The organism is Massilia norwichensis, from assembly GCF_024753245.1.
GTDB classification, from domain to species: Bacteria; Pseudomonadota; Gammaproteobacteria; order Burkholderiales; family Burkholderiaceae_D; genus Telluria; species Telluria norwichensis.
In genome coordinates, this window is sequence record NZ_JANUGX010000031.1 from 1 (window position 1) to 57,671 (window position 57,671).

Sequence of the window (57,671 nt, forward strand, 5' to 3'; positions counted from 1 at the left end):
GCGGTGGGACTTTCACCCACAAGAGTGCGCTCATGCTGAGCGCACATGAAAACGACGGCTTGCGCCGTCGTTTTCTCCCTTGCGGGGCCCAACCTGAGGAATGAAGTTCACTCGAAACCGCACGTATGCGGGTCTGTAGTTGTAAGCTACAAAACAACTATAGACGACGCTGCAAAAGATTCAAGGCAAATATTGCCTGATCAGCGCAGGCTCGGGACCGCCCCACGGTAGATCGAATGCACGGCCCCCGAGCCCACCGAGGCGCCGAATTTCTTCAGCACACGCTCCGGCAAGCCTTCGTGCGCGGTGTAGTCGATGATGTCTTCGGCCTTGACGACCTCGCGGGCGACGGTGTCGACCGTACCGAAGCCGTCGGCCAGGCCCATTTCGACCGCCTTGGCGCCGGTCCAGTACAGGCCGGAGAAGATTTCCGGGTTTTCCTTCAGGCGCTTGCCGCGGCCGGCGCGCACCACGGCAATGAATTGCTCGTGGATTTCGTTCAGCATCGCCAGCGCATGCTGCTTCTGTTTGTCCGACTGCGGGCTGAACGGATCCAGGAAGCCCTTGTTTTCGCCGGCCGTCAGCAGGCGGCGCTCGACACCCAGCTTGTCCATCAGGCCGGTAAAGCCGAAGCCGTCCATCAGCACGCCGACCGAGCCGACGATGCTGGCCTTGTTGACGTAGATCTTGTCTGCCGCCGCAGCAATGTAATAGCCGCCGGAAGCGCAGATTTCGTCCACGACCACGTACAGCGGCTTGTTCGGATAGCCTTTTTTGAGGCGCTGGATCTCGTCGACGATGATGCCGGCCTGCACCGGGCTGCCGCCTGGGCTGTTGATACGCAGCACGACTGCGGCCGAGCCGGCGTCGGCGAAGGCCTTGTTCAGCGACGGGATCACGGTGTCGGAGGCGCCGCTGCCTTCGTCGTCGATGGTGCCGTCGATCTCGATCAATGCGGTGTGACGCCCCAGCGATTCGATGTCGGAGCCGGTGTAGAAGTCGGAATAGGCCCAGATCGCGAGCAATGCCAGCAACAAGAAGGAGAGTTTGAAGAAGATACCCCAGCGCCGCGCGGCCCGCTGTTCGCGCACGGTGGCGAACACCAGCCGTTCGAGGGTCTCGCGTTCCCAGTTGCGCACCAGGCCCGCGTCGTTCGCTTTCTGATTCTCGTTGCTGTTGTTATCGCTCATAAGTGCCTGCTTGATTTACTTCGGCGGCTGGAAATGCTGGTCCGGCTGCCAATAGACGCCTTCCACCGTTTCGCGCACCGCGATCGGGCGCAGCCTGCCGCCCCGGCACGGCCCGCCGGTGCAGACGCCGGTTTCGGGCGCGTAGATTGCGCCGTGCGTCGAACACATCAGGTACAGCTTGCTCGACTCGAAGAACTCGCCCTTGAACCAGTCGAGTTCGACCGGCACGTGGGCACATCGGTTCAGATAGGCATACACCTTGCCGCCGTGGCGCACCACGAAGCCGGTGGCTTCGGCGCCGAACGCGACGACCGGAAAGCGCACGCCGGTGCCGCCGTCGACCAGGGCATCCGGGCCGCAAATGTAGACTTCGTTCGCCTCGCTCATGCGTTCTCGATCAGCCACTGGTGCAGTTCCGGGACGTTCTTGGCCGTGAAGACCGGGCGGCATGCCTGCAATTGCTGCACAGGATGGGCACCGTACTCGACCGCGATGCCGGCAGCGCCCGCATTGTTGGCCATGAGCAAGTCATGCGTGGTGTCGCCGATCATAACGGTACGGCGCATGTCCTGCCCCAGTTCCCTTGTCAATTCTTGCAACATTGCCGGGTGGGGCTTGGAAAATGTCTCGTCCGCGCAACGGGTCGCATCGAAGGTCGACAGCAGGCCGCAAGCGTTCAGCGCGCGGTTCAGGCCGACCCGGCTCTTGCCCGTGGCGACTGCCAGGAAATAGCCGAGCTGCGACAACTCTTCCAGCATGGCCGGCACGCCCTTGAACAGCACCAGTTCATGGTCCTTGGTCAGGAAGTGGTAGCGATAGCGCTCCACCATGCGCGGATACAGGGCCGGATCGATGTCCGGCATCACTGCCTGCATGGCCTCCGACAATCCGAGCCCGATCACGTGCGCGGCGGCCGCGTCGCTGGGAACGCTCAGCCCGAGATCCTTGGCGGCGGACTGTATACATTTGACGATGGTGGCGGTGCTGTCCATCAGCGTGCCGTCCCAGTCGAAGACGATCAGGTCGAATTGCTTTCTAGCCATTATGAGTTTTGCCTGTTGGTTGCCCCAAGCTTACCAAGAAACGCTCGCACTCCGCCGGGAGCGGGGCCGTCAGGGTCATCGGCTTGCCGGTTTCGGGATGCTGGAAGGTGATCCGGTACGCGTGCAGGAACATGCGCTTGAGGGCGCCGCGCGTGTCGTTTGCCTTCTGAAGCTGCTTGTTCAATGCAAAATCGCCGTATTTCTCGTCGCCCGCGATCGGGAAGCCGCTCGAGGCCAGGTGCACGCGGATCTGGTGCGTGCGTCCGGTCTTGAGCTCGGCTTCGAGCAGGGCGAAGTCCTGCCATTTGCGCAGCAGGTTGAACACGGTGTGCGCTTCCTGGCCGCCGGCCTGCACCACCACGCGGCGCTCGCCGTCCGCGGTCGTGAACTTGTGCAGCGGCAGCTTCACGTGCTGGCGCGGATTGGTCCAGTTGCCGCTGACCAGGGTCAGGTAGCGCTTGTCGGTCGTGCCCTCGCGCATCTGGTCGTGCAGGTTGGTCAATGCCGAGCGCTTCTTGGCCAGCAGCAGCAGGCCCGAGGTTTCGCGGTCCAGGCGATGCACCAGTTCCAGGAACTTGGCTTGCGGACGCGCCGCGCGCAGCTGCTCGATGACGCCATACGACACGCCCGAGCCGCCGTGCACGGCAACCCCGGCCGGCTTGTCGATGACGAGCAGGTGGCTGTCCTCGTGGACGATGGCGAACTCGGCGCCCGGCACCGGCGCGCTGCCGGCGGCCTTTTCGGCGATGCGGATCGGCGGGATGCGCACGACATCGCCGGATTGCAGACGGTACAGTTGATCGATACGGCCCTTGTTCACACGCACTTCGCCGGAACGGAGAATGCGATAGATATGGCTTTTTGGAACACCTTTACAGACGCGCAGCAGGTAATTGTCGATGCGCTGTCCAGCTTCTTCTTCGGCAATCGTTACAAGCTGGACAGAATTTCTCTCTAAGTCCTTCATTTTGAATATATAATCGACAGGCGGCGGTCAAACCTCTGCAGGTGTAAGAATTAAAACGATATTTTACACAGGGGGCGTCTTCGTCGGTCCCGCTAAATGCGAATTCGATGAAGAAAAACGTGTACGCACATTCCTGTTCGCACCAGGGTTGCACCGCAGTTGTAATCGGGTGGCGCACAGGACTGCAGGATTGGATTGTTTGGAATCGTAAGGATAAGTACCGGCAAGCCGGCCTCAGGTCGGCTCGCCGGGTGATGGCGTCGATAACGCTTGTCGTTTGCGCCGGACCCGCAGCAAGGCGCTCCCCCGGGAAGCTGCAGGCCAAGGCTGGTAATCGCCTGGTCCAGTTTTTCGGCATGGCCGCCCTGCGGTCCGGCTGTGGTCGCAGTTAGCACCCGCCCCAAGGCCCTTGCGCCGCCCTGACCGGGCCGCGCCGGCCAAGCAAGGTCGCGGCGTGCGCGCGACAATGACGTTCGATGCCATTTGCGCCCTGTGGCCGGCCAAGCCGAGCCACACCCCGGGCATACCACCGCCAACACTCCCCTCCCCGCGTACGTTTCCAGCAATTAAACGGTCCACGGACCGCGGAGTTAATAAAAATGAAACGTATGTTGTTTAACGCTACGCAGCAAGAGGAGCTGCGCGTAGCGATTGTCGACGGCCAAAAACTGATCGACATCGATATCGAGACCGCTGGTCGCGAACAGCGCAAATCGAATATCTACAAAGGTGTCATCACCCGCATCGAACCCTCCCTCGAAGCCTGCTTCGTCAGCTACGGCGAAGACCGCCACGGTTTCCTCCCCTTCAAAGAAGTTGCCCGCTCTTATTTCCGTGAGGGTGTCGATGTCCGCAATTGCACCATCAAGGAAGCATTGCGCGAAGGCCAGGAAATCATGGTCCAGGTCGAGAAAGAGGAACGCGGCAACAAGGGCGCCGCACTGACCTCCTTCATTTCGCTGGCCGGCCGTTACCTGGTCCTGATGCCGAACAATCCGCGTGGCGGCGGCGTCTCGCGCCGCGTCGAAGGCGAAGAACGCCAGGAACTGCGCGAGACCATGGACAAGCTGGACCTGCCGCAGGGCATGTCGGTGATTGCCCGCACCGCCGGCATCGGCCGCACGGTCGAAGAACTGCAGTGGGACCTGAATTACCTGATGCAACTCTGGCGCGCGATCGAAGGCGCCGGCAAGTCGGCCCCGGGCCCCTTCCTGATCTACCAGGAATCCTCGCTGGTCATCCGCGCCATCCGCGATTACTTCCAGCCCGACATCGGCGAAGTCCTGATCGATACCGACGAGATCTTCGACCAGGCCCAGCAGTTCATGAGCCACGTGATGCCCGACATGGCGCACCGCGTGAAGCGCTACACCGACGACGTCCCGCTGTTCTCCCGTTTCCAGATCGAACACCAGATCGAGACCGCGTACTCGCGTACCGTCCCGCTGCCGTCGGGCGGCGCGATCGTGATCGACCACACCGAAGCCCTGGTCTCCATCGACGTCAACTCGGCCCGCGCCACCCGCGGTTCGGACATCGAGACCACCGCCTTCAACACCAACTGCGAAGCGGCCGACGAAGTGGCCCGCCAGCTGCGCCTGCGCGACCTGGGCGGCCTGATCGTGATCGACTTCATCGACATGGAAGTCGCCAAGAACCAGCGCGAAGTCGAACAGCGCCTGAAGGATGCCCTGCACCACGACCGTGCACGCGTCCAGATGGGCAAGATCTCCCGTTTCGGCCTGATGGAACTGTCGCGCCAGCGCCTGCGTCCGTCGCTGTCGGAAGGCTCGCACGTGACCTGCCCGCGCTGCTCGGGCACCGGCCACATCCGCGATACCGAATCCTCCGCCCTGCAGGTGCTGCGCATCATCCAGGAAGAGGCGATGAAGGAAAACTCGGCCGCGATCCACGTGCAAGTGCCGGTCGACGTCGCAGCGTTCCTGCTGAACGAGAAGCGCGGCGAAGTGCTGAAGATCGAGAACCGTCACCGCATCACGGTCATCCTGATCCCGAACAAGCACCTCGAGACCCCGCACTACAAGCTCGAGCGCATCAAGCACGACGATCCGCGCCTGGAAGACGCTGCCTCCAGCTACACGATGGCGGAGTCGGCCGATACCGACATGGCCTACGCCAAGCGCCAGAAGGAAGAAGCCAAGCCGCGCCAGGAAGCCGTGGTCAAGACCATCACCCCGGCCCAGCCGGCACCGACGGTCGAACGCCCGGTCAAGGTGGAAGCGCCTGCCGCCGCGCCGGCCGCCCCGGCTGCTGCCGCTCCGGTGGCACAGCCGCCGGCCCCGCAGGGTTTCTTTGCCAAGCTGCGTAATTTCTTCTTCGGCACCCCAGTCGCGATGACCCCGCCGCCGGCCCCGGCCGCAGCACCGGTCAAGCCGGCTGAACCGGCCCCGGCCGCCGCCGATCGCGGCGAGCGCAACGGCCGTGGCCAGCGCAATGGCCGTGGCGGACGCAACGGTACCGGCAAGGGCCGCGAGCGCGACGAGCGCGAGCAGGTCGCGAAAGGCGCCGCTGTCGGCGCCGACGAGACCGCCAAGCCGGTCGATGCCGAAGCTAAACCGGCACGCCAGCCGCGCAAGCCGCGTGAACAGCGCGAGCCGCGTGAAGGCCGTGAAGGTCGCGAGACCCGCGAGCAGGCACAGGCCGAGCTGCAAGCCCAGCTGGCGCCGCGCCCCGAGCGTGGCGAACGCGGCGAGCGTCCGGAACGCGCCGAGCGTGCCGAGCGCCCTGAACGCCAGCCGCGCCAGCCGCGTGAGCGTGCCGAGCGTACCCCGGCTGCCGAAGTCAAAACCGACGAACTGAACGTGGTCCAGGCCACCGCCGCGACCACCGTCACCGTCGCGTCGACCGGCCCGAACGGCGAGCAGGAAATTGTCCAGCAGCAAGTCGTGAAGACCGTCACCTCGATCGGTCCGAACGGCGAGGAAACCGACGCCGAAGGTGGCGACGAGCCGCGTCGCCGCCGTCGTCGTGGCGGCCGCAACCGTAACCGCCGCGACCGCGATGGCAACGAAATCGTCGAGAACGAGAACGGTGAAGAAGGCGCGGTACCGGCCTTCACCCCGGTCGCCGACGAGGAAGCCGCCAAGTTCCAGGCCGAAACCAAGGCTGCGAAGTCGCGCGGCGCCAAGCCGGCCAAGGCTGCGACCCCGGGTCCGTGGCCCTTCCCGACCGCCGCTTCGGTGAAAGCCGCTGCCGAGAAAGCGGCTGCCGAGCACGCAGCAGCCGAGCAAGCTGCCGCCAAGGCACATGCCGAGCAATCTGCCGCTGCCGCACTGCAGGCTGCGGCTGCCCAGGCTGCCGCCGACGCCGCAAAAGCGGCACGGCAGGCGCCGTGGCCTTTCCCGACCACGAAATCGGTTGCCGAAGCCGCTGCTCGTGCGGCTGCTGCTGAAGCGCCGGCTGAAGCGCCGGCACCTGCTGCGCCGGTCGTCGAAGTTGCCCCGGCTGCCCCAGCGGCGCCGGCACCTGTCGAAGCCGCGGCCCCGGCCGCAGTACCGGCACCGCAGCCGGTCGTGATGCCGGCCCCGGTGGCACCGGTTGCGCAAGCACCGGTCCAGGCAGCGGCCCCGGCCGCCGATCTGGGTGAAGTGCTGGCCCAGGCCGGCCTGCAGCTGGCATCGACCGATCCGGAAAAGCTGCGCGCCGCCCAGGAAGCGGCCGCCCAGTCCCAGCAGCCGGTCCGTCTGGGCCGCACCCGCAAGGTGGCGCCGCCGCCGGTGCAGGAGCCGCTGGTGCAGGTGGATACGCGCCAGTAAGCAGTAGATAGCTGGTAGTTAAAAAGGGAAGCCTGCGGGCTTCCCTTTTCATTTATGCAGAAGGTGTACGCCGAGGCAAGCGTCGCCTGACTCAGGTAAGATGGGCAGTCTTTATTATTGCCCATCTGCATGCAAGCGCCTCCCCAGCCCGTCGCCTTTCGTAGCGCCCTGCGTTACTGGCTGAAGCTCGGCTTCATCAGCTTTGGCGGTCCGGCCGGGCAGATTGCGATGATGCATGCCGAGCTGGTCGAGCGGCGCCGCTGGATTTCGGAACAGCGCTTCCTCCACGCCCTCAATTACTGCATGCTGCTCCCCGGTCCGGAAGCGACCCAGCTCGCGGTCTACATCGGCTGGCTGCTGCACCGCAGCCTGGGCGGCATCGTCGCCGGCCTGCTGTTCGTGCTGCCTTCGCTGCTGATCCTGGTCGGGCTGTCCTGGGTCTACATGGCGTATGGCCACCTACCCGCCATCGCCGGCGTCATGAACGGCATCAAGCCGGCAGTGGTCGCCATCGTACTGGGCGCGGCCTGGCGCATCGGCAGCCGCACCATCCGCAACTGGCTGCTGGCGGCCGTTGCCGCCTGTGCCTTCGTCGCCATCGCCGTGCTCAAGCTGCCGTTTCCGCTGATCGTGCTGGGCGCGGCGCTGGCCGGCTGGATCGGTGGACGGCTGCGCCCTGCCCTGTTCCAGCTCGGCGGCGCGCATGCGGCGGCACGCGCATCGTATGGCCCGGCGCTGATCGACGACGATACGCCGACGCCCGCGCACGCCCGCTTTTCCTGGGCCGGCCTGGTGCGCGTGGCGCTGATCGGTTGCGGCATCGGCCTGGCCGGCTGGCTGTTGCTGGCGGCGCTCTATGGGCCTGCGAGCGCGCTGGCGCAGATGGGCTGGTTCTTCACCAAGGCGGCGATGATGAGCTTCGGCGGCGCCTATGCGGTGCTGCCGTATGTGGTGCAGGGTGCGGTCGACCATTACGGCTGGCTCAGCGCCGGCCAGATGATCGACGGCCTGGCGCTGGGCGAAACCACGCCCGGGCCGCTGATCATGATTGTGGCCTTCGTCGGCTTCGTGGGCGGCTGGACCCATGCGCTGTTCGGGCCGGACGCACTGTTTATGGCCGGCGCGGCCGGGGCGGTGGTGGCGAGCCTGTTCACCTTCCTGCCCTCTTTCATCTTCATCCTGGCCGGCGGCCCGCTGGTCGAGTCCACGCGCGGCAACGTGCGCATGACGGCGCCGCTGACCGCAATTTCGGCGGCGGTGGTGGGCGTGATCGTCAGCCTGGCCGTGTTCTTCGGCGGCCAGGTATTCCTGGCCGGCGGACAGCCGCAGTGGCAGGCGATCGCCATCGGCGCGGTCGCCACTGTGGCCCTGCTGCGTTATAAGCTTGGCACCATCCCGCTGATCGTCGCCTGCGCGCTGGCTGGCCTCATGCTATCGTACTGGCATGTCTGAAAAAATCATCCTGCTGGGCGATGCGAAATCGCCGGCAATGCCGATCCCGAACACGTTGCAAGCGCCCACCGGGCTGCTGGCCGACGCGCTCGGCCGGCCCTTGCACGACCTGCGCATCTCCGTCACCGACCGTTGTAACTTCCGCTGCGTCTACTGCATGCCGAAGGAAGTCTTCGACAAGAACTACGCCTACCTGCCCCATTCCTCGCTGCTCAGCTTCGAAGAGATCACGCGGGTGGCGCGCCTGTTCATCGCCCACGGCGTCGAAAAAATCCGCCTGACCGGCGGCGAACCGCTGCTGCGCAAGAACCTGGAAGCGCTGGTGGCCCAGCTACGCGCGCTCGACCCCCCGTCCGGCCGGCCGCTCGACCTGACCCTCACCACCAACGGCTCGCTGCTGGCGCGCAAGGCACGCAGCCTGAAGGACGCGGGCCTGGACCGCGTGACGGTCTCGCTCGACGCCATCGACGATGCCGTGTTCAAGCGCATGAACGACGTCGACTTCGCGGTCTCCGACGTCCTGGACGGCATCGATGCCGCGCATGCCGCCGGCCTCGGCCCGGTGAAGGTCAACATGGTGGTCAAGGGCGGCATGAACGACGCCCAGATCCTGCCGATGGCGCGCCACTTCAAGGGCTCGCCGACCATCCTGCGCTTCATCGAATACATGGACGTGGGCGCCTCCAACGGCTGGAACATGGACGAGGTGATCCCGTCCAGCGAGGTGGTACGGCGCATCTCGGCCGAGATGCCGCTCGAACCGATCGGCGCCAACTACGCCGGCGAAACCGCGGCGCGCTGGCGCTACGTCGACGGCGGCGGCGAAGTCGGCATGATCTCGAGCGTGACCCAGGCCTTCTGCAGCGACTGCTCGCGCATCCGCCTGTCCACCGAGGGCAAGCTCTACACCTGCCTGTTCGCGACCCGCGGCCACGACCTGCGCGCCCTGCTGCGCGAAGGCCGCAGCGACCTCGAGATCGCATCCAGCATCGCCCAGCTGTGGCGCCGGCGCGATGACCGCTATTCCGAAACCCGCACCATCAACACCGACGGGCTGGGGCGCGGCACCGGCAAGAAAATCGAAATGTCCTACATCGGTGGTTAACACAAAAATGCAAATCGAATCGATCAGCGGCCTGCTCCTGGCCGGCGGACGCGGCACGCGCATGGGCAGCGTCGACAAGGGCCTGCAGCCTTTTGGCGGCTCGACCATGGCGGCCCACGTGCTCGAGCGCCTGCGCCCGCAGGTAGCCAATGTGGCCATCAACGCCAACCAGAACCTGGACGCCTACGGCGCCTTTGGCGTGCCGGTGTGGCCGGACGATACGCCGGGCTTTGCCGGTCCGCTGGCGGGCCTGGAAACCGGTTTGCGGCGCTGTACCACCCCGTATTTATTGACGGTCCCGTGCGACTCGCCCTTCCTGCCGGCCGACCTGGCGGCGCGCCTGCTGGCCGGCCTGCAAGCGGCGGACGCCGACCTCGCGCTGGCAGTGACCGAAGAGAACGGCCTGCGCCAGCCGCATCCGGTGTTCTGCCTGGTGAAGGCCGACAAGGCCGAAATCCTGTCCAGCTACCTGGCCGCCGGCGGACGCCGCATGGACGGCTGGTACCCGCAGATCAAGGTGGCCGAAGTTCTATTCGAGGATGCCGCCGCCTTCCGCAACATCAACACCCGCGACGAGCTGCAGGCGCTCGACCCGGCGCGCCCGCCGCGATTGGCCGACGTCGTCAGCTGCCTGTCGGCCTACGATCCGGACGCCCTGCCCGTGCGCGACGCCCAGAAGATCATCCGCGACTTCGTGGCGCCCGTGCGCGCGACCGAACAGGTGGCGCTGCGCGCTGCGCTCGGACGCGTGCTCGCCGCCGACATCGTTTCGCCGATCAACGTGCCGGCCCACGACAACTCGGCGATGGACGGCTATGCGCTGCGCGGTGAGGACCTGCTGCCCGATGCCGAGCTGCGCCTGCGCGTGATCGACACCGTGTACGCGGGCCGGGCATCGTCCGCGGTGGCGGGCAAAGGCGAGTGCCTGCGCATCATGACCGGCGGCGTGATGCCGGCCGGCTGCGACAGCGTGGTGCCGCAGGAATTCGTGAAAGTGCTAGCCGATGATGTCATCGTCATGGCCCCCGGCACGATCCGCCCCGGCGACAACCGCCGCCTTGCCGGCGAAGACCTCAAGGCCGGCAGCGCCGCGCTCATGAAAGGCAAGATCATCCGCCCGGCGGACCTCGGCCTGCTGGCATCGCTGGGCGTGGCCGAGGTGCCGGTGCAGCGGCGCCTGCGCGTCGCCTTCTTCTCGACCGGCGACGAGCTGCGCTCGATCGGCCAGCCGCTCGACGAAGGCTGCGTCTACGACAGCAACCGCTACACCATCTACGGCATGCTGCAGCGCCTGGGTTGCGACATCATCGACATGGGCGTGGTGCGCGACGACCCCGCCGCGCTGGAAGCGGCGCTGGTTGACGCCTGCGAAAACGCCGACGCCATCATCACCTCGGGCGGCGTCTCGGTCGGCGCCGCCGACTACACCAGGCAGATCATGGCGCGCCTGGGCGACGTCACCTTCTGGAAGATCGGCATGCGCCCGGGACGCCCGCTGGCCTTCGGCCGCATCGCCTCCGGTGGAAAGAGTGCATTCCTGTTCGGGCTGCCGGGCAATCCGGTGGCGGTGATGGTCTCGTTCTACTTCTTCGCGCGCGAAGCACTGCTGCGCATGATGGGGGCGGAGGCGCCTTTGCCACTATTGAAGGCGCGCTCGGTGGCTGCGATCCGCAAGAAGCCAGGGCGAACCGAGTATCAGCGTGGGGTTTTATCGCATGGCGCTGATGGCATGCCCGAGGTGCGGATTACCGGCTCGCAGGGCTCGGGTATTTTGCGCTCGATGTCGGAGGCGAACTGCATGGTGGTGCTGCATGATGAGCAGGGCAGCGTGCAGGCGGGGGAGATGGTCGACGTGCTGATGTTCGAAGGCTTGGTTTAATCCGCGTCGAGGTCGAGTTCGCGCAGGAAGCCCTGCTCCAGGTAAGCCGGAATCTTCGTGAATTCCGCCAGCACGCGCCGGCGGAACTCTTCATGCTCGTGCCAGCGCTCGCGCGCCACGCCGAAGTAATTGACGGCGCAGGCGAAGCGCCGCGGCTGCGGCCAGTGGCGCTCCAGGGTCATCAGGTAACGCCGCATCGAGCATACTTTGCCGATCACCAGCAGGCTCTCGATGCTGTCCTTTCCCAAGGCATGTTCGGCCAGGCGGCGCGCGAAGATCACGTTTTCGCCGGTGTTGGTGGCGGCCCTTTCCAGGAGCAGCGCTTCGGCCGGCATCCCCTTCTCCACCAGCCGCGCGGCGATGACCTCGGCTTCCGGTTCCGCTTGCCCGGCGGTGGCACCGCCCGAGATCAGCAGCTTCGGGAACATCCCGCGCTGCCACAGCACGTAGTCGGCGATGGCGGGCAGGTCATGCATATTGTTCCTTTCAACGGGCCCAAGCATCCAGCGAGGTATCGAACCAACCTTCGGCAGCCTCGCATCCAGCACCACGGCCATCGCGTCGCGGCCGAGGTCGACCTTCCGGCAGCAGCCGAACACGGCGCGATAGAAGCGCTGGAATACGCCTTCGGCGCCGCTCAGCCGCAGGTCCGACAGATAAAGCTCGCGCGCCAGCGCCTAGGATATCGTGGCCGCGCCCTGCCCGTCCGCCAGGCTGAGACCGTGGTGGCTGTAGAAGGTCGGGTCTTCGACCTTCAGCAGGATCGCGGTTTGTGGCGCCGACAGCGGACTGTGCTCGACCACTGGCATGTGCGCCACGGCGTCGTCGAACGAGACTGCGGCCCACACGGCGGCGATGCCGAGGTAGACCGTCAGGAACAGGAGAGCCATGCAGGCGACCCGGATCGCGCGCTTGATCTTCATCGAAGGCGATTGTGCGGTCTCGAAGAGCGCTACCGGACAACAAAGGGACGAAACGCCGGTGCGGCGGGACAGCGCGCTGCGCGGATGGCTTGCCGGCGCTGCGGATGACCGGTTCGCAGGGCTCGGGCATTTGTGACCCGGCGTCAAAAATCCGTTATTGGTATCAGGCAAAACTTTTACTGATATCAATGTGGTGACGATTCAGGTTCCTAGCATTGGACTTTATGCTCAAAGTGATCTGGGGAATCTGAATGCATTTCAAGGACCTGGTTGAAAGCTTCTGCGAACTGACAGAGGCGCATCGCCCGATTCGTGTTCGGCTCTCACAAGGACAGCAAGTGCTTAGCGACGTCCTGCTGGTCAAGTGCGTCACTGGAACGGAAGCACTGTGCGGCGCACTGGAATACCGGCTTCTGTGCGTATCGCTCCGCGCCGATCTCGCTTTGAAAGAATTCATCGCACTGCCGGCCGAACTGCAGTTCGTCACCGACCGAGGCGCTATGCGCACCGTGTGCGGCATCGTCGCGCAAGCGGCTGCGGGACAAAGCGACGGCGGCCTGGCGACTTACGAACTGGTGCTGCGCGACGCTTTGTCGCTGATGGAATACCGCACCAATACCCGCGTTTTCCGCAACCTGAATGAATTGGAAATCACCCAGGTCATCCTCGACGAATGGCGTCGGAATAATCCCGTGCTGGCAAAGGCCTTCGACGTGGACTGGTCGCATGCGACGGGTTCTTATCCCGCCCGCGAATTCACGATGCAGCACAACGAATCGGATGCCGATTTCCTGCGCCGCCTGTGGAAACGCCGCGGCTTCGCCTGGTTCATGCGGCCAACGCAAGCCAGCCGGTCGCAAGGCCAGGCCATGCCGACGCATACGCTAGTGCTGTTCGACGATGCTTTCACCTTGCCGCAGAATGCCGCTGGGGTAGTCCGCTATCACCGGGATGACGGCACCGAACAAAGCGACACCATTTTCGCATGGAGCCCGGTCCGCAAACTCAGGCTCGGGAATGTCAGCCGCCTGAGCCAGGACTACATGCAAGGCCGGCCGATGACCGGCCATATACCGTCGCGAATCGACCAGGGGACGATGGGCAACCGTTTTGCGGCCAGCCTCGACGATTACCTGATCGACGTCCCGCATGCGGGCGAAAACGGCGACGATTATCGCAAGCTTGTCGAACTGCGCATGCAGCGCCACGAGTACGAATCGAAATGCTTTTACGGCGAAGGCAGTGTGCGTGCGCTTTGTGTTGGCGAGTGGATCGCCTTGAGCGGTCATCCCGAAATCGACAGGCATCCGACGGGAGAGCGGGAATTCCTGATCACGAGCCTGGAGGTCGATGCCGAGAACAACCTTCCCAAGTCCCTCGACGATCGGATACAGCGCCTGTTTGCCCTCAACCGGTGGAACGAGGGCTATTCCGAAAGCACCCTGCGGCAAGCCAGTGCGGAACGCGGCATGCGCTATACGAATCGATTTGCCTGCGTTCGCCGCAACATTCCGATCGTGCCGGCTTTCGATCCGCGTACCGATCTGCCGCATCCGCAACTGCAAAGTGCGATCGTGGTCGGCCCGCCCGGCGAAGAGGTGCACTGCGACGAATACGGACGGGTCAAGGTGCGCTTTCCCGGCACCCGCATGGAAGACCACGATCATGCGCAAGGCGCCGGAGCCAGCGACAGCGACCGGGACTCCGCCTGGATACGGGTCGCCAGCACCTGGGCCAGCAATCAGTGGGGCACGATGACGCTGCCGCGCGTGGGCGACGAAGTCCTGGTCGGTTTCCTGGGTGGTGATCCCGACAAGCCCATCATCGTAGGGCAAGTTTACGGCCGCCTGGCCCCGCCGCCCACGTTCAGCCATGTCGGTGCGCTGCCTGCGAACAGGTACGTGGCAGGCATCAAGAGCAAGGAAGTCGACGGCAGCCGCTACAACCAGCTGCGGCTGGACGACACGACAGGCCAGATCAATGCGCAGTTGTCGTCCCAGCACGGTCACAGCGAACTGAACCTGGGTTGGCTGACCCACCCGCGCAGGGATGGCAAGGGTGAGGCGCGTGGCGAAGGCGCGGAACTGCGCAGCGACCATGCCGTTGCGGTCCGGGGCGCGCAAGGCGTTTTGATCAGCGCCGCTTCACGCCAGAAGGCCAGCGGCAAACAACTGGACCGGAGCGAACTCCTCGGTTTGGCCGAGGCTTTGCAGGGGGTGCAGAAGCAACTGGCCGAACTGGCCTCGACGCATCATGCGGACGGCACCGACGACAAGGAACTCGAGCAATTGATCGGCTACCTGAAGCAGTGGGAAGCCGGCAGCAATACCGAAATAGACGGCAGCGGTTCTGGCGGCCAACCGGTGGTGGCGCTGTCCGCGCCGGCGGGCGTTGCCATGACCAGCCAGGACAACATCGCGATCGGCGCGCAAACCCATGTCGACGTGCTCAGCATCGGCAATACCCAGCTGTCGGTCGGCCGGAAACTGCTGGCACGGGCGTCGGAAAGCATCAGCCTGTTCGCCCACCGGCTCGGCATCAAGCTCATTGCCGCCAGCGGCAAGCTCGAATTGCAGACGCATAGCGACGATATCGAACTCACCTCTTCCAAACGCATTGTCCTGACCGCCACCGACGAGATCGTGCTGCAGGCACCCAAGGTTCGCATTGTCGCCCAGGGTGCGCAGGTGGATATCGGCGGCGGCGCCATTACCCAGCAGAGCAGCGGCGAGCACACCATCAAGTCGTCGAAGTTTGCGCATGTCGAGCCGGGCGATGGCAAACCGGCTGCCGTCACGCTGCCGAAGAGTGAGGCAGCCCACGATCAGCAGACCGTATTGCGCTGGATCGGGACCGATGAGCCGATGAAGAATCAGCGCTATCGCATCACGACGGAAGATGGGCGCACGTTCGAGGGGCGAACAGATGATGGTGGGCTGACCGAGCGTTTTACCAGTGCGATTCCTTTTGGGCGCTACAGCATCGAGGCGCTGGACGACTGATTTCACAGGGAGCATGTGATGACGACTGCCGAACATCCTTTGCCCGCGCAGCCGAATGCGGGCGCTGCGCGAAAAGCCGAGGGGTTTGCGACACCGAAGCAGGACAAGAAGCCGCAGTGCGCACGGATGCTGCCCAGGCGGGTGCTGCCGATTATTTTCCTACCCGGGATTATGGGATCGAATTTGCGGATGAGCGCGGAGCGGCAGAAGGAGTTGAAACAAAAGGACAATATTGCGTGGCGGCCGGATGGCCTTGGGGCGTCGAATATCAAGAAGAATGCGAAGAGCCCTCCAGATGAACGCCAGTTGCGGCTCGATCCCTTGCAGACTACGGTCGACATTTACGACCCCACTGGCCCGTCCGACGTCAGCGGCGATAAACGGCACAGCAATGTCGAACTTGGCGAGAACTTCAATTCACCAATGCTGGCGAGCGACCCGCTGACTATGCCGAATCCGCGTAGCCGAGTTCAAAAAGCGCGGGAACGCGGCTGGGGTGAAGTCTTCTTCAAGAGTTATGGCGTTTTACTGCAGCACCTCGAATCCCGCCTGAACAATACTTTTTTCCAAGGCAAAATGCGGCCCGAGTGGCGCGATGTCATCGGCGTCAACCCGCAGGCATGGAATGCGGATACGAAACTACCTCAGCAGGCCATGACCGAGGATGAGTTCAAGAAGGTGGCTACCGGCTGCTGGTTTCCTGTGTACGCCTTTGGCTATAACTGGCTGCAGTCGAATGGCGAAAGCGCAAAGCTCATCGCCAAGCGCATCAACAAGGTCATCGACGAGCTGAACGGGGCGGGTTACGAATGTCATCAGGTGATCGTCGTGACCCATTCCATGGGTGGGCTGGTCGGGCGGGCGCTGGTTCACCCCAAGATCGGCAACCTGCAGGATAAGGTGCTGGGCATCGTCCATGGCGTCATGCCCGCCATCGGCGCACCAGCAGCCTACAAGCGTATGCGGGCGGGCTTCGAGGACCCCGGGCTAATGCACGTCACCCCGAGCGTCCTCGAAGCCAGCGTCGTCGCGAAAGTACTTGGCAATTTTGGTGACGAGGTGACGGCGGTGCTGGCCAATGCGCCGGGAGGCTTGGAGTTATTGCCATCGGAAGCGTATGGCAATGGTTGGTTGCGCGTGCGGCACAATGGGCATGATCTGGAAGCGTGGCCGAAACAGCAAGATCCCTACAAGGAGATCTATAAAGTACGAGGAAAATGGTATGCGCTGTTCCGAGAAGACTGGATCAACCCTTCCAGCTATTCCGAGAAGAAGGGAGGGGGTACGTTCAAGCGGACGTGTGAATATCTCGATATGGCCCAAAATTTTCATCGACAGATAGCCGGCATATATCACCCCAACAGTTACGCGCACTACGGTGCCGATCCTCGGCAGCAGAGCTTTGGCGAAGTGGTGTGGGACATCCGAAACTGTGCCAACCCGACTGGCTGGCAGAACTGGCCCATCGTCAACGACACCCGGCAAGGCCAACTCGACTTCACTTTATGGGACCCGGACGGGGTGAACAATATCGGTACGCTGCCCTTCGACGAGTTGGCGCCAAGCCCGGTATATGCAACGCTACTTCCACCTTCGGCGCCAGGCGACCAGACCGTTCCGGCCAGATCCGCCGACGACCAACTGCACAGCAGAGTGTTCAGGGGTGTATTCCGCCAGACGGGCTACGAACACCAGTCCAGCTACAAGGATTCCCGTGCGATCGCCTCGACCTTGTACAGCATCTTGCGCATTGCCCAGAAGGCAACCTGGAAATGCTGAAAGGATCATCCATGCAGAAACCGGCCATTAAATACCTGACGCGTATTGCTCTCGCAACGACGATGGTATTGATTACAGCCTGTGACCACAATCCTAGACAATGGAAGAGTCCAAACATGACGACGCTTACGCCCCGCCTGCAACCGATGTTCGAGAAAACCAAGACCATCTGCTTCGGACGCTTCATGGTCGATGTGCCGGCAACAGCCGCCGTTGCATGGGGTGGTAGCGATGTTCCGCTGGGTGTCAGCATCTACCCTGACGGCGTGAATGAGGTGAAGGCCTTGGCACAGAAGTTTATCGATGAACTCAACAACGAGAAGGCCATCAACCATGACGATGTTCCCTTGCTGCTATCCGTGGAAGATATGGCCGAGCCAGAGGGCAAGATCGTGACCGGTTATGAGAGCTTTCAGTCCATCAACGGGCTTAAAATTAACGGTTATTTCAAGCTGAACAGCGACGGCGTTATTATCGATGCACGGCCGTTAAGGGACGATAGGGACAGCACAATAGCAGACATAAAAAGCATCGCACGCCGCCTGCGCCAACGTGCCGAAAACGAAACCCCCACCGAACCCGGCAACTGCATCGAGAATTTCTTCCTGCCAGACTCGCCGGATGACGAAAAGAATCATCCTGGGGAACTGATCAGCCTTGGTTTCCGCCTGAAAGAGTTCCCGGACGCGCATTTTTCGATTCGAACCCATCCGTCAAATCCTCACGATCCAGAAAGCACTTCACTCAAGCGACAGTGGCAACGCGTCATAGACGATCCCGCAACTCCCGAAGAGAAAAAAGCGCTGGCCAAAATCAAATACTTCCGACAAAGCCCTCGTGAAATACATGACTGGAAAACCGGTTACGAACTTCTTTTGCGTAATCCCGATGAAGAAGGCGTGCACTCTTACCATGACTTCGAGCTCAGATTCACCGGCGTCCCGCACGATCCCTACAGGCCCTATGCCGACATCCAACTCCAGACTGGCGTCGCCGACAACGCCGCCGGCGCCACCAAAGCCAGCCTGACCGATGAAGAAGCCATCGCAGTCTGGGACAAGATCACCAGCACCATCCGCGTGCGCCCGACCAGCGCCACACCGGTCAAGTCCGCCGACGCAGGCCCGCGCCTGCCACTAGGTGAACTCGCCGCTACCGGACGCACCTGCCCACAGACCGGTTGGTGGGAAAACGATGCGCCGGGGCTACCGGAGAACAGCCGGCGCCAGCACATCAAGAAGGGGGAACGCATGCCGCACGCGGTAGCGCAGGGCGCGCCATCGCTATGGCAGAAGCTGAGGGGCGAACAGCCCGTGTACCGTACGGCCACCGTGTGGAAGCTGGTCGCTCATGGGGACGCACCTCCCCCGGCCTCTTCCAACATCGCTGCGGCAAACGGCAGCGCCAACGATAAAGACGCCCCCGAGAAGAAAGGCTGAGCCATGCGCAACGTAATCCGTCTCGGCGACCCCACCTCACACGGCGGCAAGGTCGAAACCGTCAGTGCAACCCACTTCACGGTCGGCGGCATAGCCGTCGCCCGCGTCGGCGACAAATGCAGCTGCCCAATCAAGGGCCATGACAACTGTACGATCGCCGAAGGCGACCCGCATCACGTCATCGATGGCATTGCGGTTGCCCACGACGGGCACAAGACAACATGCGGCGCCACCTTGATTCCAACAATAGGAAATTACGGCGGCGAATAAGGCTCACTCGTCGCCGTCGAGCTTGTCGGCCCCCAGCATCAACTGCGCCGCCTCGCTCGGCAAAGCCTCCACTGACTTCAACTTGCGCGCCATCTGCCGGCTGCGCACCTCGGCGTTCTCGATGTTCTTGGCGGCCCGCTCCAGCGTGGTCTTGGTGGCGGCCAGCACGTCGCCGAACTTGCCGAACTCGGTCTTCACCGCGCCCAGCACCTGCCACACTTCGGACGAGCGCTTTTCCAGTGCCAGTGTGCGGAAGCCCATCTGCAGGCTGTTCAGCAGTGCGGTCAGGGTCGACGGACCGGCGATGGTCACGCGCAGCGTGCGCTGCAGATCGTCGGCCAGGCCGGGGCGGCGCATCACTTCGGCGTACAGGCCCTCGGTCGGCAGGAACAGGATCGCAAAATCGGTGGTCTGCGGTGGCGAGACGTATTTTTCGCAGATGGTCTTGGCCTCGTTGCGCACCGCGCGTTCCAGTTCGGCACCGAAGCGCACCACGCCCTCGGCATCGGCGGTATCGGCCGCTTCGACCAGGCGCTCGTACTGCTCTTTCGGGAACTTGGCGTCGATCGGCAGCCACAGCGGCGGGCCGCCGTCGACGGTGCCCGGCAGCTTGATCGCGAACTCGACCCGCGCGTTCGAGCCGCGCACGGTCTCGACGTTCTTCGCATACTGGTCGACGGTCAGCACCTGCTCGAGCAGCATCTCCAGCTGCACTTCGCCCCAGGTGCCGCGCGTCTTCACGTTGGTCAGCACGCGTTTCAGGTCGCCCACACCGACGGCCAGCTGCTGCATCTCGCCCAGGCCCTGGTGCACACGCTCGAGGCGGTCGGACACCTGGCGGAAGGATTCCGTCAATCGCGTTTCCAGCGTCGCGTGCAGCTTTTCGTCGACGGTCTGGCGCATCTCTTCCAGGCGCCGCGCGTTGTCGTTCTGCAGGTCGCGGATCTTGGTTTCCAGCGTCCCGCGCACTTCCACCATGCGCTGGGCGTTCGACTCGGTCAGCGTGGCGATCGCAGTGTTCATGCTGTCGGCGAAGCGTTTCAGGACGCGCGCCTGCTCCTCGCGGCCGCCGGCGGCGTGGAGCTGGATCTGCTGGCGCATCGCTTCCAGCTGCTGGGCGGTGGCGGCCTGGTTCTGCGCCAGGTGGGCCGCCATTTCCTGGCGCGTGGCCTGGGCGCTGGTCTGCAGTTCGTGGCGCAGCTCGCGCTCCAGGCGTTCGAAGGCCTGGGCAGAGCCGTCGCTGTTGTTGCTGCTGCGGGCACGCGCGAACAGGGCGAACTGCAGGCCGAGCACGGCCAGCAGGCCAATCGCGAGGACGATGAACTCGATGGTCGACATGGAAATCAGTGAGGTCGGTTACGCATCCAGTCGGCGGTCTGGTAGAACGCGCCCATCAGGCGCAGCCGCAGGTCGTAGTCGTAGCCAAGGTCTTCCAGCGCCATCGCCATGCAGCGCAGCCACTGGTCGCGCTCCGTGGTGCCGATCGCGAACGGCAGGTGGCGCGCGCGCAGCATCGGGTGGCCGTGCTTCTCGATGAAGAGGTTCGGCCCGCCGAGCCAGCCGGACAGGAACATGAACAGCTTTTCGCGCGAGCTGTCGTTGGGTACCGGGTGCATGGCGTGGATGCCGGCGAAATCCGGCTCCAGCTGCATGATGTCGTAGAAGCGGTCGACCAGTTCGCGCAGGCGGCTTTCGCCGCCGATCAGCTCATACGCGGTAGGCTGGTCTTGCTGGGGGTTCTGAGATTCTTGCATCCGTCCATTTTAGCTCAGGCCTCGCGCAGCGTCTGCAGCGGCGGCTGGCGCAACACATTGCGCAGTCCCAGCCAGCCGCCCACCAGTGCGCAGACCGCGCCGACCAGCAGTCCGGCCGCCCACACCTGCGGTTCGAAATGCCAGGGGAACTTGAACTGGTACTCGGCCAGCGCCCAGCCCAGCGCCGCCGCGCCGCTCGCTGCCAGCAGGCCGGACAGGCCGCCGACCAGCACGAACTCGATGCGCTGCGCCGTCGCCAGCTGGCCGCGGGTGGCGCCCAGCGCGCGCAGCAGGCCGGCTTCGCGGGTGCGCTCGGCCGTCGATCCCATCAGGGCTGCGTACAGCACCAGCACGCCGGAGGCCAGCGTGAACAGGAACAGGAACTCGACCGCCGTCACCACCTGGTCGAGCACGTCCTGCAACTGGCGGATGATGCCGCTGACGTCGATCATGGTCAGGTTCGGATACTGGCGCGTGAGCGTGCTCGCCAGCCCGACGCCACCCGCCGGCGCATGGAAGGCGGTCATGTAGGTCGTCGGCGCGTTCGCCATCGCCGCCGGGTTGATGATGACGAAGAAGTTGGCGCGCATCGAGCCCCATTCGAGCTTGCGCAGGCTCGTGATCTTGGCCTCGACCAGCAGGCCGCCCATGTCGAAGCGCATGGTATCGCCGAGTTTCAGGCGCAGGGTCTGGGCGATGCCCTGCTCGACCGAGGCTTCGGCCACACCCGGCGCGTCACGGTACCACTGGCCGGCCACGATGTCGTTCGCTTCCGGCAGGTCCTTGACGCTGGAGAGGTTGAATTCGCGGTCCGACAGCGCTTTTGCGCGCTCGTCCTGGTAGGTGGCGGCGGTGACCGGATTGCCGTTCACCGCGACCAGGCGGCCGCGGATCATCGGGTACAGCACCAGGTTGCCGACGCCGCTCGCGCGGATCGTCTTTTCGACGCCCTCTTTCTGGTCGGGCTGGATGTTGATGATGAAGCGGTTCGGCGCATCCGGTGGCGTGGCCAGGCGCCAGGCAGCCATCAGGTCGCCGCGCACCACGGTCAGCACCAGCAGCGCCATCAGGCCCAGCGACAGCGAGACGATCTGTACCACCGTGGCGCCGGGGCGGCGTCCGAGCGAGGTGATGGCGAAGCGCCAGCCCTGGTTCTTCGAGACATTGCGCAGGCTGCGCAGGCCGAGCAGCGCCAGCCAGCCGACCAGCGCGAACAGCGCCAGGCCGCCGAGGAAGCCGCCGGCGGTCAGCATGGCCAGTTTGAGGTCCCCGGCTTGCCACAGCAGCAGACCGATGAACACCGCAGTGCCGAGGCCATAGGTCGCCAGCGCCATCGGCCGCGGCGGCGCCTGCTCGCGGCGGATCACGCGGTTGTGCGGCACGTTGCGCAGCTGGAGCACGGGCGGCAACGCGAAGCCGACCAGCAGCAGCATGCCGGTGATGATGCCCTGCAGCGCCGGCAGCGGCGAGACCGGCGGCAGGTCGGTGCGGATCAGCGGCTCGATCAGCGCCAGCAGCACATAGTGCGCGCCGAAGCCGACCAGCACGCCCAGCACGCTGCCGGCCAGGCCGACCAGCGCGAATTCGATCAGGAACAGCAGGCCGACTTCGTTCTGGGTCATGCCCAGGCAGCGCAGCATGGCCACCGAATCGAGATGGCGCTGCATGAAGCGGCGCGCCGCCATCGCCACGGCCACCGCCGCCAGCATCGCCGACAGCAGGCCGACCAGGGCCAGGAAGCGTTCGGCGCGGTCGAGGGTCGAGCGCATCTCGGGACGGCCGTTTTCCAGGGTCTCGATGCGCACGCCCTTGACGTTGTCCGCCGCGATGCGGGCGCGCACCCAGCGCTCGTAATCGGCGATGGCCGCGCGGTCGTTCGGCGATTGCGCCGCGACCTGCATGCGCCAGGTGATGCGCGCGTAGTTGTCGACCAGTCCCGTGGCCTTCAGGTCGGACAGCGCCAGCATCACGCGCGGCGCGAAGTTCGCGAACGAGGCGCCGCGGTCCGGTTCGGCGGCGATCAGGCGGGTGATCCTGAAACTCTTGTCGCCCAGCTGGATGCTGCTGCCCAGCTTTGCCTTCAAAGGCGGCAGCAGGTTGACGTCGACCCAGACCGTGCCGGGCGCCGGGATCTCGCGGGTGGCATCGCCCAGCGCCTCGCTGGCATCTTCCTGGCTGGTGGTGATCTTCAGCTGGCCGCGCAGCGGGTAGCCGGGCGACACCGCCTTCAGCGAGGCCAGCACGGCCTGCGAGGCATCGCCCTGGCCCGCCTGCGCCATGCTGGGGAAGGTCACGGTATCGGCCAGCACCAGGCCGCGCCGGGTGGCCTCATCGCGCCAGTCCTGACGCAGCGGCTGGTCGGCATTGATCAGCAGGTCGGCGCCGAGCAGCTGGTGGGCATCGCGGTTCAGGCCCGCGCGCATGCGGTCGACAAAAAAGCCGACCGCGGTCAGGGCCGACACCGCAACCACAAGGGCGACCAGCAAGAAACGCAGCTCGCCGGCACGCCAGTCGCGCGCGGTCATGCGCAGGGATTGCCGCAGGGAGGACATGAGCATTTACGGAACCTGACGAAAGAAGTTATCGACCTCGGCGAGGTAAGCGCGCTTCTGCTCCGGCTCGAGGAAGGCGGCGGCGAAGCTGTTGCGCGCAAGCTGGTGCGCATGCGAGACGTCCAGCGGCAGCGCTTCGAACGCGGCCTCGTAGTTGTCGTTGACGTAGCCGCCGAAGTAGGCCGGGTCGTCGGAATTGACGGTGGCGGCCAGGCCGGCATCGAGCAGGCGGCGCAGGCTGTGGTCACCCATCACGTCGAACACGCGCAGCTTGACGTTCGACAGCGGGCACACCGTCAGCGCCATCTGTTCGCGCGCCAGGCGCTGCACGAGTTCGGGATCGTCGAGGCAGCGCACGCCGTGGTCGATGCGCTCGACGTTCAGCACGTCCAGCGCGCTCTCGATATAGGCCGGGGGGCCCTCCTCGCCCGCATGCGCCACCAGATGCAAACCGAGATTGCGGGCGCGTTCGAACACGCGCGCGAACTTCTCCGGCGGATGCCCGACCTCGGAGGAATCGAGGCCGACGCCGATGAATTTGTCGCGGTAAGGAATCGCTTCTTCGAGGGTGGCGATCGCCTCTTCTTCGGACAGGTGGCGTAGGAAGCACAGGATCAGGCTCGCGTTGACCGGGCTGTCCTGGCAGGCGCGCCAGATGCCGTCGATGACGGTGCCGATCGGGACGCCGCGCGCGGTGTGGGTCTGCGGATCGAAAAAGATTTCGGCGTGGCGCACGTTGTCGGCTTGCGCGCGCCGCAGGTAGGCCGCGGTCATGTCGTAGAAATCCTGCTCGGTCAGCAGCACACTGGCGCCCGCGTAATAGATGTCGAGGAAGGATTGTAGATCGCTGAAGTCGTACGCGCGCCGCAACGCTTCCACGCTGGGGTATGCCAGCGAAACGCCGTTTCTTTGCGCTAGCTCAAAAATCAGCTCGGGCTCCAGAGAGCCCTCGATATGGATGTGCAATTCTGCCTTCGGCATCGTCCGCAGGATGCGGCGCAACTCATCATTGAGCATCAGGATCTCCAGGTTGGACCGGCAATGAACGCCTTTGCGGGAGAGTGTAGCGCATGCGCGGCCGGGACTCATTTCACTCTGGAATTTTATGGAAAGCCGGCACGATACGCGTGCGCCACTGCTTAGCAAGTTGGTGCACTATGACCTTACCTTTTGATAATCATAGTGCCGCCCGCATGACCCCGCCAAGACCCGGGAAAGCGGCGTCAGGAATGCATTGGCGAGCTCGTCAAAATGGCCGTTTCTTTTTATTTTTCAGTGACTTATCTGTAGCACGATGCAAGGTACGACACTGTTTTGACTTCGAGAACTAATAGGCACATAATAAATTTCATAAGCGTAAGAAGACGCTCTCAGCGGGCGCTAACCGACCGGCCATATGGCCGGCTGAGAACAATAAAATCGCCCTCCGTTTCACGTCAGCCTTCGTGACTGACCTCTCTAACGCAGATGGCGACCCCACGACAGTTTCGATAACAGAACCGGGGCCTGGGCAGCCAACTTTCATCGGCTGCCGCGACAGTGATCAGTGTTAGCACATTAGAGGACATTCACATGACCATTTTTGACAACTACGCAGCCCGCTACGAGCGTACCAGGGAAGAGGAATACTCCCTGTCCGAGTATCTTCAACTCTGCAAAAAGGATCCCCTGACCTACGCCAGCGCTCCCGAGCGCATGCTGGCCGCCATTGGCGACCCCACCCTGGTCGATACCCGGCTCGACCCGCGCCTGTCGCGCATCTTCGCCAACAAGGTCATCAAGATTTACCCCGCTTTCCGCGAGTTCTACGGCATGGAGGAAGTGATCGAGCAGGTCGTCTCCTACTTCCGTCACGCGGCGCAGGGCCTGGAAGAACGCAAGCAGATCCTCTACCTGCTGGGTCCGGTGGGCGGCGGCAAATCGTCGATCGCCGAGAAACTCAAGCACCTGATGGAACAGATTCCCTTCTACGCAATCAAGGGCTCGCCGGTGAACGAATCGCCGCTCGGCCTGTTCAGCGAAGACGAAGACGGCGCCATCCTGGAAGAAGACTACGGCATCCCGCGCCGCTACCTGCGCAACGTGCCGAGCCCGTGGGCGGTCAAGCGCCTGCACGAATTCGGCGGCGACATCAACAAGTTCCGCGTGGTCAAGCGCTATCCGTCCATCCTCAAGCAGATCGCGATCGCCAAGACCGAGCCGGGCGACGAGAACAACCAGGACATCTCCTCGCTGGTCGGCAAGGTCGATATCCGCAAGCTCGAAGACTATTCGCAGGACGACCCGGACGCCTACAGCTACTCCGGCGGCCTGTGCCTGGCCAACCAGGGCCTGATGGAATTCGTCGAGATGTTCAAGGCCCCGATCAAGGTCCTGCACCCGCTGCTGACGGCCACGCAGGAAGGCAACTACAAGGGCACCGAGGGCTTCGGCGCGATCCCCTTCGAGGGCATCATCCTGGCGCACTCGAACGAATCCGAGTGGAAGACCTTCCGCAACAACCGCAACAACGAGGCCTTCCTCGATCGTATCTACATCGTCAAGGTGCCCTATTGCTTGCGTGTGTCCGACGAGATCAAGATCTACGACAAGCTGCTGCGCAACTCCTCGCTGGATAAAGCACCCTGCGCTCCAGGCACGCTGCGCATGATGGCGCAGTTCGCGATCCTGTCGCGCCTGAAGGACCCGGAAAACTCCAGCATCTATTCAAAGATGCTGGTGTACGACGGCGAGAACCTGAAGGACACCGATCCGAAGGCCAAGTCGATGCACGAATACGTCGACTACGCCGGCGTGGACGAAGGCATGAACGGCCTGTCGACGCGCTTCGCGTTCAAGATCCTGTCGAAGGTCTTCAACTTCGATAACACCGAAGTCGCGGCGAATCCGGTCCACCTGCTCTACGTGCTCGAACAGCAGATCGAGCGCGAGCAATTCGCCGGCGAGACCGAACAGCGCTACATGTCCTATATCAAGGAACACCTGGCGCAGCGTTATGTCGACTTCATCGGCAAGGAAATCCAGACCGCCTACCTGGAGAGTTATTCCGAGTACGGCCAGAACATCTTCGACCGCTACGTGACCTTTGCCGACTTCTGGATCCAGGACCAGGAATTCCGCGATCCGGACACCGGCGAGAGCTTCGACCGCGAATCGCTGAACGCCGAGCTGGAAAAGATCGAGAAGCCGGCCGGCATCTCGAATCCGAAGGACTTCCGGAACGAAATCGTCAACTTCGCCCTGCGTGCGCGTGCGACGAATGGCGGCAAGAATCCGGCCTGGACGAGCTACGAGAAATTCCGCACCGTGATCGAGAAGAAGATGTTCTCGAACACCGAGGAACTTCTGCCCGTCATTTCCTTCAATGCCAAGGCCAGCACCGAAGACGCGACCAAGCACGCCGACTTCGTAGCGCGCATGGTGGAGAAGGGTTACACGCCGAAACAGGTTCGTCTGCTGTGCGAGTGGTACTTGAGGGTTCGTAAATCGTCTTAAGCAACCTGCACTCGCGCGCAGAGTCAGCTTCACGGGGATGTGAGAAACCGTCGCGAGCGGAAGTCCAGGTGGCCGAGAAGCGCAGCCGTACTTACGGTACGGCGAGCATCGCAGGCCGCCTGGGCGACGCGCAGCAGGTTTATCACGCCCCCACCCAAAGCGCGTTAATATAGGGCCACGGGTGATACCCGGCCCGCCGCGAATTTGAGCAGGAGGCCTGTTTTGACTTACCTTATCGACCGACGCTTGCAGGGCAAGAACAAGTCTGCGGTCAACCGCGAACGCTTCTTGCGCCGCTACAAGGCGCAGATCAAGGATGCGGTCGGCCGGGCGATCAAGGGTCGCTCGATCACCGACATCGAAAATGGCGAAAAGGTCTCGATTCCCGTCAAGGACGTGAGCGAGCCGCATTTCGGACACGCCCACGGGGGTGTCTGGGAAGTCGTCAACCCCGGCAATACCGAATACCAGAAAGGCGACCAGATCAACCGTCCGCGCAGCGGTGGCGGCGGCAGCGGCCGCGGCCGCGCCGGCAACAGCGAGCAGACCACCGAGGATGATTTCATCTTCGAACTGAGCCGCGAAGAATTCATGAATTACTTCTTCGAGGACCTCGAGCTGCCGAACATGATCAAGACGCAGCTGACCCAGGTCGTCGAATTCAAGAACCAGCGTGCCGGCTACAACATCTCGGGCACGCCGTCCAACATCCACGTGCTGCGCTCGCTGCGCGGCGCGCTCGGCCGGCGCATTGCCGTCGGCGGCGCCAGCCGCAAGAACCTGGCGAAGCTCGAACAGGAACTCGAGGAGATCCAGGCGCTCGGCTTTGATGCCGACGATCCACGCGTGCTCGAACTGAAGCACAAGATCCACGCGCTGCACACGCGCCTGCTGGCGATTCCCTTCATCGATCCGATCGACCTGCGCTACAGCAACCGGATCAAGGTCCCCAAACCGTCGACCGCGGCCGTGATGTTCTGCATCATGGACGTATCCGGCTCCATGGACGAGAGCCGCAAGGACACCGCCAAGCGCTTCTTCATCCTGCTCTACCTGTTCCTCAAGCGCGTGTACGAGAAGATCGACGTGGTCTTCATCCGTCACCATACCGCGGCGGCCGAGGTCGACGAGAACGATTTCTTCCACTCGCGCGAATCGGGCGGCACCGTGGTGTCCTCGGCCCTGCACCTGCTGAACAAGGTCATCAGCGAACGCTACAGCAGTGGCGACTGGAACAGCTACGTGGCCCAGGCCTCCGACGGCGACAACTGGGACAACGACTCGGTCCTGTGCAAGCAGATCCTGACCAATGCCATCATGCCGCGGGTGCAGTACTACACCTATGTCGAGATCACGGACGGCCCACCGCAAAACCTGTGGGAGCAATATTCCGAGGTCGCGACCACGCATGCGAACTTCGCGATGCAGAAGATCGTGACGCCGGCCGACATCTATCCGGTGTTCCGCGAATTGTTCAAGAAGCAGCCCAAGTAGACGAGGCAAGCCCATGCCAAGAGATCCCAAACACCCGCGTGCCCTGCCCGAACAGTCCGAATGGACTTTCGACCTGATCGAGCAGGCCCACGAGGAAATCCGCCGCGTGGCCAGGAAGTTCGGCCTCGACACCTACCCCAACCAGCTCGAAATCATTACCGCCGAGCAGATGATGGATGCCTACACCTCGGTGGGCATGCCGGTCTCGTACAACCACTGGTCCTTCGGCAAGCATTTCCTGACTACGGAAAAAGGCTACAAGCGCGGCCAGATGGGCCTGGCCTACGAGATCGTGATCAACTCGAACCCCTGCATTGCCTACCTGATGGAGGAAAACAGCCTGACGATGCAGGCGCTGGTGATCGCCCATGCCGCCTATGGCCACAATTCCTTCTTCAAGGGCAATTACCTGTTCCGCACCTGGACCGATGCCGATGCCATCGTCGACTACATGGTCTTCGCCAAGAACTATATAGCCGAGTGCGAACAGCGGCATGGCATCGACGCCGTCGAAGAGCTGCTCGACTCCTGCCACGCGATCCAGAACTACGGGGTCGACCGCTACAAGCGTCCGGCCAAGCTGTCGGTGGCCCAGGAACAGAACCGCCAGAAAGAACGCGAGGAGTACGCGCAGTCGCAGGTCAACGAAATCTGGCGCACCCTGCCGCGCCGCGAAGAAAGCCGGCAGGACGCGCCGCCGCCGCGCTTCCCGGCCGAGCCCGAGGAAAACCTGCTCTACTTCATCGAGAAGTACGCCCCGCTGCTCGAGCCCTGGCAGCGCGAGCTGGTGCGTATCACGCGCAAGATCTCGCAGTACTTCTATCCGCAGCGCCAGACCCAGGTGATGAACGAGGGCTGGGCCACCTTCTGGCACTACACCATCCTGCACGAACTATATAAAGAGGGGATCGTCGGCGACGGTTTCATGCTCGAGTTCCTGCAGAGCCATACCAACGTCGTCTACCAGCCGCCCGCGACCAGCCCTTATTACAATGGCATCAATCCCTACGCGCTTGGCTTTGCGATGATGACGGACATAAAACGCATCTGCGAAGACCCGACCGACGAAGACCGTGCCTGGTTCCCCGACATCGCCGGCAGCGACTGGATCAAGACCCTCGATTTCGCGATGCGCAATTTCAAGGACGAGAGCTTCATTGCACAGTACCTGTCGCCGAAGCTGATCCGCGAGTTCCACTTCTTCGCCGTACTGGATGACGACCGCAGCGACAAGCTGACGATCTCGGCCATCCACGACGAGCAGGGCTACCGCTATGTGCGCCAGCAGCTGGCCGAGCAGTACAACCTCGGCAACCGCGAGCCGAACATCCAGGTCTGGCAGGTCAATACCCGCGACGACCGTGCGCTGACCCTGCGCCATACCCAGTTCCAGCGCCGCCCGCTGAACCAGCAGGCGCACGAGGTGCTCAAGCACGTGGCGCGGCTCTGGGGTTTCGACGTCCGGCTGGAAACGGTGGACCCGTCCGGCCGCGTGGTCAGCAGCCTCGAGTGCCGCCGCGAGAAACGCGCCCGCTATTAATAGCAAGCGCCGCCGGCGCCTTCTGCCTCAACAGGCCTGCCCCTAGTCCGGGCAGGCCTTTTTTCTGCGTCAAGACAAACTTCCACTTGCGTGGCCGTTGAGCCATATCAAAGAGACGTCTGTACATAAGTGCCTCTTATGACTCTCCCCCTAGGAACAGGGGTAAAGCCGTTTCAACAGTACGCCCCCTGTTACTGAATCTGGCTATAGTTTGCAGAAAGGCCATGAATGGATCATATGATATTTGCTAGCTGGCAAATTCAGCATGGAAAATTTGGTCAAATGGGTAGGCCCGCCTCATCTTCCACACATCATGAAAGGGTTCTCGTCAATATTATAAAAAAGCTAACTTCATTCCCCATTATGTACGCTACTAAGCCTCATATCTGATGAGCTTGTTTGCTTGGTTTTACAGGCAGTTAGCCCTTCTTTTGAGGTATAAAAATGTATGTGCAAAAAAGAATTCGTAGGTATAATTCGCCGATGTCCCGGATGCGGCCGTAGATTTTGTCGTGTTTAGTGGGTTTAGTAGCACCAAAAAAGAGATGGTATTGGAGAAATATGGCATGAATTTTTCGCATGAGAAGAACCCCGGGAAGAATTTCACAGGTATCGCCATCGTCGTCGTGTTGCACGTCCTGGTCGCTTGGGCAATCATCAACGGCCTTGGTACCCGTATCGTCAGCAAGGTGACCGAAGCTGTGGAAACCAAGCTGATCGAAGAAGTGAAGCCGCCGCCACCGCCGGAAACTCCGCCGCCGCCGCCGCCGCCGGAAATGAAGGCCCCGCCGCCTCCGTTCATCCCGCCGGTCGAAGTGCAGGTGCAGCAACCGCCGCCGCCGCAAAACACGATCGCTGCCGCAACGAACACGCCGCCGCCGACCACGAATCTGGCACCGCCGGCGCCGCCGGCACCGACGGCCGCTCCGGCCGCCGCACCGAAGGGTCCGTCGAGGACTGCGGCCGTGGTTGACTTCAATACGTGCTCGAAGCCGGAATACCCGAAATCGTCGCTGCGTAACGAAGAAACTGGTGTATCGACCATCTTGTTCAAAATTGCAGCAGATGGTTCTGTACAGGGAGCTTCGATCCAGAAATCGAGTGGCTTCCGTGATTTGGACAAGGCAGCAATGGCAGCCTTGAGCAAATGCCGATTTAAAGCGGCAACCGAGAACGGCCAAGCGGTAGAATCCTCGCAACCTGTGCAGTATGTCTGGACGCTGGACTAACCCGAGGCAGTAACATCGTCTCAAACTGTGATTTTCGTTGTCATTTGTTCAGCGAACTGTTCATTTTAAATTTTTGGAGGAAGCATGTTTAAGAATACCCGTTTGTCCGCTGTCCTGGCGGCTGTCCTGTTCTCGGTAACGGCGGCATCGGCCCTGGTCTCCGCACCGGCCTTCGCTGACGCTCCTGCAGGCGCCACCGCTCCTGCGGCAGGCGCACCGGCAGACGCAGCTGCACCGGCACCTGCTGCCGACGCAGCAGCCGCTCCGGCAGCTCCGGCTGCCGAAGGCACCCACGAAAAAGTCGAGAACCCGTACGGTCCGGCAAAGATGTGGGCAGAAGGCGACTTCGTCAACAAAGGCACCATCATCATCCTGTCGCTGATGTCGATCGGCTCGTGGTACATCATCATCACCAAGCTGCTGGACCAGATGAAGATCTTCCGTCAGTCGAAGGAAACCAACCAGAAGTTCTGGAAAGCACCGTCGATCGCTGCCGGCTCGGCTGCACTGACCAACGGCTCGCCGTTCCGCTTCATCGCTGAAACCGGCACCAAGGCAACCCAGCACCACGACGGCGCCCTGCTCGAGCAGATCGACCTGTCGACCTGGGTGACCATGCAGATCCAGCGCGCCGTGGACAAAGTCCAGTCGCGTCTGCAAGACGGCCTGTCGTTCCTGGCAACCGTCGGTTCGACCTCGCCGTTCATCGGTCTGTTCGGTACCGTCTGGGGCATCTACAACGCACTGACCGCTATCGGTATGTCGGGTAACGCCTCGATCGACAAGGTCGCAGGTCCGGTGGGTGAAGCACTGATCATGACTGCATTCGGTCTGTTCGTCGCAGTTCCGGCAGTTCTGGGTTACAACTGGCTGGTCCGCCGCAACAAGGCTGCCATGGAAGACGTTCGTTCGTTCAGCGCCGACGTGCACTCGGTCCTGATCTCGGGCGCTATGTCGACCTCGGAAGCTGGTCGCGCCGCAGCAAGCGCTAAAAAGGTTGGGTAAATCATGTCAATGAGTGTCGGCTCCGATTCCGGAGATGAAGATACCGTGATGTCGGAGATCAACACGACGCCGCTCGTCGACATCATGTTGGTTCTCCTTATCATCTTCTTGGTCACCAGCCCGGTCGTCTTGAAGCTGCAAAACGTTAAGCTGCCAATCGAGGCAAACCAGGTCACCAAGACCAAGCCGGAAGACATCAACATCACCGTCAACCGTGAAGGGGAGATGTACTGGAACCAGACCCATATTGCTAACACCGACGAACTGTTCAAGTTCTTCGCTGAGCAATCGGTGAAGGTGCCGCAACCTGCAGTCAAGGTACGCGGCGACCAGGCGACCCGTTACGAAGCGATCGGCCGTGTGATCTATACGGCACAGCGTGCCGGGGTGCAAAAGGTCGGTTTCATTATCGAACCGCCGGACAAGGGTTAATAACCTGAACAGTGGTGCCGGGCTTGCCCGGCACCCTGTCGATGCCCCCGACATTTGAAAGGAAACATCATGGGTATGAACGTAGGTGGCGGCTCCGCCAAGGGAGCAGATCCGGAACCGATGATGGAAATGAACATGACGCCGCTGATCGACGTCCTGCTCGTTCTCATCGTTATGATGATCATCACGATTCCGAAGCAAAACCACTCGGTCAATCTGAACATGCCGGTCGGCACCCCGCCGCCGCAGACCGAGAAGCCGCAAGTGGTGACGATCGACGTGGACTTCGACGGTACCATCCTCTGGGATGGCCAGACGATCCCGGATCGTGCGACCCTGGAAGCCAAGATGAACAGCATCGCTGCGATGCCCAACCAGCCGGAAGTGCATCTGCGTCCGAACAAGCTGGTCGAGTACAAAGTGGTGGCTGGCGTCATGGCATCGGCGCAGCGTCTGGGCGTGACCAAGATCGGTATGGTCGGTAACGAACAGTTCCAGTAATCAGCTTTGGCTATAATGAACACGGCAGGGATTCCCTGCCGTGTCTATTTTGAATGAAAGAATTCCGATAATGTCTAAGTTCCGCCTCGCACACCTCGGCCTCGTCATGGCCGCACTCGGTTTCACCGCCGCCGCCCCGGTGGTAGGCCTGGCCCCGGCCTACGCCGCCGAGACCCTCCGTCCGGAAATCGGCAAGCCGCTGCAGGAAGCGCAGCAACTGATGAAGTCGGGCAAGAACAAGGAAGCCCTGGCCAAGCTGCGCCAGCTCGACAGCGTCAGCGGCAAATCCGCCAACGAGACTTACCTGATCGAACGCACCCGCGCAGGCGCCGCATCGCAGGCGGGCGACTACGATGCCGCTGCCAAGTCCTTCGAATACCTGATCGGTTCGGGCAAGCTGTCGGCGAGCGAAAAAGCGCAAATGTCGAAAGGCCTGATCGGCATCTACATGCGTTCCGGCGACCTGAACAAGGCGAACGCCGCCATCCAGGCCCAGCTGAAGGACCGTGACGATCCGGAACTGCGCGCCTACCTGCTGCAGAACTACTACAAGCAGGGCAACACCGCCGCGCTCGAGACCGAACTGCGCAATGCCGAAAAGGCCGGTCGCATGACCGAAGACCAGCTGGGCATGCTGGCCAACGTGCAGCTGAAGAAGAACGACAAAGCCGGTTACGTCAACACCATCGAGAAACTGGCCGCCAACTATCCGAAGGCCCAGTACTGGACCGACCTGCTGAACCGCGTGCAGAGCAAGCCGGGCTTCGCAAGCCGCCTGACGATCGACGTCTGGCGCCTGCGCCTGGCGAATAACCTGATGAAGAAGCCGAGCGAATACATGGAAATGGCCCAGCTCGTGCTGCAGGCCCGTGCGCCGGCGGAAGCCATCAAGGTCATCGACAAGGGCTACAAGGCAGGCGCACTGGGCACCGGCCCGGACGCTGCCCGTCACCAGCGCCTGAAGGACCTGGCCGAGAAGAACCTGGCCGAGCAGAACAAGACGCTGGCAACCGAAGAAGCCCAGGCGCGCAAGGATGGCGACAACGACGGCCTGGCCACCCTCGGCTACGCCCTGGTCCAGTCCGGCCAGACCGACAAGGGCCTGAAGATGCTGGAAGAAGCATCCAAAGCCAAGAACCTGAAGTATCCGGAAGACGTCAAGCTGCGTCTGGGCGAAGCGTATGCCGTGGCAGGCAAGAAGCAGCAGGCCATCAACACGCTGAAGACCGTCGGCGGCAAGGACGGCACTGCCGACCTGGCCCGTTACTTCATCATGGCGATCAACAAGCCGGCGGCCTGAGCCCCGACTTTTTGCAGCAATCGCTGAAAAGCGCCGCCCTGCTCTGCAGGCGGCGCTTTTTTTGTTTCCCACGGGTTGCCGTATAATCTGGTATTTCGCCTCGGAGCACGAATCATCCAATGAAGGTATTTCGCGGACTTCCCAACGACAGGGCGCGCGCGCCATGCGCACTCACGATCGGCAACTTCGACGGTGTCCACCGCGGTCACCAGGCGTTGTTGGCGCACGTGACCGCGGCTGCGCACCGTCTCGGACTGGAATCGGCCGTGATGACCTTCGAGCCGCATCCGCGCGAATACTTCGCCCGCCGTGCCAACGATCTGTCCAAGGCCCCGGCGCGCATCGCCAACCTGCGCGACAAGCTGGAATCGCTGTCCGATGCCGGCGTCGACCGCGTCATCGTCGAACACTTCAACGAGCATTTCGCCTCGATGTCGCCGCAGGAATTCACGCAGCGCGTGCTGGTCGAGGGCCTGCACGTGAAATGGCTGATGGTCGGCGACGATTTCTGCTACGGCGCCCGGCGCGCCGGCAACATCCCCATGCTGATCGAGGCCGGCAAGGAATTCGGCTTCGAGGTCCACAGCCTGCCGGCGGTGCTGCACGACGCCACCCGCATCTCGTCTTCGGCCGTGCGCGCCGCGCTGGCGCAAGGCGATTTCGAGGCCACCCGAGCCCTGCTCGGCCACCCCTATTCGATGTCCGGCCACGTGATCCACGGCGCCAAGCTGGGCCGCACGCTGGGCTTCCCGACCCTGAACCTGCGCGTCGCCCACCGTCCGGCCCTGGCCGGCATCTTCGTGGTGCAGGTGCATGGCCTGGCGGACCAGCCGCTGCCGGCCGTCGCCAGCCTGGGCGTGCGCCCGACCGTCGAGGACGCGGGCCGCATGCTGCTCGAAGTTCACATCTTCGACTGGAACCAGTCCTGCTACGGCAAGCTGGTCCGGGTCGAATTCCTGTCCAAGCTGCGCGACGAGGAAAAATACGTCGACCTGCCGACACTCACCGCTGCCATCGACCGCGATGCCCAGCAGGCGCGCGCCTGGTTCGCTCAGCGCCGGGCCGCTCTCACCGCCACCGACCGAATTTGAACGTGAACGACCCGGCCTCGCCGCCCGCCAAGTTGCAATGCAGGCGCAGGCCACTCTTCACGCACAACAGCAGTTCACTTTAGAAAAATCCTATGTCCGATACCAAGAACGGCCCGAAAGGCGCCAAACAAGGCAACAAGCCCGAAAGTAAATACCCGGTCAACATGACCGACACCCCCTTCCCGATGCGCGGCGACCTCGCCAAGCGCGAACCGGGCTGGGTCAAGCAGTGGCAAGACAAGAAGATCTACGAGCGCGTGCGCAAGGCCGCCGCCGGCCGCCCGAAGTTCATCCTGCACGACGGTCCGCCCTACGCCAACGGCGACATCCACCTGGGCCACTCGGTCAACAAGATCCTGAAGGATATGGTCGTCAAGTCGCGCACCATGGCCGGCTTCGACGCGCCCTACGTGCCGGGCTGGGACTGCCATGGCATGCCGATCGAGATCCAGATCGAAAAACTGTACGGCAAGAACCTGCCGACCGCTGAAGTGCTGCAGAAAGCCCGCGCCTACGCGCTCGAACAGATCGACCGCCAGCGCGCCGGCTTCATCCGCCTGGGCGTGCTGGGCGAATGGGACAACCCCTACATGACCATGGCCTACGGTAACGAAGCCGACGAGCTGCGCGCCCTCGGCACCCTGCTCGACAAGGGTTATGTCTACCGCGGCCTGAAGCCGGTGAACTGGTGCTTCGACTGCGGCTCGGCGCTGGCCGAAGCAGAAGTCGAATACCAGGACAAGCGCGACCCGGCGATCGACGTCGGCTTCCCGTTTGCGGAACCGGAAAAGCTGGCAAGCGCCTTCGGCCTGCCGCAGCTGCCGGAAGGCGACGGCTTCATCGTGATCTGGACCACCACCCCGTGGACCATTCCGTCGAACCAGGCGCTGAACGTGCACCCGGAAGTGACCTACGCACTGGTCAAGACCGAAAAGGACGGCAAGCCGCTGCTGCTGCTGGTCGCCAAGGATCTCGCCGAGTCCGTCCTCCAGCGCTACAAGCTGGAAGGCGACGTCGTCGCCACCACCACCGGCGAAAAGCTGGGCGGCATCCGCTTCAAGCACCCGCTGCACAAGGCCGATCCGTTCTACGACCGCACCTCGCCGGTCTACCTGGCCGACTACGTCACCACCGACAGCGGTACCGGCGTGGTCCACTCGGCGCCGGCTTACGGCCTCGAAGACTTCCAGTCCTGCAAAGCGCACGGCATGAAGGATGACGAGATCCTGAAACCGGTGATGGGCGACGGCCGCTTCGCGAGCACCCTGCCGCTGTTCGGCGGCATGACGATCTGGGAAGCGAGCAAGCCGATCTGCGCGGCCCTGACCGAGGCCGGCGCCCTGTTCGAACTGAAGATGTTCGACCACAGCTACATGCACTGCTGGCGCCACAAGACCCCGATCGTCTACCGCGCGACCTCGCAGTGGTTCGCCGGCATGGACGTCACCCCGAAGGATGGCGGCCCGACCCTGCGCGAAACCGCGCTGGCCGGCATCGCCGATACCCAGTTCTTCCCGGACTGGGGCCAGGCGCGCCTGCAGGGCATGATCGCCAACCGTCCGGACTGGACCCTGTCGCGCCAGCGTCAGTGGGGCGTGCCGATGGCCTTCTTCATCCACAAGGAGACCGGCGAGCTGCACCCGCGCACCCCGGAACTGCTGGAGCAGGTGGCCAAGCTGATCGAAGCGAACGGCATCGATGCCTGGCATTCGCTCGATCCTCAAACGCTGCTGGGTGACGACGCCGCCATGTACGAGAAGAACCGCGACACGCTGGACGTCTGGTTCGACTCGGGCACCACGCACCAGACCGTGCTGCGCGGCTCGCACAAGGACCAATCCGCCTTCCCGGCCGACCTCTACCTGGAAGGTTCGGACCAGCACCGCGGCTGGTTCCATTCGTCGCTGCTGACCTCCTCGATGCTGAACGGCCGTCCGCCCTACAAGGCGCTGCTGACCCACGGCTTCACCGTCGACGAGCATGGCCGCAAGATGTCGAAGTCGCTGGGCAACGTGCTGTCGCCGCAGAAGATCAGCGACAGCCTCGGCGCCGACATCCTGCGCCTGTGGGTCGCCTCGACCGACTACACCGGCGAACTGGCGCTGTCGGAAGAGATCCTGAAGCGCGTGACCGAAGCCTACCGCCGCATCCGCAACACCCTGCGCTTCCTGCTGGCGAACACCTCGGACTTCGACCCGGTGAAGAACGCCGTGCCGGTGGCCGAGATGTTCGAGATCGACCGTTACGCGCTGGCCGAGACCGCGCGCCTGCAGGCGGACGTCGCCGCGCACTTCGAGCGCTACGAGTTCCACCCGGTGGTCGCGCGCCTGCAGAACTTCTGCTCGGAAGACCTGGGCGGCTTCTACCTCGACATCCTGAAGGACCGCCTGTACACCACCGGCGTCGATTCGATCGCACGCCGCTCGGCCCAGACCGCGCTGTGGCACATCGCCCACGCGCTGCTGCGCATCATGGCGCCGATCCTGTCCTTCACCGCCGAGGAAGCCTGGGCCGTGTTCGCGGGCGAGCAAGCCTACAAGGACTCCGACGAGACCATCTTCACCCAGACCCTGTGGACCTTCCCGGAAGTCGCGGACGGCGCCGCCCTGCTCGACAAGTACGCGCTGCTGCGCGCCGTGCGCACCGACGTCACCAAGCAGCTGGAAGAAGTGCGCGCATCCGGCGCGATCGGCTCCTCGCTGCAGGCGGAACTGGCACTCAAGGCTGCCGGCGACAAGTACGATGCGCTGGCAAGCCTGATTGATGACCTGAAGTTCGTCTTCATCACCTCGCAGGCAAGCGTCGAGAAGGTTGAAGATGCAGCCCAGGAAGCCGTCGCGGTGACGCCGTCGGCAGCGGAAAAGTGCGAGCGCTGCTGGCACTACCGCCGCGACGTCGGCCACGACGCCAGCCACCCGGGCCTGTGCGCCCGCTGCACGAGCAACCTGTTCGGCAGCGGCGAGAAGCGCAAGTTCGCTTAAGCCCCCGCCGCCCGCGCCGGTTGCACAGACCGGCGCGGGCGTGTTCTTTCCTCATCGTCCCAGCCATGGCCACAAAAAAAACCAAACCAAGCTTCACCGCCGTCAAATCCAGCGCGGGCGCCAGCCTGACGCCCTGGCTCGGCATCGCTTTCATCGTGATCCTGCTCGACCAGATCAGCAAGATCACCATCACCCGCACCTTCACCCACGGCGAAGAGAAGCCGATCACCAGCTTCTTCAACCTGGTGCTCGCGTATAACCCGGGCGCGGCCTTCAGCTTCCTTTCCGACCAGGGCGGCTGGCAGAAGTACTTCTTCGCCGGGATCGCGATCGCCGCGGTCGTCTTCATCATCTACCTGCTGCGCAAGCACGCCGGCCAGCGCATGTTCTGCTGGGCCCTGGCCCTGATCATGGGCGGCGCGCTCGGCAACCTGATCGACCGCCTGGCCTACGGCCACGTGATCGACTTCCTCGACTTCCACCTGCGCGGCGTCGGCCACTTCCCGGCCTTCAATATCGCCGACACCGCGATCAGCATCGGCGCCATCCTGTTCATCTTCGACGAACTGCGCCGGGTGAACAAGCACTAAGCATCGGAGACAAGCAATGAGCATGGACCTGAAGGGCAAGAAGATCGTCCTCGGCCTGTCCGGCGGCGTGGCCTGCTACAAGGCCGCGGAGCTGTGCCGCGCCCTGACCAAGGAGGGCGCCAGTGTGCAGGTCGTGATGACCGACGCCGCGACCCACTTCATCGGTCCGGTGACGATGCAGGCCCTGTCAGGCCGCACCGTCTACACCGACCAGTGGGACGGCCGCATCCCCAACAACATGGCCCACATCGACCTGACGCGCGACGCCGATGCGATCCTGATCGCGCCCTGCTCCGCCGACTTCCTGTTCAAGCTCGCGCACGGCGCCACCGACGACCTGCTGTCGACCCTGTGCCTGGCGCGCCCGCACCAGGTGCCGCTGCTCGTGGCCCCGGCAATGAACGTCGAGATGTGGGAGAAGCCGGCCACGCAGCGCAACGTCGCGCAATTGCGCGAAGACGGCGTCTGCATCTTCGGCCCCGCCGCCGGCTCCCAGGCCTGCGGCGAGACCGGCATGGGCCGCATGCTGGAGCCGCATGAACTGCTCGAGGAACTGGTGGCATCGTTCCAGCCCAAGGTCCTGGCGGGCAAGCGTGTGCTGATCACGGCCGGCCCGACCTACGAGGCGATCGACCCGGTGCGCGGCATCACCAATCTGTCGTCCGGCAAGATGGGCTATGCGGTGGCGCGCGCCGCGCGCGAGGCCGGCGCCGAGGTCACGCTGGTGTCCGGCCCGACCGCGCTCGACACCCCGCACGGCGTGCGCCGCATCGACGTGCAGAGCGCCCGGCAGATGCTGGACGCGGTGATGGCCGGCATCCAGGGCCAGCACATCTTCATCGGCGTGGCGGCCGTCGCCGACTGGCGCGTCGAGAATGCCAGCGAACAGAAGATCAAGAAAGACGGCAGCGGCACGCCGCAACTGCAGTTCGCGCAGAACCCGGACATCCTCGCGACCGTCGCCGGCACCACCTCGCTGAGCGGCTGGCCGTATTGCGTGGGCTTTGCCGCCGAGTCGGAAAACCTGATCGAATACGGCGCCGCCAAGCGCGAAAAGAAAGGCATTCCTTTGTTGGTAGGCAATATCGGCCACCATACCTTCGGTCAGGATGAGAATGCGATCGTGCTGTTCGACGACAGCGGCCACACCGTGCTGCCGCAGGCAGGCAAGCTGCAACTGGCGCGCCAGCTGGTCTCCGAAATCGCCAAGCGCCTCGAACAGCGCTCGCTGCTGACTTGAATCACCGTTGAATCACCCCTGATCCCTCCCCCATGAAACAGATAGACCTCAAGATTCTCGACCCGCGCATGAAGAACTTCCTGCCGGCCTACGCCACCGAAGGCAGCGCCGGCCTCGACCTGCGTGCCTGCGTCGACGCTCCGCTCACCTTGGCCCCCGGACAGACCGTGCTGGTGCCGACCGGCCTGGCGATCCACATCGCCGATCCGGGCTATGCCGCGATGATCCTGCCGCGAAGCGGGCTCGGCCATAAGAACGGCATCGTTCTCGGCAATCTGGTAGGCTTGATCGACTCCGATTACCAGGGCCAGCTGATGGTCTCGACCTGGAACCGGGGCCAGTCCGCGTTCACGCTGCAGCCGATGGACAGGCTCGCGCAGCTGGTCGTGGTTCCCGTCGTTCAGGTTGGCTTCAACGTCGTGGAGGAATTCGCATCGAGCGACCGGGGCACCGGCGGTTTCGGCAGCACCGGCAAACAATAAACAAGAAAAGAGAGGAGCACATGAGCGCCAATCGCCGCGCGGCTTCGTTTGCCGCATCCCTGGCCGCTGCCACCGCCCTGCTGCTGACCGGTTGCGCCACGCAGGCGCCGCAGCAGACCGGGACCGCCCCGCGCGTCGTCGAACGCACGCCCGAGGCGCCCGGCCTGACCCCGCAGATGGCCGCCGCCGCCGATACGCTCAGCAAGATGGCCGACCTGCAGAACCGCCTGTACAAGGTCGCGTCGCCGCTCCTCATCCAGAACGCCGAACTGTGCAAGGGCCAGGCCCGCAACCTGCTCGGCTTCACCGCCAAGAACCGCTGGTCCTACCCGGGCGACTATAACGAAGCCGCGCACGTCGCCTTCGGCATGGACGAACGCCTGCAGGTCACCAGCGTGCTGGCCGGCAGCGGCGCCGCCAAGGCCGGCCTGCAGACCGGCGACGTGCTGCTGGCCGCCGCCGGCAAGCCGCTGCCGACCGGCCAGCACGCGCTGAGCCAGGCCGGCACCATCTTCAACAAGATCGTCGCGTCGCAGGCCACGCTGCCGATGACGGTCGAACGCCGCGACAGCGAGCGCCAGCTGGCGATCCCGGTCACGCGCGCCTGCGCCTTCGCGATCGAGCTGGGCAACGCCGACAACGTCAACGCCTATGCCGACGGCTCGCGCGTGCTGGTCACGCGCGGCATGATCCACTTCACCCGCAACGACGAAGAACTGGCCTACGTGCTGGCCAGGACCATGGCCCACAACCTGCTCGGCCACGCCAGCGCCCAGCGCAACGTCTCCACCATCGGCAGCATCATCGACAACCTCAAGAGCATCACGCCGGATACCTCGATGCTGATCGGCAGCGGCGGCATCAAGGCGATGCCGCCCGAGATGGACGCCGCCGCCGACCGCCTCAGCCTCTACCTGGCGGCCCGCGCCGGCTACGACATCGACGACGCCGACAACTTCTGGAAGCGCCTGAACGAAACCTACCCGGCCACCGTGCTGAACGGCTACAACGCCAACCACCCGGCGCTGGCGGCGCGTTTGGCGGCGATCGAGAAGGCGCAGGCGGAGATCAAAGCGAAGAAGTCGGCCAAGAAGCCGCTGGTGCCCTAAGTCCTTGGCCTGAGAACCTCATCCGTCGTTAGCATGTAAACGTCATTCCCGACCTCGCCGGCCGCCTTGGCGGGAATCCAAGTTTGCTTGAGTGGCTTTAACATGCGGTAGTGGCCAGCGACGAACTTGGGTCCCCGCCTGCGCGGGGACGACGGGTAGCGTAGATTTTTTGTATCATTGCCAATTCCCCGTCACGCATCCTGAATTCAGCAGCAAGAAACAGGAAGCGTCCGGCGGTGCGCCAGGCGACCATGCCTGCCGCATTCACCCGTGAAGAACGCAATGACCACCGCCAACCTGCTGCGCCTCATCCTGCTTGCCGCCATCTGGGGCGGTTCCTTCCTGTTCATGCGCATCAGCGCCCCCGTGCTCGGGCCGGCGGTGCTGATCGAGTTCCGGGTGCTGTTCGCGGCCCTGTTCCTGGCCATCGTCGGCTTCGTGCTGAAGAAGCGCCTCGATCTGCGCGCCAACTGGAAGCATTTCTTCATCCTCGGCTTCTTCAATTCCGCGCTGCCTTTCCTGTTGTTTGCGTTCGGTGCGCGTACCTTGTCGGCCTCGGTGCTGTCGGTGCTGAACGCGACCGCGCCGATGTGGGGCGCACTGGTCGGCGCGGTATGGACGCGCCATGCGATCAGCCTGCGCACCGCGCTCGGCCTGCTGCTCGGCACTGCTGGCGTGGCCCTGCTGGTCGGCTTCGACCATGTGTCGAGTAAACCAGGCGCCGGCCTGGCGGTGGTCGCCGCGCTGGCCGCGGCCCTCTGCTACGGCATCGCCAGCCAGTACGCGCGTTCGGCGAAAAGCGTCGAACCGTTCGCGAACGCGCACGGCACCATGTGGACTTCCAGCCTGATCGTGCTGCCGGTGCTGCCCTTCTTCCCGATGACGGGCACGCCGACCGTCGGCATCGTCGGCGCGGTGCTGGCGTTGGGCGTGCTGTGCAGCGGCATCGCCTACATCCTGTATTTCCGCCTGATCGAGGAAGTCGGCACCACCTCGGCGCTGACCGTCACCTTCCTGAACCCGGTGTTCGGCATCCTGTGGGGCGCGCTCTTCCTCGGCGAAACCATCGGCTGGTACACCATCGCCGGCTCGGCGATCACCCTGGTCGGCACCGCGCTGGTGACAGGCTTCGTGCCGCGTTTCGGACGCGCCGCAGCGCCGGCTGCCACGCAGGGAAGATGAACCTGTGAGCCGCATCGAACTGGCCATCGAGCTGCCGCCGGACTACCGCCGGCAGGACCTGTTCGGCTTCCACGGCCGCGATGCCGAGGGCCTGGCCGAACGCATCGACGGTGAACGCATCCGCAAAGGCGTGATGGTGGATGGCGTGCCGACCGTGCTGGACATCGACCTCGGCGCCCGGCCCGGGCAGGCGCTGTGCAGTGTCGATGCCGATGGCGATCCGGCGGCGGAGCAGAGCCAGGAGATGCTGCGCAACGTGCTCGGCCTGCGCATCGCGCCCGAGCCTTTCGAAGCGGCGGTGGCGGACGATCCGCTGTTCGCACCACTCGTTGCGCGCGAACGCGGCCTGCGCGTGATCCAGTCCGCCACCGTCTTCGAAGCCCTGAGCTGGGCCATCATCGGCCAGCAGATCAATCTCGGTTTCGCGATCGCCCTGCGCCGCACCTTCATTTCGCTGGCCGGCCGCGCCCACGCCAGCGGCCTGTGGTGCTATCCGGAAGCGGGCGATGCGGCGCGCCTGGACCTGGATGCGCTCACCAGCCGCAAGTTCTCGCGCGCCAAGGCCGAGACCTTGTTGCGCCTGGCGCGTCTGGTCGACGACGGTGCCCTGGACCTGCGGCGCGATGCCGATCTGCCGGCGGTCAGCGCACGCCTGCTGGCAGTGAAGGGCATCGGCCCCTGGACCGTCAACTATGCGCTGCTGCGCGGCTATGGTTTTGCCGACTGCTCGCTGGAGGGCGACGTGGCCGTGCGCACCGCCATCGGACGCCTGCTGGGCAGTGCGGAGCGGCCCAATCTGGATGAAGCGGCCGCCTTCCTTGCCGCCTACCGCCCGCACCGCACGATGGCGGCCGCGCATCTCTGGGCCAGCCTCAGCCAGACAGCCGGCTGAGCAACGGCCATGCTGATCCAGAACAATCAGCGGCCTGTCCCGCGGCACGATTTCCGCAAAAACCTTACACTATGTTAATGCATAGTCAAGCTACCTTATCAGGCCTGGCCTGCGCGCTCCTGTTGGCCTGCAGCGCCACGGCCAGCGCGCAAACCGCCGCCCCAGACCAGGACCAGGACGAACACGGTGCCTATATCTCGCTCACCTTCGGCACCGGCAAGATGCACGGCGAAAACCTGGAGGGCAGCCGCTGGATGGGCGGCCGCGCCTTCGAGGTACGGGCCGGCCGCACCGAAGACAAGGTGCTCGGCGGCGGACGCATCGACTTCGTCCATTACAACGAAGGCCATCCGGACAATAATCACCGCGACGGTTTCGCCCTGCAATGGCTGGCTGTGCGCCCGCTCAGCGCCACCTGGACGGGCGAGCTGGGCATCGGTCCCTACCTCAGCATGAACACGACCGTGGTCGACGGGCGCCAGGTCGACGATGCGAACTGGGGCGTGCTGGTGAGCGCCGCGCTGCGCATGCCGCTGCGCTCGCTGCCAACCGGCACTTCGCTGCGTATCGGTCTGAATCAGACCTTCATGCCGCACGCGCACCGCTCCACCGCCCTGCTGGTAGGTCTCGACCGCCAGTTCGGTCCGGCCCGCCCGGACCCGGATACCGAACCAGCCGCCGGTCCGTGGTGGTTCGGCGCCTCGGTCGGCAACGCGATCACCAACATGTCCGGGCGCGAAGCCGCCTATGCCGGCGTACTCGAAGCCCGCAAGTACATGGGCGAGCGCCTCGAGCACTGGGCAGTGTCGGGCAAGTTCCTGTTCGAAGGCGACGATGAAGTGCGCGTCGACCGCCGTGGTGTGGCCGCCCAGCTCTGGTATGTGCAGCAGGTGACGCCGCGCTTTTCGATGAGCGCCGGCGCCGGCCCCTACTTCGCCAGGAACCGCCGCGACGACGCCGACCCGAACAGCACCAACCTCTTGATCAGCTTCCAGGCCGAACGCGCGCTGTCGCGCCAGACCCGGGCTTTCGTCAACTTCAACCGCGTGAAAACCTTCCGCGAGACCGACGACCGCGATCTGTTCCAGGTAGGCGTGATCAAACGCTTCTGACGGCGGTTTCAGTTCCAGAGCGGCAAACCCTCGAACTGCTGGGCGCCCTCGCCGGCAAAGCGGATCAGCTCGGACAGCGGCACGGTGGCCAGGTTGTCGCGCCGGTAGTGGCCGCCTAGCGCACTGGGAATCCTGAGACAGTACTTGCGGCCCGCGCTCAGCGGACCCAGCGTCGATTCGGCCAGGCGCACCTGCTCCGGCATATACCAGTTGTTGAGGAATTCCTGGTTGTAGGAAAGGGCATCGAGGGCGGCGCGGTCCTCGGCCACCGGCTCGCAGCACAGATCCTGCGGCGACAGGCGCCAGTAACGACCTTCGTCGTCGCGGATGATCAGGTTGCCGAAGGCGTTCTCGCCCAGCACCTCTTCCGCGTTCAGGCCGACCCAGCCCCATGCCTCGTTAATCTCGTCGATATTGATCATCGAATGCACTCCGCAATGTAAGCGACACCGAGCACTGACAAAACCCCATGGCGGCGTTGCATTCGTCTCGCCGTACTAACGTACTGTCTTCGTGGTCCGCCACTGCGGCGATGCGCCTTGCCCTGGGGCTTTGTCAGATGCTCTCTGCGTTCGACCGGGCTGAACCACGGGCGTTGCGGCAAGGGAGAGGAAGCTTGAGAAGCTTCAGGCGCTGCCGGGGCCGGCAGGGAAAATGAAAAGGCCGCTGATCCTGAACAGAATCAACGGCCTCGAATTTGGTTGCGGGGACAGGATTTGAACCTGTGACCTTCGGGTTATGAGCCCGACGAGCTGCCAGACTGCTCCACCCCGCGTCTGATGGTTCGTATTATACGGGCCCCAGCCGGTTTAGGCAATGGCCGATCCGGTTTCGCTACAGCTGGCCCGATACGGTGGTAAAGTAAGGGCAACGTCATTACCTCCTTTTTCCATGAAATTCTGCTCCGAGTGCGCCCATCCGGTGACGGTGGCCATCCCTGAAGGCGACAACCGTCCGCGCTACGTGTGCACCCAATGCGGCACCATCCATTACCAGAACCCGAAAATGGTGATCGGCTCGATCCCTGTCTGGGAACAGGATGGCGAACTCAAGGTGCTGCTGTGCAAACGCGCGATCGAACCGCGCTACGGCTACTGGACCCTGCCGGCGGGTTTCATGGAAAACGAAGAGACCACCGGCCAGGCCGCTGTGCGCGAGACCGAGGAGGAAGCCGGCGCCAACGTCGAACTGGGCAACCTGTTCACCCTGCTCAATGTCGCCCACGTACACCAGGTCCATCTGTTCTACCTGGCGCGCCTGCTCGACCTCGACTACGAGGCCGGCGTCGAGAGCCTGGACGTGCAGATGTTCGCCGAACACGAGATCCCGTGGGACGACCTGGCCTTCCCGACCATCCGCACCACGCTGGAGCTGTTCTTCGCCGACCGCCGCAAGGTGCTCGAGGGAGGCAGCTACGGTTTCCACAGCCGCGACATCACGCGGCCCATGAGGGCCCCTGTCGAACCGGATTGAATACGGCACCATGATCCCCTGGCTCGAAGCGAATACGCCCTTCCCCGACGTCTCCGAGGCATTGACCACGGATGCGCCCGGCCTGCTGGCCGCCGGCGCCGACCTGTCGCCCCAGCGCCTGCTGCAGGCCTACCGCAACGGCATCTTCCCCTGGTTCTCGGAAGGCCAGCCGATCCTGTGGTGGAGCACCGATCCGCGCATGGTGCTGTACACCGAGCGCTTCAAGATCAGCGACAGCCTGAAAAAGACCTTGAGAAAGGTCGAACGCTCGCGCCTCGAAGGCGGCCCGTGGGTGGTGCGCTTCGACAGCGCCTTCGAATCCGTGATGCGTTCCTGCGCCGCGCCGCGCAAGGACGGTCCGGGCACCTGGATCTCGGAAGACATCATCGCCGGCTACACCGGCCTGCACCGCCTCGGCTATGCCCACTCGGCCGAGGTCTGGCTGGACGGCGAGCTGGTCGGCGGCGCGTATGGCGTGTGCATCGGCCGCATGTTCTATGGCGAATCGATGTTCGCGCGCGTCTCGGATGCGTCCAAGGTGGCGCTGGCCTACCTGGTCGCCTTCCTGCGCAATCACGGCGTGCGCCTGCTCGACTGCCAGCAGGAGACCGGGCACCTGGCCTCGCTCGGCGCCATGCCGATTCCGCGCCAGGCGTTTCTTGAACATCTACGCCAGGCCATCGCCGAGCCCGCCATCGAACGTTGGGAAGTTGCGCCACCGTTGACCACCTAACGGTGCGCGGCGCTGTCTTTGGCTACAATGGGTCAAACACGTCGTCTCGAGAGCATTGCATGACGCACTTAAATGACCTGCCCTTTTCCACGCTGCAGTTCTATACCACGGCGCCCTATCCGTGCAGCTACCTCGATGCGCGCCAGGCGCGCTCGCAGGTGGCCACGCCTTCGCACCTGATCAACGCGGACGTGTATTCGGAGCTGGTGCGCAACGGTTTCCGCCGCAGCGGGATCTTTACTTACCGTCCGTATTGCGACGGCTGCCGCGCCTGCATTCCAGTGCGCGTGGCCGTCAACGACTTCGGACCCAACCGCAGCCAGCGCCGTGCCTGGAAGCGCCATTCGGACCTGTCCGCAACGGTCGCCAACCTGTCGTTCTCGGACGAGCACTATGCGCTCTACCTGCGCTACCAGACCACGCGCCACGTCGGCGGCGGCATGGACCAGGACAGCCGCGACCAGTACGCGCAGTTCCTGCTGCAGAGCCGCGTCAATACGCGACTGGTCGAGTTCCGCGAGCCGGGCGGCACCTTGCGCATGGTGTCGATCATCGACGTGCTGTCGGACGGCCTGTCCTCGGTCTACACCTTCTTCGATCCCGACGTCGAAGGCGCCTCCTACGGCACCTACAACGTGCTGTGGCAGATCGAGCAGGCGCGCGAACTGGGCCTGCCCTATGTCTACCTCGGCTACTGGATCGAGCAGAGCCCGAAGATGGCCTACAAGATCAACTTCCGGCCGCTGGAGGCGCGCATCGACGGCGTCTGGGGAGTATTGGAGCGGTAGGGCACGCACAGGGTAGAATGTCGGGAATTCACGTTAGGTAGCCATGTCCGACACACTCCTGTACGCCCTCGCCCGCCCGCTGCTGTTCACCCTCGACCCCGAAACGGCCCACAATCTGACCCTGCCCGCCTTGCGCCGCGCGAATGCGCTCGGCGTGACGCGCCTCGTCAGCAAACCACGCCCCGATCCGCGCACCGTCATGGGCATCACCTTCCCGAATCCGGTCGGCCTCGCTGCCGGCCTGGACAAGGATGGCGCCTACATCGACGGCCTGGCGGCACTCGGCTTCGGCTCGATCGAGGTCGGCACCGTCACGCCGCGCCCGCAGGCCGGCAATCCGAAGCCGCGCATCTTCCGCCTGCCCAGCGCGCGCGGCATCATCAACCGCATGGGTTTCAATAACGGCGGCGTCGACGCCTTCGTCGCCAACGTGCAGGCCTCGCGCTTTTATCAGGAAAAGCAGGGCGTGCTCGGCCTGAACATCGGCAAGAACGCCGACACCCCGATCGAACGCGCCGCCGAGGATTACCTGCACTGCCTGCGCAAGGTTTACCCCTATGCCAGCTACGTGACGGTGAACATCTCCTCGCCGAACACCAAGAACCTGCGCCAGCTGCAAGGCGCCTCCGAACTCGATGCCCTGCTGGCCCAGCTGAAGGGCGAGCAGTCGCGCCTGGCCGACGAGCACGGCCGCTACGTGCCGCTGGCGCTGAAGATCGCGCCGGACGTCGACGCCGACCAGCTCCGCGACATCGGCGCCGCCCTGCTGCGCCATGGCATCGACGGCGTGATCGCCACCAACACCACGCTCAGCCGCCGCGACGTCGAAAACCACCGCCACGCCAACCAGCAGGGCGGCCTGTCCGGCGCACCGGTGTTCGACCTGTCGAACATCGTGATCCGCGCGCTGTACAAGGAAGTCGGCGACGCCGTGCCCATCATCGGCGTGGGCGGCATCCTGAGCGGCCGCGACGCCAAGGCCAAGGTCCAGGCCGGTGCCCAGCTGGTGCAGCTGTATAGCGGGCTGATTTATCGTGGGCCGGCGCTGGTGCGCGAGTGTGCAGACGCGCTGCGTCATTAAGCCCCGTCGTCCCCGCGCAGGCGGGGACCCAAGTAGGACTCTCGAATGAAAACGACAAAACTCGGCCGCACCGACTTAAGCGTCTCCCGCATCTGCCTAGGCACCATGACCTTCGGCGAGCAGAACACAGAAGCCGATGCCCACAGCCAGCTCGACTACGCCATCGAACGCGGCATCAACTTCATCGACACCGCAGAAATGTACCCGGTCCCACCCAAGGCCGGCACCCAGGGTTCGACCGAACGCTTCATCGGCACCTGGCTGAAAAAATCCGGCAAGCGCGACCAGATCGTGCTGGCCACCAAAGCCGCCGGCCCGAACGCGACCCAGACCTGGATCCGCGGCGGCAAGCACAACCTGGACGCGAAGAACATCCGCGCCGCCGTCGACGCCAGCCTGCAACGCTTGCAGACCGATTACATCGACCTCTACCAGCTGCACTGGCCGAGCCGCAACGTGCCGATCTTCGGCGCCAACCAGTTCGATCCGAAGAAAGAACGCGCCAGCATCCCGGTCGAGGAGACGCTGGCCGTGCTGGGGGAGCTGATCGAGGAAGGCAAGATCCGCCACATCGGCGTGTCGAACGAAAGCCCGTGGGGCGTGTCGGAATACATCAAGCAGTCCGAGATGCGGGGCCTGCCGCGCATCGCCACCATCCAGAACCTGTACAACCTGACCGCGCGCGCATTCGAAACCACGCTGCTCGACGAAGTCTGCTATCGCGAAGAAGTCAGCCTGCTGGCCTACAGCCCCCTCGCCTTCGGCCAGCTGAGCGCCAAGTACGTCGACGATCCGCAGGCGCATGGCCGCCTGACCATTTATCCGCCGACCTGGAGTCCGCGCTATCTGCGTCCGGCCGTGTTCGCGGCGGTGAAGGAATATGCGGCGCTGGCGCGCGCCAACGGCATGACACCCGCGCAGATGGCGCTGGCCTGGTGCTATTCGCGCTGGTGCGTGGGCTCGACTATCATCGGCGCGACCACGCCGGCGCAGCTGAAGGAAAACATCGATGCGGAAAGCGTGGCGCTGCCGGATGAGGTGGTGAAGGCGATCGATGCGATTCATGCCAGGTACACGAATCCCGGCCAGTGAGTTCTGAACGTCATTCCAGCCTGCGCGGGAATGACGGGGCAATTATTCCGCCGCCACCGGATGCAAAGCCCGCTCGATATCCGCCCGCGTAAATCCCTGCGCAAAGCGCTCAATGAAGTCATACGCATAGGCCCGCAAATAAGCCCCCTTGCGCACCGCCAGCCGCGTCACATTCGGCGCAAACAGATGCGAAGACTCGATCGCACGCAAGCCGCGATCCCGCCCATGGTCGAACGCCATCGACGCGACGATACCAACCCCCATCCCCAGCGACACATACTGCTTGATAACGTCCGAATCCATCGCCGTCAGCACGATGTCCGGGTTCACGCCGGCGCTGGCGAAGGCGGCGTCGATGTGGCCGCGGCCGGTGAAGCCGACGTCGTAGGTGATCAAGGGATACTCGGCGAGGTCGGCCAGCTTGATCGGGCTTTGCTGCAAGAGCGGATGGCCGTCCGGCACCACCACCAGGTGACTCCAGCGGTAGCAAGGGAAGGACACCAGCTCGGGGAAGGCCGACAAACCCTCGGTGGCGATGCCGATGTCGGCGCGGCCGGACAGCACCCATTCGGCGATGTGTTCCGGCGCGCTCTGCTGCAGGGCGATGCGCACCTCCGGATAGCTGTTGCGGAAAGCCTGCACCACCTGCGGCAGCGCATAGCGCGCCTGGGTGTGGGTCACGGCGACGGTCAGCGTGCCGCTGTCCTGGGCCGCATACTCGCTGCTGGCCTGCTGCAGGTTCTCGGCCTCGACCAGCAGGCGCTCGATGATCTTGAGGATGCCCTTGCCCGGATCGGTCATGCCGGTCAGGCGCTTGCCGTTGCGCTCGAAGATGACCACGCCCAGCTCGTCCTCGAGTTCGCGGATCTGGCGCGATACCCCTGGCTGCGAGGTGAACAGGGCGTTCGCCACGTCGGTCAGGTTGAAGTTGCGGCGCGCCGCCTCACGCACCGAACGCAGCTGCTGGAAGTTCATATGCCCCCACCTTGCTCAACGAAATTCTGGTCGACGAACACGTGCATGCGGCGCGGTTTGACCAGCAGGGTCTCGCCGTCGCGCAGATTCAGCGCGCGGTACTGCTCATTTGGGATCACCGCTTCGATCAATTGAGCATTGTCGGCGCGCTCCAGGTCGAGCTGGGCCAGCGGGCCGATCGCGTGCGCACGGCGCAGCTTGACCGCCACGCCCTCGCCGCCCGCCGTATAGCGCTCGACTTCGAGGTCGTGCGGGCGCACGTAGGCGATGCCCTCGCCGTTCTGCACGCCGGCGTATTGCGGCGCATGGAATTTCGCATCGCCGCTGGCCAGCACGCCATCGTTGACGCGGCCGTGGAACAGATTCACGTTGCCGAGGAAGCCGTAGACGAAGGGCGAGGCCGGCTGATTGTAGACGGCGCTAGGGGTGCCGAGCTGCTCGACGCGGCCTTTATTCATCAGCACCACCTGGTCGGCCACTTCCAGCGCTTCTTCCTGGTCGTGGGTCACGAAGATCGAGGTCACGTGCAGCTCGTCGTGCAACTGGCGCAGCCAGCGGCGCAGTTCCTTGCGCACCTTGGCGTCGAGCGCGCCGAAGGGTTCGTCGAGCAGCAGCACGCGCGGCTCCACCGCCAGTGCCCTGGCCAAAGCGATGCGCTGGCGCTGGCCGCCCGACAGCTGCGGCGGGTAGCGGTCGGCGATCCAGTCCAGCTGCACCAGCTCGAGCAGCTTTTTCACCTTCTCGCGGATCTGCGCTTCGCTCGGGCGCTCCTTGCGCGGCTTGACGCGCAGGCCGAAGGCGACGTTCTCGAACACGGTCATGTGCTTGAACAGCGCGTAGTGCTGGAACACGAAGCCGACCTGGCGCTCGCGCACGTGGCTGGCCGAGGCGTCGGCGCCGTCGAGCAGCACGCGGCCGGCGTCCGGGAACTCCAGGCCGGCGATGATGCGCAGCAGCGTGGTCTTGCCGCAGCCGGAAGGACCGAGCAGCGCGGTCAGCTCGCCGTCGGCAAACTGCAGCGAGACGTCATCCAGGGCCGTGAACTGGCCGAATTGCTTGCGGATGTGTTGGACTTCGATCGTCATGCTCAGTGCTCCGTAGTATTGGCTTGCATTTGCGCGTTCACCTTGCGGTTCTGGTGGAGGCGCCATTCGATAAAGGATTTCACCGCCAGCGTCACCAGGGCCAGCAGCGCCAGCAGCGAAGCGATCGCAAAGGCCGCCGTGAAGTTGTATTCGTTGTAGAGGATCTCGACCTGCAGCGGCATGGTGTTGGTCTCGCCGCGGATATGGCCGGACACCACGGACACCGCGCCGAACTCGCCCATCGCGCGGGCATTACACAGGATCACGCCGTACAGCAGGCCCCACTTGATGTTGGGCAGCGTCACGCGGCGGAAGGTCGCCCAGCCGGACGCGCCCAGCACCAGGGCCGCCTCTTCCTCTTCGCTGCCTTGGGCCTGCATCAGCGGGATCAGTTCGCGCGCAACGAAGGGGAAAGTAATGAACACGGTCGCCAGCACGATGCCCGGCACCGCGAACAGGATCTTGATGTCGTGGTCCATCAGCCAGGGGCCGAACCAGCCCTGCGAACCGAACATCAGCACGTAGATCAGGCCGGCAATCACCGGCGATACCGAGAACGGCAGGTCGATCAGGGTCAGCAGCACGCTCTTGCCGCGGAAGTCGAACTTGGCGATGCACCAGGCGGCAGCGACGCCGAACACCAGGTTCAGCGGCACCGAAATGCCGGCCGCGATCAGGGTCAGCTTGATGGCCGCCAGTGCATCCGGCTCGAGGATCGCTTCTTTATAGACATCCCAGCCGTTCTTCAACGCTTCGGCGAACACCGCGACCAGCGGCACGAACAGGAACAGGGTCAGGAAGATCAGGGCCACGGCGATCAGCACGTAGCGCACCCAGCCCGGCTCCAGCGTATTGGTGGCCTTGCGCGGCGCCTGGGCGACCGTGGCGTCAGCCGGTTTGATGTTTTCCAGGACGGCGCTCATATTATTTCCCCGCCCGTTTGCGGGTCCAGGCCTGCAGCAGGTTGATCGCCAGCAACAGCAGGAAGGAGACGACCAGCATGACCACGGCGATCGCGGTGGCGCCCGTGTAGTCGTACTGCTCGAGCTTGGTGATGATGAAGAGCGGCGTGATCTCGGACACCATCGGCATGTTGCCGGCGATGAACACCACCGAGCCGTATTCGCCGGTCGCGCGCGCAAAGGCCAGCGCGAAGCCGGTCAGCAGGGCCGGCACGATGCCCGGAAGGATCACGCGGGTGAAGGTCTGCCAGGGGCTGGCGCCGAGGCTGGCGGCCGCCTCTTCCAGCTCGCGCTCGGCGTCTTCCAAGACCGGTTGCACGGTACGCACCACAAAGGGCAGCCCGATAAAGGTCAGCGCCACCACCACGCCCAGCGGCGTGAACGCAATCTTGATGCCCAGCGGTTCCAGGTATTTGCCGATCCAGCCATTGCTCGAATACAGCGCCGTCAGCGTGATGCCGGCGACCGCGGTGGGCAGCGCGAACGGCAGGTCGACCAGGGCGTCGACGAAGCGCTTGCCGGGAAACTGGTAGCGCACCAGCACCCAGGCGACGATGCCGCCGAACACGACGTTGATGGCGGCGCCGATCAGGGCCGCGCCGAAGCTCAGGCGGTAGGAGGCCATCACGCGTTCCGAGGTGACCGCGCTCCAGAACGCCTCCCAGGTCATGGTAAAGGTCTTCAGGAAGATCGCCGACAGGGGCACCAGGACGATCAGGGCCAGGTAGAAGATCGTGAAGCCGAGCGACAGCCCGAAGCCGGGGATCACCCGGTTGGCGCTGCTGCGGCTGGTCGCTAAGTTCATAGGGGGCCTTATTACAATTTCTTCTAATAACGCGACATAATCGCACCCTGAACACATATTGCAAACGAAGCATTCTTCATTTGCATAGATCGCCTGGCTATTAAGCTGCCTTCATCACACCACCAGCTTGAGGGCCACCAGCGCCAGGGTCATGGCCAGCAAGCCGCGCAGGAAACCGTCCGGCACGGCCTTCGCGGCCCAGGAACCGAGCGTGATGCCCGGCACCGAGCCGACCAGCAGGGTCACCAGCAGCATCCAGTCGATCGAGCCCAGCCACCAGTGGCCGGCGGCGGCGATGGCGGTCAGCGGCACGGCGTAGGCGATGTCGGTGCCGGCGATTTCGGCCGGGCTCAGCTTCGGATACAGCATCACCAGCAGGGTCGCGCCGATGGCGCCGGCGCCGATCGACGAGATCGTGACCAGGGTGCCGAGCACGGCACCGGAAAAGATGGTGGCGACAGTCAGGCTTCTGCCCTGCAGCTGTCGCCCGGGCTTGGCATTGACCCAGGCCAGCATGCGCGTACGGAACAGGATCGCGACCACGGTCAGCATCACGGAAACGGCGATGGAATAGCGGATCACCTGGCCAATGGCGGCGTCCAGCGGACCGAAGTGCTGCAGGGCCAGGGTGGCCAGCAGTGCGGCGGGCAGCGCGCCCATGCACAGGCGGCCGACGATGGGCCAGTGCACGTTGCCGCGTTGGCGATGGGTGACTGTGCCGGCGCTCTTGGTGAGCGAGGCGAAGGCGAGGTCGGTGCCGACCGCCACCGACGGCGTGACGCCGAACAGCAGCGTCAGCAGCGGCGTCATCAGCGAACCGCCGCCAACGCCGGTCATTCCGACCAGCAAGCCGACAGCGAAACCCGACAAAATATACGTCATCAACATACTTTACCCCCAGATTCGCTCCAAGGGTAAAGGGCCTCAGCCGTTAAGCAAACAACAGATTACTTCTTTGCTTATGCGGGCATTGCGCGTGGGCACGGAGTGCCCGCCTACACGCTTACTTATTGGGCTGCGGCGTCAGACGCAGATAAGGACGCGGTGCCGTATAGCCTTTCGGATACTTCTGCTTCAACTGCTCCGGATCCTGCACGGTCAGCGGGATGATCACGTCATCGCCGTCCTTCCAGTTGCCCGGGGTTGCCACGGTGTAGCCGTCGGTCAGTTGCAGGGCGTCGATCACGCGCAGGACTTCGTCGAAATTGCGGCCGGTGCTCATCGGGTAGGTGATGATCAGACGCACTTTCTTGGCCGGGTCGATCACGAACAGCGAACGCACGGTCGCGGTGGCCGAGGCGTTCGGGTGGATCATGTCGTACAGCTGGGAGACCGATTTATCGGCATCGGCGATGATCGGGAAGCCGACCACGGTCTGCTGGGTTTCTTCGATGTCCTTGATCCAGGCCTTGTGCTGCTCGGCCGGGTCGACCGACAGGGCGATGGCCTTGACGTTGCGCTTGTCGAATTCCGGCTTCAGTTTGGCGGTCAGGCCCAGCTCGGTGGTGCACACCGGCGTGAAGTCGGCCGGGTGGGAAAACAGCACCACCCAGGAATCGCCGGCCCAGTCGTGGAAGCGGATGCGGCCGATGGTGGAATCCTGCTCGAAATCGGGGGCGGTGTCGCCCAGGCGTAAAGTCATGCTGATCTCCTTCAGGTTAGGAAAAATGCGAAAACTGCGTCAAAAGAAACGGTTGTACAGCACCACGGCCCAGGTCGCCCCTGCCATGGCGATCGCCAGCGCCACCGCCGCACTGCCCAGGTCCTTGGCGGCCTTGGACAGCGGATGGCGTTCCAGCGACACGCGGTCGACCACGGCTTCGATCGCGGCATTGATCAGCTCGACCAGCAGCACCAGCCCGAGCACGGCGATCAAAACCAGTTTCTGGAAGGCGGACACCGGCAGGAACAGCGCGACGATGGCCGCCGGCAGCGCCACCATCAGCTCCTGGCGGAAAGCGTGTTCATGCTGCCAGGCGTGCCGGAAACCGGCGATCGAATAACCGGTGGCGGCGGCGATGCGCGCCAGGCCGCCCTTGCTCTTGAACTCGCTGCTGGGTTGGGTCATGGATGTCGTGTTTGCTTGCAGGATTGGCATTATGCCGCAGCTTACAACAACACGTTAAACACAATTTTCACATTATGGTATAAAGTAGAGAAATATACCGCACTGCACCAACCACAATATGAAAATGGAAACGCTCGAACCAGCAAAGACTTCCATCCAGGTGATTGAACGCATGGTCGCCCTGCTCGACGTCCTGGCCAGTTATACGGATCCCGTGAGCCTGAAGGAATTGTCGAAGGTTTCCGGTCTACACCCCTCGACCGCGCACCGCATCCTCAACGACATGGTGGTGACCCGCTTCGTCGACCGCGTCGAGCCGGGTACGTATCGCTTGGGCATGCGCCTGCTGGAACTGGGGAATGTGGTGAAGAGCCGGCTGTCGGTGCGCGAAGCGGCGGTCGACCTGATGCGCGCGCTGCACAACAAGACCCGCCAGACCGTCAACCTGTCGGTGCGCCAGGGCGACGAAATCGTCTACATCGACCGCGCCTTCTCCGAGCGTTCCGGCATGCAGGTGGTACGTGCGATCGGCGGCCGCGGTCCGCTGCACCTGACCTCGACCGGCAAGCTGTTCCTGTCGGTGGACGAGCCGAAGGCGATCCGCGCCTACGCCACCCGTACCGGCCTGGCCGGGCACAACAAGAATTCGATCACCGACCTCGGCCGCCTCGAGCGCGAGCTGGCCCTGGTGCGCTCGCGCGGCTATGCGCGCGACAACGAAGAACTCGAACTGGGCGTGCGCTGCATGGCCGCCGGCATCCATGACGACAGCGGCAAGCTGGTGGCGGGCCTGTCGATCTCGGCGCCCGCCGACCGGCTGCAGGAAGAATGGCTGGAAGACCTGGTGAACACGGCGGCGCAGATTTCGGCGACGCTGGGGCACCGGGTGGGTGCCAACATCTAGTTACTGCGCAGTGGTCCCCGGCACCACCGCCGACACCGTCACCGGCACGGCCGCGGCGGCCGTCGCCGGAATCGCCGGCTTCAATGCTTCCAGCCACTTGCGCATCCGGCCCGCATCCGCGGTCCGCGACTGCTTGCCCTTCGAATCCAGGAACACCATGATCACGTTCCGGCCCTGGATCATGGCCTGCATCACCAGGCAACGCCCTGCTTCGTTGATGAAACCGGTCTTCTGCAAACCGATATTCCAGTCCGGCATCGCGACCAGGTAGTTGGTGTTGTGATACTGCAGCGTCCGTCCGCTGGCCTGGACCGCATAGTTCGGATCGGTCGTGTACTGGCGCAGCAGCGGCTCCTGGTGGGCAGTGATCGCCAGCTTGGCCAGGTCGCGCGCACTCGACACGTTCTGGCTCGACAGGCCACTCGAATCCACGTAGCGCGTGTCGTTCATGCCGAGTTCTTTTGCCTTGGCATTCATCGCCTCGACAAAGGCCGTGATGCCGCCCGGGTAGTTGCGGCCCAGTGCGGCGGCGGCGCGGTTCTCGGAACTCATCAGCGCGATGTGCAGCAGGTTGCCGCGGGTCATGCGGGTGCCGACCGGCAGGCGCGAACTGGTGAATTTGTGCTTGTCGACGTCGGCATCGCTGATGGTCAGCACTTCGTCCAGGTTCTGGTGGGCCTGGACCACGATCAGGCCCGTCATCAGTTTGGTGATCGAGGCGATCGGCAGGGCGACGGTCGAATTCTTTTCGAACAGCACTTCCGAGCTGGTCTGGTCGAGCACATAGGCCACCGAGGAACGCAGGTCGAGCGGGTCGTGGGTCTTGTTCAGGCCGACCAGATCGCCGGCGCTGAGGATGGCCAGGGCCGGCGCGGCGCGGCGCACGCGCTGGTAGACCA

The 57,671-nt window shown here is 63.8% G+C and carries 51 protein-coding genes and 1 tRNA gene (1 of these 52 running past the window's edge); 32 read left to right on the plus strand and 20 right to left on the minus strand.

Features of this window, described 5'->3' with window-relative positions; translation table 11 throughout:
• Positions 1-200: 200 nt before the first annotated feature.
• The 4 genes from NX782_RS21425 to NX782_RS21440 are packed head-to-tail and all read right to left on the minus strand — an operon-like array spanning position 201 to position 3,200.
• Positions 201-1,190 carry a S49 family peptidase gene (locus tag NX782_RS21425; protein WP_258847527.1) on the minus strand — a complete coding sequence of 330 codons (990 nt, stop codon included), beginning with the start codon at positions 1,188-1,190 and terminating at the stop codon, positions 201-203.
• Positions 1,191-1,205: 15 nt separating this feature from the next.
• The gene (locus tag NX782_RS21430) at positions 1,206-1,577 is read right to left on the minus strand and encodes a Rieske (2Fe-2S) protein (RefSeq protein ID WP_258847528.1); all 372 of its coding nucleotides are present in this window, start codon (positions 1,575-1,577) and stop codon (positions 1,206-1,208) included.
• Positions 1,574-2,233, minus strand: a complete 660-nt coding sequence (locus tag NX782_RS21435; RefSeq protein ID WP_258847529.1) for an HAD-IIIA family hydrolase — start codon at positions 2,231-2,233, stop codon at positions 1,574-1,576. The genes NX782_RS21430 and NX782_RS21435 overlap by 4 nt, the downstream gene beginning before the upstream one ends.
• On the minus strand, positions 2,226-3,200 hold the full coding sequence (locus NX782_RS21440) for an RluA family pseudouridine synthase (RefSeq protein ID WP_258847530.1): 975 nt from the start codon (positions 3,198-3,200) through the stop codon (positions 2,226-2,228). Before NX782_RS21440 ends, NX782_RS21435 begins: the two co-directional genes overlap by 8 nt.
• Positions 3,201-3,799: 599 nt before the next feature.
• On the opposite strand from NX782_RS21440, the gene NX782_RS21445 reads away from it, so the two are divergent.
• The 4 genes from NX782_RS21445 to moeA all read left to right on the plus strand — a co-directional run bounded on the left by NX782_RS21445 (position 3,800) and on the right by moeA (position 11,412).
• On the plus strand, positions 3,800-6,976 hold the full coding sequence (locus tag NX782_RS21445; RefSeq protein WP_258847531.1) for an Rne/Rng family ribonuclease: 3,177 nt from the start codon (positions 3,800-3,802) through the stop codon (positions 6,974-6,976).
• 129 nt (positions 6,977-7,105) lie between these two features.
• Positions 7,106-8,428, plus strand: coding sequence for a chromate efflux transporter (gene chrA, locus NX782_RS21450; RefSeq protein ID WP_258847532.1), 1,323 nt, complete (start codon positions 7,106-7,108; stop codon positions 8,426-8,428).
• Positions 8,421-9,533: a GTP 3',8-cyclase MoaA gene (gene moaA, locus NX782_RS21455; protein ID WP_308633065.1), complete on the plus strand. Its 1,113-nt coding sequence runs from the start codon at positions 8,421-8,423 to the stop codon at positions 9,531-9,533. Before chrA ends, moaA begins: the two co-directional genes overlap by 8 nt.
• 7 nt (positions 9,534-9,540) lie before the next feature.
• Complete coding sequence (moeA, locus tag NX782_RS21460; protein ID WP_258847533.1) at positions 9,541-11,412, plus strand: molybdopterin molybdotransferase MoeA; 1,872 nt, start codon at positions 9,541-9,543, stop codon at positions 11,410-11,412.
• Here moeA and NX782_RS21465 read toward each other — a convergent pair.
• The gene (locus tag NX782_RS21465) at positions 11,409-11,888 is read right to left on the minus strand and encodes a YdcF family protein (protein ID WP_258847534.1); all 480 of its coding nucleotides are present in this window, start codon (positions 11,886-11,888) and stop codon (positions 11,409-11,411) included. The two genes, moeA and NX782_RS21465, sit on opposite strands and share 4 nt — an antisense overlap.
• A 201-nt stretch (positions 11,889-12,089) precedes the next feature.
• A complete protein-coding gene (locus NX782_RS21470) occupies positions 12,090-12,302 on the minus strand; it encodes a hypothetical protein (RefSeq protein ID WP_258847535.1) in 213 nt (70 codons plus the stop codon).
• Between NX782_RS21470 and NX782_RS21475 the strand changes: the two genes are divergently transcribed.
• From NX782_RS21475 to NX782_RS21495, 5 genes are all read left to right on the plus strand, one after another.
• Positions 12,301-12,471 (plus strand): hypothetical protein, encoded by a 171-nt coding sequence (locus NX782_RS21475; protein WP_258847536.1) that lies wholly within the window; start codon positions 12,301-12,303, stop codon positions 12,469-12,471. The two genes, NX782_RS21470 and NX782_RS21475, sit on opposite strands and share 2 nt — an antisense overlap.
• 115 nt (positions 12,472-12,586) lie before the next feature.
• Positions 12,587-15,337, plus strand: coding sequence for a type VI secretion system Vgr family protein (locus NX782_RS21480; protein WP_258847537.1), 2,751 nt, complete (start codon positions 12,587-12,589; stop codon positions 15,335-15,337).
• Between the two features lie 18 nt (positions 15,338-15,355).
• Positions 15,356-17,116, plus strand: coding sequence for an esterase/lipase family protein (locus tag NX782_RS21485; protein ID WP_258847538.1), 1,761 nt, complete (start codon positions 15,356-15,358; stop codon positions 17,114-17,116).
• Between the two features lie 11 nt (positions 17,117-17,127).
• Positions 17,128-18,555, plus strand: a complete 1,428-nt coding sequence (locus tag NX782_RS21490) for a T6SS immunity protein Tli4 family protein (RefSeq protein WP_258847539.1) — start codon at positions 17,128-17,130, stop codon at positions 18,553-18,555.
• A 3-nt stretch (positions 18,556-18,558) separates the two neighbouring features.
• Positions 18,559-18,825, plus strand: coding sequence for a PAAR domain-containing protein (locus NX782_RS21495; RefSeq protein WP_258847540.1), 267 nt, complete (start codon positions 18,559-18,561; stop codon positions 18,823-18,825).
• A gap of 3 nt (positions 18,826-18,828) precedes the next feature.
• Here NX782_RS21495 and NX782_RS21500 read toward each other — a convergent pair whose 3' ends face one another.
• Genes NX782_RS21500 through NX782_RS21515 form a run of 4 tightly spaced genes read right to left on the minus strand, consistent with a single transcriptional unit; the run spans position 18,829 to position 24,148 of the window.
• A complete protein-coding gene (locus NX782_RS21500) occupies positions 18,829-20,163 on the minus strand; it encodes a DNA recombination protein RmuC (protein ID WP_258847541.1) in 1,335 nt (444 codons plus the stop codon).
• Between the two features lie 5 nt (positions 20,164-20,168).
• Positions 20,169-20,579 carry a group II truncated hemoglobin gene (locus NX782_RS21505; protein ID WP_258847542.1) on the minus strand — a complete coding sequence of 137 codons (411 nt, stop codon included), beginning with the start codon at positions 20,577-20,579 and terminating at the stop codon, positions 20,169-20,171.
• Positions 20,580-20,593: 14 nt separating this feature from the next.
• On the minus strand, positions 20,594-23,137 hold the full coding sequence (locus tag NX782_RS21510; RefSeq protein WP_258847543.1) for an ABC transporter permease: 2,544 nt from the start codon (positions 23,135-23,137) through the stop codon (positions 20,594-20,596).
• Complete coding sequence (locus NX782_RS21515) at positions 23,138-24,148, minus strand: adenosine deaminase (protein ID WP_258847544.1); 1,011 nt, start codon at positions 24,146-24,148, stop codon at positions 23,138-23,140.
• 555 nt (positions 24,149-24,703) lie between these two features.
• On the opposite strand from NX782_RS21515, the gene NX782_RS21520 reads away from it, so the two are divergent.
• The 17 genes from NX782_RS21520 (at position 24,704) to NX782_RS21600 (ending at position 44,806) form a co-directional block, all read left to right on the plus strand.
• On the plus strand, positions 24,704-26,626 hold the full coding sequence (locus NX782_RS21520; RefSeq protein ID WP_258847545.1) for a PrkA family serine protein kinase: 1,923 nt from the start codon (positions 24,704-24,706) through the stop codon (positions 26,624-26,626).
• A gap of 222 nt (positions 26,627-26,848) precedes the next feature.
• The gene (locus tag NX782_RS21525; RefSeq protein WP_258847546.1) at positions 26,849-28,120 is read left to right on the plus strand and encodes a YeaH/YhbH family protein; all 1,272 of its coding nucleotides are present in this window, start codon (positions 26,849-26,851) and stop codon (positions 28,118-28,120) included.
• 13 nt (positions 28,121-28,133) lie between these two features.
• Positions 28,134-29,660: a SpoVR family protein gene (locus NX782_RS21530; RefSeq protein ID WP_258847547.1), complete on the plus strand. Its 1,527-nt coding sequence runs from the start codon at positions 28,134-28,136 to the stop codon at positions 29,658-29,660.
• Between the two features lie 566 nt (positions 29,661-30,226).
• Complete coding sequence (locus NX782_RS21535; RefSeq protein ID WP_258847548.1) at positions 30,227-30,889, plus strand: energy transducer TonB; 663 nt, start codon at positions 30,227-30,229, stop codon at positions 30,887-30,889.
• Positions 30,890-30,973: 84 nt separating this feature from the next.
• A complete protein-coding gene (locus NX782_RS21540) occupies positions 30,974-31,894 on the plus strand; it encodes a MotA/TolQ/ExbB proton channel family protein (protein WP_258847549.1) in 921 nt (306 codons plus the stop codon).
• Positions 31,895-31,897: 3 nt separating this feature from the next.
• On the plus strand, positions 31,898-32,326 hold the full coding sequence (locus NX782_RS21545; RefSeq protein ID WP_258847550.1) for an ExbD/TolR family protein: 429 nt from the start codon (positions 31,898-31,900) through the stop codon (positions 32,324-32,326).
• A 69-nt stretch (positions 32,327-32,395) separates the two neighbouring features.
• On the plus strand, positions 32,396-32,827 hold the full coding sequence (locus NX782_RS21550) for an ExbD/TolR family protein (RefSeq protein ID WP_258847551.1): 432 nt from the start codon (positions 32,396-32,398) through the stop codon (positions 32,825-32,827).
• 70 nt (positions 32,828-32,897) lie between these two features.
• On the plus strand, positions 32,898-34,127 hold the full coding sequence (locus NX782_RS21555; RefSeq protein WP_258847552.1) for a tetratricopeptide repeat protein: 1,230 nt from the start codon (positions 32,898-32,900) through the stop codon (positions 34,125-34,127).
• Between the two features lie 119 nt (positions 34,128-34,246).
• On the plus strand, positions 34,247-35,218 hold the full coding sequence (locus NX782_RS21560; protein WP_258847553.1) for a bifunctional riboflavin kinase/FAD synthetase: 972 nt from the start codon (positions 34,247-34,249) through the stop codon (positions 35,216-35,218).
• A 92-nt stretch (positions 35,219-35,310) separates the two neighbouring features.
• Complete coding sequence (gene ileS, locus NX782_RS21565) at positions 35,311-38,199, plus strand: isoleucine--tRNA ligase (RefSeq protein ID WP_258847554.1); 2,889 nt, start codon at positions 35,311-35,313, stop codon at positions 38,197-38,199.
• A gap of 65 nt (positions 38,200-38,264) precedes the next feature.
• Positions 38,265-38,789, plus strand: coding sequence for a signal peptidase II (gene lspA, locus NX782_RS21570; RefSeq protein WP_258847555.1), 525 nt, complete (start codon positions 38,265-38,267; stop codon positions 38,787-38,789).
• 22 nt (positions 38,790-38,811) lie between these two features.
• Positions 38,812-40,029, plus strand: a complete 1,218-nt coding sequence (gene coaBC, locus NX782_RS21575; RefSeq protein WP_258847590.1) for a bifunctional phosphopantothenoylcysteine decarboxylase/phosphopantothenate--cysteine ligase CoaBC — start codon at positions 38,812-38,814, stop codon at positions 40,027-40,029.
• Positions 40,030-40,061: 32 nt separating this feature from the next.
• The gene (gene dut, locus NX782_RS21580; RefSeq protein ID WP_258847556.1) at positions 40,062-40,511 is read left to right on the plus strand and encodes a dUTP diphosphatase; all 450 of its coding nucleotides are present in this window, start codon (positions 40,062-40,064) and stop codon (positions 40,509-40,511) included.
• Positions 40,512-40,531: 20 nt separating this feature from the next.
• Complete coding sequence (locus NX782_RS21585; protein ID WP_258847557.1) at positions 40,532-41,620, plus strand: M48 family metallopeptidase; 1,089 nt, start codon at positions 40,532-40,534, stop codon at positions 41,618-41,620.
• Between the two features lie 282 nt (positions 41,621-41,902).
• Positions 41,903-42,802 (plus strand): DMT family transporter, encoded by a 900-nt coding sequence (locus NX782_RS21590; RefSeq protein WP_258847558.1) that lies wholly within the window; start codon positions 41,903-41,905, stop codon positions 42,800-42,802.
• Between the two features lie 4 nt (positions 42,803-42,806).
• Positions 42,807-43,694, plus strand: coding sequence for a DNA-3-methyladenine glycosylase 2 (locus NX782_RS21595; RefSeq protein ID WP_370661821.1), 888 nt, complete (start codon positions 42,807-42,809; stop codon positions 43,692-43,694).
• A gap of 77 nt (positions 43,695-43,771) precedes the next feature.
• Complete coding sequence (locus NX782_RS21600) at positions 43,772-44,806, plus strand: hypothetical protein (RefSeq protein ID WP_258847559.1); 1,035 nt, start codon at positions 43,772-43,774, stop codon at positions 44,804-44,806.
• 8 nt (positions 44,807-44,814) lie between these two features.
• Here the strand turns inward: NX782_RS21600 and NX782_RS21605 are convergent, their stop codons facing one another.
• Positions 44,815-45,228, minus strand: coding sequence for a T6SS immunity protein Tdi1 domain-containing protein (locus NX782_RS21605; RefSeq protein WP_258847560.1), 414 nt, complete (start codon positions 45,226-45,228; stop codon positions 44,815-44,817).
• A gap of 276 nt (positions 45,229-45,504) precedes the next feature.
• Positions 45,505-45,581, minus strand: a tRNA-Met gene (locus NX782_RS21610).
• Positions 45,582-45,697: 116 nt separating this feature from the next.
• Between NX782_RS21610 and NX782_RS21615 the strand changes: the two genes are divergently transcribed.
• The 5 genes from NX782_RS21615 to NX782_RS21635 are packed head-to-tail and all read left to right on the plus strand — an operon-like array spanning position 45,698 to position 49,973.
• On the plus strand, positions 45,698-46,279 hold the full coding sequence (locus NX782_RS21615) for an NUDIX hydrolase (protein WP_258847561.1): 582 nt from the start codon (positions 45,698-45,700) through the stop codon (positions 46,277-46,279).
• 10 nt (positions 46,280-46,289) lie between these two features.
• Positions 46,290-47,012 (plus strand): leucyl/phenylalanyl-tRNA--protein transferase, encoded by a 723-nt coding sequence (gene aat / locus NX782_RS21620; RefSeq protein ID WP_258847562.1) that lies wholly within the window; start codon positions 46,290-46,292, stop codon positions 47,010-47,012.
• Positions 47,013-47,071: 59 nt separating this feature from the next.
• On the plus strand, positions 47,072-47,800 hold the full coding sequence (locus NX782_RS21625) for an arginyltransferase (RefSeq protein WP_258847563.1): 729 nt from the start codon (positions 47,072-47,074) through the stop codon (positions 47,798-47,800).
• Positions 47,801-47,843: 43 nt separating this feature from the next.
• Positions 47,844-48,881: a quinone-dependent dihydroorotate dehydrogenase gene (locus NX782_RS21630; protein ID WP_258847564.1), complete on the plus strand. Its 1,038-nt coding sequence runs from the start codon at positions 47,844-47,846 to the stop codon at positions 48,879-48,881.
• A gap of 45 nt (positions 48,882-48,926) precedes the next feature.
• Positions 48,927-49,973: an aldo/keto reductase gene (locus NX782_RS21635; protein ID WP_258847565.1), complete on the plus strand. Its 1,047-nt coding sequence runs from the start codon at positions 48,927-48,929 to the stop codon at positions 49,971-49,973.
• Positions 49,974-50,015: 42 nt separating this feature from the next.
• Here the strand turns inward: NX782_RS21635 and NX782_RS21640 are convergent, their stop codons facing one another.
• The 7 genes from NX782_RS21640 to NX782_RS21670 form a co-directional block, all read right to left on the minus strand.
• Positions 50,016-50,948 (minus strand): CysB family HTH-type transcriptional regulator, encoded by a 933-nt coding sequence (locus NX782_RS21640; RefSeq protein WP_258847566.1) that lies wholly within the window; start codon positions 50,946-50,948, stop codon positions 50,016-50,018.
• The gene (locus NX782_RS21645; protein WP_258847567.1) at positions 50,945-52,033 is read right to left on the minus strand and encodes a sulfate/molybdate ABC transporter ATP-binding protein; all 1,089 of its coding nucleotides are present in this window, start codon (positions 52,031-52,033) and stop codon (positions 50,945-50,947) included. The genes NX782_RS21640 and NX782_RS21645 overlap by 4 nt, the downstream gene beginning before the upstream one ends.
• A 2-nt stretch (positions 52,034-52,035) precedes the next feature.
• Entirely contained in the window at positions 52,036-52,956 is a 921-nt protein-coding gene (cysW, locus tag NX782_RS21650) for a sulfate ABC transporter permease subunit CysW (protein ID WP_258847568.1), read from the minus strand.
• Position 52,957: 1 nt separating this feature from the next.
• The gene (gene cysT / locus NX782_RS21655; protein WP_258847569.1) at positions 52,958-53,800 is read right to left on the minus strand and encodes a sulfate ABC transporter permease subunit CysT; all 843 of its coding nucleotides are present in this window, start codon (positions 53,798-53,800) and stop codon (positions 52,958-52,960) included.
• Positions 53,801-53,914: 114 nt separating this feature from the next.
• Positions 53,915-54,688, minus strand: coding sequence for a sulfite exporter TauE/SafE family protein (locus NX782_RS21660; protein ID WP_258847570.1), 774 nt, complete (start codon positions 54,686-54,688; stop codon positions 53,915-53,917).
• 115 nt (positions 54,689-54,803) lie between these two features.
• A complete protein-coding gene (locus NX782_RS21665) occupies positions 54,804-55,442 on the minus strand; it encodes a peroxiredoxin (protein WP_258847571.1) in 639 nt (212 codons plus the stop codon).
• 39 nt (positions 55,443-55,481) lie between these two features.
• Positions 55,482-55,868, minus strand: a complete 387-nt coding sequence (locus NX782_RS21670) for a diacylglycerol kinase (protein ID WP_258847572.1) — start codon at positions 55,866-55,868, stop codon at positions 55,482-55,484.
• A gap of 118 nt (positions 55,869-55,986) precedes the next feature.
• Here NX782_RS21670 and NX782_RS21675 point away from each other — a divergent pair, with 118 nt between their 5' ends.
• On the plus strand, positions 55,987-56,772 hold the full coding sequence (locus NX782_RS21675; protein ID WP_258847573.1) for an IclR family transcriptional regulator: 786 nt from the start codon (positions 55,987-55,989) through the stop codon (positions 56,770-56,772).
• Here the strand turns inward: NX782_RS21675 and pbpG are convergent, their stop codons facing one another.
• Positions 56,773-57,671, minus strand: partial view of a D-alanyl-D-alanine endopeptidase gene (gene pbpG / locus NX782_RS21680; protein WP_258847574.1) — the 3' portion only. The gene runs 208 nt beyond the window's last position; only the last 899 of its 1,107 coding nucleotides appear in the window; its start codon lies off the right edge, out of view; the stop codon is at positions 56,773-56,775.

Coding starts and splice junctions, on each gene's coding strand:
- NX782_RS21425 (WP_258847527.1), bottom strand. CDS start 1,190: ATGAGCGATAACAACAGCAACGAGAATCAGAAAGCGAACGACGCGGGC.
- NX782_RS21430 (WP_258847528.1), bottom strand. CDS start 1,577: ATGAGCGAGGCGAACGAAGTCTACATTTGCGGCCCGGATGCCCTGGTC.
- NX782_RS21435 (WP_258847529.1), bottom strand. CDS start 2,233: ATGGCTAGAAAGCAATTCGACCTGATCGTCTTCGACTGGGACGGCACG.
- NX782_RS21440 (WP_258847530.1), bottom strand. CDS start 3,200: ATGAAGGACTTAGAGAGAAATTCTGTCCAGCTTGTAACGATTGCCGAA.
- NX782_RS21445 (WP_258847531.1), top strand. CDS start 3,800: ATGAAACGTATGTTGTTTAACGCTACGCAGCAAGAGGAGCTGCGCGTA.
- chrA (WP_258847532.1), top strand. CDS start 7,106: ATGCAAGCGCCTCCCCAGCCCGTCGCCTTTCGTAGCGCCCTGCGTTAC.
- moaA (WP_308633065.1), top strand. CDS start 8,421: ATGTCTGAAAAAATCATCCTGCTGGGCGATGCGAAATCGCCGGCAATG.
- moeA (WP_258847533.1), top strand. CDS start 9,541: ATGCAAATCGAATCGATCAGCGGCCTGCTCCTGGCCGGCGGACGCGGC.
- NX782_RS21465 (WP_258847534.1), bottom strand. CDS start 11,888: ATGCATGACCTGCCCGCCATCGCCGACTACGTGCTGTGGCAGCGCGGG.
- NX782_RS21475 (WP_258847536.1), top strand. CDS start 12,301: ATGCAGGCGACCCGGATCGCGCGCTTGATCTTCATCGAAGGCGATTGT.
- NX782_RS21470 (WP_258847535.1), bottom strand. CDS start 12,302: ATGGCTCTCCTGTTCCTGACGGTCTACCTCGGCATCGCCGCCGTGTGG.
- NX782_RS21480 (WP_258847537.1), top strand. CDS start 12,587: ATGCATTTCAAGGACCTGGTTGAAAGCTTCTGCGAACTGACAGAGGCG.
- NX782_RS21485 (WP_258847538.1), top strand. CDS start 15,356: ATGACGACTGCCGAACATCCTTTGCCCGCGCAGCCGAATGCGGGCGCT.
- NX782_RS21490 (WP_258847539.1), top strand. CDS start 17,128: ATGCAGAAACCGGCCATTAAATACCTGACGCGTATTGCTCTCGCAACG.
- NX782_RS21495 (WP_258847540.1), top strand. CDS start 18,559: ATGCGCAACGTAATCCGTCTCGGCGACCCCACCTCACACGGCGGCAAG.
- NX782_RS21500 (WP_258847541.1), bottom strand. CDS start 20,163: ATGTCGACCATCGAGTTCATCGTCCTCGCGATTGGCCTGCTGGCCGTG.
- NX782_RS21505 (WP_258847542.1), bottom strand. CDS start 20,579: ATGCAAGAATCTCAGAACCCCCAGCAAGACCAGCCTACCGCGTATGAG.
- NX782_RS21510 (WP_258847543.1), bottom strand. CDS start 23,137: ATGCTCATGTCCTCCCTGCGGCAATCCCTGCGCATGACCGCGCGCGAC.
- NX782_RS21515 (WP_258847544.1), bottom strand. CDS start 24,148: ATGCTCAATGATGAGTTGCGCCGCATCCTGCGGACGATGCCGAAGGCA.
- NX782_RS21520 (WP_258847545.1), top strand. CDS start 24,704: ATGACCATTTTTGACAACTACGCAGCCCGCTACGAGCGTACCAGGGAA.
- NX782_RS21530 (WP_258847547.1), top strand. CDS start 28,134: ATGCCAAGAGATCCCAAACACCCGCGTGCCCTGCCCGAACAGTCCGAA.
- NX782_RS21535 (WP_258847548.1), top strand. CDS start 30,227: ATGAATTTTTCGCATGAGAAGAACCCCGGGAAGAATTTCACAGGTATC.
- NX782_RS21540 (WP_258847549.1), top strand. CDS start 30,974: ATGTTTAAGAATACCCGTTTGTCCGCTGTCCTGGCGGCTGTCCTGTTC.
- NX782_RS21545 (WP_258847550.1), top strand. CDS start 31,898: ATGTCAATGAGTGTCGGCTCCGATTCCGGAGATGAAGATACCGTGATG.
- NX782_RS21550 (WP_258847551.1), top strand. CDS start 32,396: ATGGGTATGAACGTAGGTGGCGGCTCCGCCAAGGGAGCAGATCCGGAA.
- NX782_RS21555 (WP_258847552.1), top strand. CDS start 32,898: ATGTCTAAGTTCCGCCTCGCACACCTCGGCCTCGTCATGGCCGCACTC.
- NX782_RS21560 (WP_258847553.1), top strand. CDS start 34,247: ATGAAGGTATTTCGCGGACTTCCCAACGACAGGGCGCGCGCGCCATGC.
- ileS (WP_258847554.1), top strand. CDS start 35,311: ATGTCCGATACCAAGAACGGCCCGAAAGGCGCCAAACAAGGCAACAAG.
- lspA (WP_258847555.1), top strand. CDS start 38,265: ATGGCCACAAAAAAAACCAAACCAAGCTTCACCGCCGTCAAATCCAGC.
- coaBC (WP_258847590.1), top strand. CDS start 38,812: ATGGACCTGAAGGGCAAGAAGATCGTCCTCGGCCTGTCCGGCGGCGTG.
- dut (WP_258847556.1), top strand. CDS start 40,062: ATGAAACAGATAGACCTCAAGATTCTCGACCCGCGCATGAAGAACTTC.
- NX782_RS21585 (WP_258847557.1), top strand. CDS start 40,532: ATGAGCGCCAATCGCCGCGCGGCTTCGTTTGCCGCATCCCTGGCCGCT.
- NX782_RS21590 (WP_258847558.1), top strand. CDS start 41,903: ATGACCACCGCCAACCTGCTGCGCCTCATCCTGCTTGCCGCCATCTGG.
- NX782_RS21600 (WP_258847559.1), top strand. CDS start 43,772: ATGCATAGTCAAGCTACCTTATCAGGCCTGGCCTGCGCGCTCCTGTTG.
- NX782_RS21605 (WP_258847560.1), bottom strand. CDS start 45,228: ATGATCAATATCGACGAGATTAACGAGGCATGGGGCTGGGTCGGCCTG.
- NX782_RS21615 (WP_258847561.1), top strand. CDS start 45,698: ATGAAATTCTGCTCCGAGTGCGCCCATCCGGTGACGGTGGCCATCCCT.
- aat (WP_258847562.1), top strand. CDS start 46,290: ATGATCCCCTGGCTCGAAGCGAATACGCCCTTCCCCGACGTCTCCGAG.
- NX782_RS21625 (WP_258847563.1), top strand. CDS start 47,072: ATGACGCACTTAAATGACCTGCCCTTTTCCACGCTGCAGTTCTATACC.
- NX782_RS21630 (WP_258847564.1), top strand. CDS start 47,844: ATGTCCGACACACTCCTGTACGCCCTCGCCCGCCCGCTGCTGTTCACC.
- NX782_RS21635 (WP_258847565.1), top strand. CDS start 48,927: ATGAAAACGACAAAACTCGGCCGCACCGACTTAAGCGTCTCCCGCATC.
- NX782_RS21640 (WP_258847566.1), bottom strand. CDS start 50,948: ATGAACTTCCAGCAGCTGCGTTCGGTGCGTGAGGCGGCGCGCCGCAAC.
- NX782_RS21645 (WP_258847567.1), bottom strand. CDS start 52,033: ATGACGATCGAAGTCCAACACATCCGCAAGCAATTCGGCCAGTTCACG.
- cysW (WP_258847568.1), bottom strand. CDS start 52,956: ATGAGCGCCGTCCTGGAAAACATCAAACCGGCTGACGCCACGGTCGCC.
- cysT (WP_258847569.1), bottom strand. CDS start 53,800: ATGAACTTAGCGACCAGCCGCAGCAGCGCCAACCGGGTGATCCCCGGC.
- NX782_RS21660 (WP_258847570.1), bottom strand. CDS start 54,688: ATGTTGATGACGTATATTTTGTCGGGTTTCGCTGTCGGCTTGCTGGTC.
- NX782_RS21665 (WP_258847571.1), bottom strand. CDS start 55,442: ATGACTTTACGCCTGGGCGACACCGCCCCCGATTTCGAGCAGGATTCC.
- NX782_RS21670 (WP_258847572.1), bottom strand. CDS start 55,868: ATGACCCAACCCAGCAGCGAGTTCAAGAGCAAGGGCGGCCTGGCGCGC.
- NX782_RS21675 (WP_258847573.1), top strand. CDS start 55,987: ATGAAAATGGAAACGCTCGAACCAGCAAAGACTTCCATCCAGGTGATT.